Origin of the sequence: Aquamicrobium sp. LC103, from assembly GCF_001014615.2 — a bacterium.
GTDB lineage: Bacteria > Pseudomonadota > Alphaproteobacteria > Rhizobiales > Rhizobiaceae > LBCQ02.
Window position 1 is genome coordinate 1 of sequence record NZ_LBCQ02000001.1, and the last position, 56,239, is coordinate 56,239.

General features: G+C 63.3%; 55 protein-coding genes, 1 tRNA gene and 1 riboswitch (1 of these 57 cut by a window edge). Of the genes, 29 read left to right on the top strand and 27 right to left on the bottom strand.

Going from position 1 to position 56,239, the window contains the following annotated elements:
* Positions 1-130 precede the first annotated feature (130 nt).
* From XW59_RS00005 to XW59_RS00045, 9 genes are all read left to right on the top strand, one after another.
* Positions 131-1,240 (top strand): acyltransferase, encoded by a 1,110-nt coding sequence (locus tag XW59_RS00005; RefSeq protein WP_047147196.1) that lies wholly within the window; start codon positions 131-133, stop codon positions 1,238-1,240.
* Between the two features lie 146 nt (positions 1,241-1,386).
* A complete protein-coding gene (gene dnaJ, locus XW59_RS00010; RefSeq protein WP_047147195.1) occupies positions 1,387-2,511 on the top strand; it encodes a molecular chaperone DnaJ in 1,125 nt (374 codons plus the stop codon).
* A 103-nt stretch (positions 2,512-2,614) separates the two neighbouring features.
* Entirely contained in the window at positions 2,615-3,217 is a 603-nt protein-coding gene (pmtA, locus tag XW59_RS00015; RefSeq protein ID WP_047147194.1) for a phospholipid N-methyltransferase PmtA, read from the top strand.
* Between the two features lie 89 nt (positions 3,218-3,306).
* Complete coding sequence (locus XW59_RS00020) at positions 3,307-3,894, top strand: NAD(P)H-dependent oxidoreductase (RefSeq protein WP_047147193.1); 588 nt, start codon at positions 3,307-3,309, stop codon at positions 3,892-3,894.
* Positions 3,895-3,899: 5 nt separating this feature from the next.
* The gene (pyrF, locus tag XW59_RS00025) at positions 3,900-4,589 is read left to right on the top strand and encodes an orotidine-5'-phosphate decarboxylase (protein ID WP_047147192.1); all 690 of its coding nucleotides are present in this window, start codon (positions 3,900-3,902) and stop codon (positions 4,587-4,589) included.
* A gap of 21 nt (positions 4,590-4,610) precedes the next feature.
* Positions 4,611-4,904: a DUF1330 domain-containing protein gene (locus tag XW59_RS00030; protein WP_047147191.1), complete on the top strand. Its 294-nt coding sequence runs from the start codon at positions 4,611-4,613 to the stop codon at positions 4,902-4,904.
* Positions 4,901-5,449 (top strand): GNAT family N-acetyltransferase, encoded by a 549-nt coding sequence (locus tag XW59_RS00035; protein WP_246665961.1) that lies wholly within the window; start codon positions 4,901-4,903, stop codon positions 5,447-5,449. The genes XW59_RS00030 and XW59_RS00035 overlap by 4 nt, the downstream gene beginning before the upstream one ends.
* Before the next feature lie 143 nt (positions 5,450-5,592).
* Positions 5,593-6,882: a polyhydroxyalkanoate depolymerase gene (locus XW59_RS00040; RefSeq protein ID WP_047147190.1), complete on the top strand. Its 1,290-nt coding sequence runs from the start codon at positions 5,593-5,595 to the stop codon at positions 6,880-6,882.
* 278 nt (positions 6,883-7,160) lie between these two features.
* Positions 7,161-7,679 (top strand): transglutaminase-like cysteine peptidase, encoded by a 519-nt coding sequence (locus tag XW59_RS00045; RefSeq protein WP_246665980.1) that lies wholly within the window; start codon positions 7,161-7,163, stop codon positions 7,677-7,679.
* Between the two features lie 234 nt (positions 7,680-7,913).
* On the opposite strand, the gene XW59_RS00050 is transcribed toward XW59_RS00045, so the two are convergent.
* The 3 genes from XW59_RS00050 to XW59_RS00060 form a co-directional block, all read right to left on the bottom strand.
* Positions 7,914-8,504, bottom strand: coding sequence for a hypothetical protein (locus XW59_RS00050; RefSeq protein ID WP_047147189.1), 591 nt, complete (start codon positions 8,502-8,504; stop codon positions 7,914-7,916).
* 278 nt (positions 8,505-8,782) lie between these two features.
* Positions 8,783-10,315, bottom strand: a complete 1,533-nt coding sequence (locus XW59_RS00055; RefSeq protein ID WP_137326948.1) for a YifB family Mg chelatase-like AAA ATPase — start codon at positions 10,313-10,315, stop codon at positions 8,783-8,785.
* A gap of 208 nt (positions 10,316-10,523) precedes the next feature.
* Positions 10,524-11,000, bottom strand: a complete 477-nt coding sequence (locus tag XW59_RS00060; RefSeq protein ID WP_047147187.1) for an SRPBCC family protein — start codon at positions 10,998-11,000, stop codon at positions 10,524-10,526.
* 191 nt (positions 11,001-11,191) lie between these two features.
* Here XW59_RS00060 and XW59_RS00065 point away from each other — a divergent pair, with 191 nt between their 5' ends.
* From XW59_RS00065 to lpdA, 7 genes are all read left to right on the top strand, one after another.
* Positions 11,192-11,572, top strand: coding sequence for a hypothetical protein (locus tag XW59_RS00065; RefSeq protein WP_047147186.1), 381 nt, complete (start codon positions 11,192-11,194; stop codon positions 11,570-11,572).
* Between the two features lie 86 nt (positions 11,573-11,658).
* On the top strand, positions 11,659-12,246 hold the full coding sequence (locus XW59_RS00070; RefSeq protein WP_137326949.1) for a copper chaperone PCu(A)C: 588 nt from the start codon (positions 11,659-11,661) through the stop codon (positions 12,244-12,246).
* A gap of 1 nt (position 12,247) precedes the next feature.
* Positions 12,248-12,856, top strand: coding sequence for an SCO family protein (locus tag XW59_RS00075; protein WP_047147248.1), 609 nt, complete (start codon positions 12,248-12,250; stop codon positions 12,854-12,856).
* Between the two features lie 122 nt (positions 12,857-12,978).
* Positions 12,979-14,211 carry a 3-methyl-2-oxobutanoate dehydrogenase (2-methylpropanoyl-transferring) subunit alpha gene (locus XW59_RS00080; RefSeq protein ID WP_047147185.1) on the top strand — a complete coding sequence of 411 codons (1,233 nt, stop codon included), beginning with the start codon at positions 12,979-12,981 and terminating at the stop codon, positions 14,209-14,211.
* Between the two features lie 222 nt (positions 14,212-14,433).
* Positions 14,434-15,447: an alpha-ketoacid dehydrogenase subunit beta gene (locus XW59_RS00085; protein WP_047147184.1), complete on the top strand. Its 1,014-nt coding sequence runs from the start codon at positions 14,434-14,436 to the stop codon at positions 15,445-15,447.
* 294 nt (positions 15,448-15,741) lie between these two features.
* Positions 15,742-17,067 carry a dihydrolipoamide acetyltransferase family protein gene (locus XW59_RS00090; RefSeq protein WP_047147183.1) on the top strand — a complete coding sequence of 442 codons (1,326 nt, stop codon included), beginning with the start codon at positions 15,742-15,744 and terminating at the stop codon, positions 17,065-17,067.
* Between the two features lie 73 nt (positions 17,068-17,140).
* A complete protein-coding gene (lpdA, locus tag XW59_RS00095; protein ID WP_047147182.1) occupies positions 17,141-18,538 on the top strand; it encodes a dihydrolipoyl dehydrogenase in 1,398 nt (465 codons plus the stop codon).
* A 25-nt stretch (positions 18,539-18,563) separates the two neighbouring features.
* Here the strand turns inward: lpdA and XW59_RS00100 are convergent, their stop codons facing one another.
* From XW59_RS00100 to XW59_RS00120, 5 genes are all read right to left on the bottom strand, one after another.
* Positions 18,564-19,775, bottom strand: a complete 1,212-nt coding sequence (locus XW59_RS00100; protein ID WP_047147181.1) for a glycosyltransferase — start codon at positions 19,773-19,775, stop codon at positions 18,564-18,566.
* Between the two features lie 56 nt (positions 19,776-19,831).
* Positions 19,832-20,584: an ATP-binding cassette domain-containing protein gene (locus XW59_RS00105; protein WP_047147180.1), complete on the bottom strand. Its 753-nt coding sequence runs from the start codon at positions 20,582-20,584 to the stop codon at positions 19,832-19,834.
* A gap of 2 nt (positions 20,585-20,586) precedes the next feature.
* Complete coding sequence (locus XW59_RS00110) at positions 20,587-21,372, bottom strand: ABC transporter permease (protein WP_047147179.1); 786 nt, start codon at positions 21,370-21,372, stop codon at positions 20,587-20,589.
* A gap of 171 nt (positions 21,373-21,543) precedes the next feature.
* Complete coding sequence (locus XW59_RS00115) at positions 21,544-22,794, bottom strand: glycosyltransferase family 4 protein (protein WP_047147178.1); 1,251 nt, start codon at positions 22,792-22,794, stop codon at positions 21,544-21,546.
* A gap of 122 nt (positions 22,795-22,916) precedes the next feature.
* Positions 22,917-23,924 carry an NAD-dependent epimerase/dehydratase family protein gene (locus XW59_RS00120; RefSeq protein ID WP_170990086.1) on the bottom strand — a complete coding sequence of 336 codons (1,008 nt, stop codon included), beginning with the start codon at positions 23,922-23,924 and terminating at the stop codon, positions 22,917-22,919.
* A gap of 294 nt (positions 23,925-24,218) precedes the next feature.
* Here XW59_RS00120 and XW59_RS00125 point away from each other — a divergent pair, with 294 nt between their 5' ends.
* The 5 genes from XW59_RS00125 to ureG all read left to right on the top strand — a co-directional run bounded on the left by XW59_RS00125 (position 24,219) and on the right by ureG (position 27,729).
* On the top strand, positions 24,219-25,142 hold the full coding sequence (locus tag XW59_RS00125) for a 2-dehydro-3-deoxygalactonokinase (protein ID WP_052958290.1): 924 nt from the start codon (positions 24,219-24,221) through the stop codon (positions 25,140-25,142).
* 2 nt (positions 25,143-25,144) lie between these two features.
* On the top strand, positions 25,145-25,792 hold the full coding sequence (locus XW59_RS00130; protein ID WP_047147246.1) for a 2-dehydro-3-deoxy-6-phosphogalactonate aldolase: 648 nt from the start codon (positions 25,145-25,147) through the stop codon (positions 25,790-25,792).
* A 92-nt stretch (positions 25,793-25,884) separates the two neighbouring features.
* Positions 25,885-26,439: an urease accessory protein UreE gene (gene ureE, locus XW59_RS00135; protein ID WP_047147176.1), complete on the top strand. Its 555-nt coding sequence runs from the start codon at positions 25,885-25,887 to the stop codon at positions 26,437-26,439.
* Positions 26,399-27,100 carry an urease accessory protein UreF gene (locus XW59_RS00140; protein ID WP_170990087.1) on the top strand — a complete coding sequence of 234 codons (702 nt, stop codon included), beginning with the start codon at positions 26,399-26,401 and terminating at the stop codon, positions 27,098-27,100. Before ureE ends, XW59_RS00140 begins: the two co-directional genes overlap by 41 nt.
* Positions 27,094-27,729: an urease accessory protein UreG gene (gene ureG / locus XW59_RS00145; protein ID WP_136068371.1), complete on the top strand. Its 636-nt coding sequence runs from the start codon at positions 27,094-27,096 to the stop codon at positions 27,727-27,729. The genes XW59_RS00140 and ureG overlap by 7 nt, the downstream gene beginning before the upstream one ends.
* Positions 27,730-27,736: 7 nt before the next feature.
* Here the strand turns inward: ureG and XW59_RS00150 are convergent, their stop codons facing one another.
* From XW59_RS00150 to XW59_RS00160, 3 genes are all read right to left on the bottom strand, one after another.
* Positions 27,737-28,357 (bottom strand): nucleoside triphosphate hydrolase, encoded by a 621-nt coding sequence (locus tag XW59_RS00150; RefSeq protein ID WP_047147174.1) that lies wholly within the window; start codon positions 28,355-28,357, stop codon positions 27,737-27,739.
* Positions 28,358-28,381: 24 nt separating this feature from the next.
* On the bottom strand, positions 28,382-29,068 hold the full coding sequence (locus XW59_RS00155; RefSeq protein ID WP_047147173.1) for a D-lyxose/D-mannose family sugar isomerase: 687 nt from the start codon (positions 29,066-29,068) through the stop codon (positions 28,382-28,384).
* Between the two features lie 165 nt (positions 29,069-29,233).
* Entirely contained in the window at positions 29,234-30,259 is a 1,026-nt protein-coding gene (locus XW59_RS00160; RefSeq protein WP_047147172.1) for a TRAP transporter substrate-binding protein, read from the bottom strand.
* A 212-nt stretch (positions 30,260-30,471) separates the two neighbouring features.
* Between XW59_RS00160 and XW59_RS00165 the strand changes: the two genes are divergently transcribed.
* Entirely contained in the window at positions 30,472-31,602 is a 1,131-nt protein-coding gene (locus XW59_RS00165; RefSeq protein WP_047147171.1) for a 5-methyltetrahydropteroyltriglutamate--homocysteine S-methyltransferase, read from the top strand.
* 38 nt (positions 31,603-31,640) lie between these two features.
* Here XW59_RS00165 and XW59_RS00170 read toward each other — a convergent pair whose 3' ends face one another.
* Positions 31,641-32,726: a hypothetical protein gene (locus XW59_RS00170; protein WP_137326950.1), complete on the bottom strand. Its 1,086-nt coding sequence runs from the start codon at positions 32,724-32,726 to the stop codon at positions 31,641-31,643.
* Between the two features lie 98 nt (positions 32,727-32,824).
* On the opposite strand from XW59_RS00170, the gene XW59_RS00175 reads away from it, so the two are divergent.
* Positions 32,825-33,835, top strand: a complete 1,011-nt coding sequence (locus XW59_RS00175; RefSeq protein ID WP_082137703.1) for a D-alanyl-D-alanine carboxypeptidase family protein — start codon at positions 32,825-32,827, stop codon at positions 33,833-33,835.
* A 176-nt stretch (positions 33,836-34,011) separates the two neighbouring features.
* A tRNA-Arg gene (locus tag XW59_RS00180) sits at positions 34,012-34,088 on the top strand.
* Between the two features lie 243 nt (positions 34,089-34,331).
* Here the strand turns inward: XW59_RS00180 and XW59_RS00185 are convergent.
* The 9 genes from XW59_RS00185 to XW59_RS00225 form a co-directional block, all read right to left on the bottom strand.
* Positions 34,332-35,567, bottom strand: a complete 1,236-nt coding sequence (locus XW59_RS00185; RefSeq protein WP_047147169.1) for a D-amino acid dehydrogenase — start codon at positions 35,565-35,567, stop codon at positions 34,332-34,334.
* Positions 35,568-35,723: 156 nt separating this feature from the next.
* A riboswitch (glycine riboswitch) is annotated at positions 35,724-35,828 on the bottom strand.
* Between the two features lie 40 nt (positions 35,829-35,868).
* On the bottom strand, positions 35,869-36,897 hold the full coding sequence (gene tdh, locus XW59_RS00190) for an L-threonine 3-dehydrogenase (RefSeq protein WP_047147243.1): 1,029 nt from the start codon (positions 36,895-36,897) through the stop codon (positions 35,869-35,871).
* A 20-nt stretch (positions 36,898-36,917) separates the two neighbouring features.
* A complete protein-coding gene (locus XW59_RS00195) occupies positions 36,918-38,123 on the bottom strand; it encodes a glycine C-acetyltransferase (protein ID WP_047147168.1) in 1,206 nt (401 codons plus the stop codon).
* Positions 38,124-38,192: 69 nt separating this feature from the next.
* On the bottom strand, positions 38,193-39,110 hold the full coding sequence (locus XW59_RS00200; RefSeq protein WP_047147167.1) for a CehA/McbA family metallohydrolase: 918 nt from the start codon (positions 39,108-39,110) through the stop codon (positions 38,193-38,195).
* 18 nt (positions 39,111-39,128) lie between these two features.
* Positions 39,129-39,989 carry an ABC transporter permease gene (locus tag XW59_RS00205; RefSeq protein WP_047147166.1) on the bottom strand — a complete coding sequence of 287 codons (861 nt, stop codon included), beginning with the start codon at positions 39,987-39,989 and terminating at the stop codon, positions 39,129-39,131.
* The gene (locus XW59_RS00210; RefSeq protein WP_047147165.1) at positions 39,986-40,921 is read right to left on the bottom strand and encodes an ABC transporter permease; all 936 of its coding nucleotides are present in this window, start codon (positions 40,919-40,921) and stop codon (positions 39,986-39,988) included. Before XW59_RS00210 ends, XW59_RS00205 begins: the two co-directional genes overlap by 4 nt.
* The gene (locus tag XW59_RS00215; RefSeq protein WP_052958280.1) at positions 40,918-41,922 is read right to left on the bottom strand and encodes an oligopeptide/dipeptide ABC transporter ATP-binding protein; all 1,005 of its coding nucleotides are present in this window, start codon (positions 41,920-41,922) and stop codon (positions 40,918-40,920) included. Before XW59_RS00215 ends, XW59_RS00210 begins: the two co-directional genes overlap by 4 nt.
* Positions 41,919-42,914: an ABC transporter ATP-binding protein gene (locus XW59_RS00220; RefSeq protein ID WP_047147164.1), complete on the bottom strand. Its 996-nt coding sequence runs from the start codon at positions 42,912-42,914 to the stop codon at positions 41,919-41,921. Before XW59_RS00220 ends, XW59_RS00215 begins: the two co-directional genes overlap by 4 nt.
* A gap of 52 nt (positions 42,915-42,966) precedes the next feature.
* Positions 42,967-44,541 carry an ABC transporter substrate-binding protein gene (locus tag XW59_RS00225; RefSeq protein ID WP_047147163.1) on the bottom strand — a complete coding sequence of 525 codons (1,575 nt, stop codon included), beginning with the start codon at positions 44,539-44,541 and terminating at the stop codon, positions 42,967-42,969.
* 437 nt (positions 44,542-44,978) lie between these two features.
* Here XW59_RS00225 and gcvA point away from each other — a divergent pair, with 437 nt between their 5' ends.
* On the top strand, positions 44,979-45,986 hold the full coding sequence (gene gcvA / locus XW59_RS00230) for a transcriptional regulator GcvA (protein ID WP_082137702.1): 1,008 nt from the start codon (positions 44,979-44,981) through the stop codon (positions 45,984-45,986).
* On the opposite strand, the gene XW59_RS00235 is transcribed toward gcvA, so the two are convergent.
* Positions 45,969-47,105 carry a M20/M25/M40 family metallo-hydrolase gene (locus XW59_RS00235; RefSeq protein WP_047147162.1) on the bottom strand — a complete coding sequence of 379 codons (1,137 nt, stop codon included), beginning with the start codon at positions 47,103-47,105 and terminating at the stop codon, positions 45,969-45,971. The two genes, gcvA and XW59_RS00235, sit on opposite strands and share 18 nt — an antisense overlap.
* Positions 47,106-47,388: 283 nt before the next feature.
* Between XW59_RS00235 and XW59_RS00240 the strand changes: the two genes are divergently transcribed.
* The 4 genes from XW59_RS00240 (at position 47,389) to XW59_RS00255 (ending at position 51,756) form a co-directional block, all read left to right on the top strand.
* Complete coding sequence (locus XW59_RS00240) at positions 47,389-48,288, top strand: NAD(P)-dependent oxidoreductase (RefSeq protein WP_052958278.1); 900 nt, start codon at positions 47,389-47,391, stop codon at positions 48,286-48,288.
* Between the two features lie 94 nt (positions 48,289-48,382).
* Positions 48,383-49,198 carry an isocitrate lyase/phosphoenolpyruvate mutase family protein gene (locus tag XW59_RS00245; RefSeq protein ID WP_246665962.1) on the top strand — a complete coding sequence of 272 codons (816 nt, stop codon included), beginning with the start codon at positions 48,383-48,385 and terminating at the stop codon, positions 49,196-49,198.
* 31 nt (positions 49,199-49,229) lie between these two features.
* The gene (locus tag XW59_RS00250; RefSeq protein WP_047147160.1) at positions 49,230-50,855 is read left to right on the top strand and encodes a Na/Pi cotransporter family protein; all 1,626 of its coding nucleotides are present in this window, start codon (positions 49,230-49,232) and stop codon (positions 50,853-50,855) included.
* A 19-nt stretch (positions 50,856-50,874) separates the two neighbouring features.
* Positions 50,875-51,756: a LysR family transcriptional regulator gene (locus tag XW59_RS00255; RefSeq protein ID WP_047147159.1), complete on the top strand. Its 882-nt coding sequence runs from the start codon at positions 50,875-50,877 to the stop codon at positions 51,754-51,756.
* On the opposite strand, the gene XW59_RS00260 is transcribed toward XW59_RS00255, so the two are convergent.
* The 5 genes in view from XW59_RS00260 to trbL are tightly spaced (at most 14 nt apart) and all read right to left on the bottom strand, a layout consistent with a single transcriptional unit that may run on beyond the window.
* Positions 51,718-51,981 (bottom strand): DUF2274 domain-containing protein, encoded by a 264-nt coding sequence (locus tag XW59_RS00260; protein WP_047147158.1) that lies wholly within the window; start codon positions 51,979-51,981, stop codon positions 51,718-51,720. The two genes, XW59_RS00255 and XW59_RS00260, sit on opposite strands and share 39 nt — an antisense overlap.
* Complete coding sequence (locus tag XW59_RS00265) at positions 51,978-53,246, bottom strand: TrbI/VirB10 family protein (RefSeq protein ID WP_047147157.1); 1,269 nt, start codon at positions 53,244-53,246, stop codon at positions 51,978-51,980. Before XW59_RS00265 ends, XW59_RS00260 begins: the two co-directional genes overlap by 4 nt.
* Positions 53,243-54,235 (bottom strand): P-type conjugative transfer protein TrbG, encoded by a 993-nt coding sequence (gene trbG, locus XW59_RS00270; protein ID WP_047147239.1) that lies wholly within the window; start codon positions 54,233-54,235, stop codon positions 53,243-53,245. Before trbG ends, XW59_RS00265 begins: the two co-directional genes overlap by 4 nt.
* Positions 54,236-54,249: 14 nt before the next feature.
* A complete protein-coding gene (gene trbF / locus XW59_RS00275) occupies positions 54,250-54,945 on the bottom strand; it encodes a conjugal transfer protein TrbF (RefSeq protein WP_047147156.1) in 696 nt (231 codons plus the stop codon).
* 3 nt (positions 54,946-54,948) lie between these two features.
* On the bottom strand, positions 54,949-56,239 hold the 3' portion of the coding sequence (gene trbL / locus XW59_RS00280; RefSeq protein ID WP_047147155.1) for a P-type conjugative transfer protein TrbL. It continues 59 nt past the right edge of the window; the window shows 1,291 of its 1,350 coding nt (coding positions 60-1,350); the start codon falls outside the window, past its right edge; the stop codon is at positions 54,949-54,951.

Below are 56,239 nucleotides of genomic sequence, written 5' to 3' on the forward strand. Positions count from 1 at the left end.
TTCGCGCCGGGCTTTTTTCGTCGGGCCGATGGTTTCCCGTTAACATTAACGCAAGGTAAGCGATTGCCGGCACGACGCGCGTGCTAACATTCCCGGACGCTTCGGCGCGCATCGGATTGGGGCTTTCGCGATGACGCATTTCCGGATTCTGGAGTTCTGGCGGCTTTCGGCGGCGTTGCTGGTGATGGCCTATCACTTCATGCGCTACGCGCCGCCGGAAACCTTCTACATCAGCGACGGGCTCTATCACCTGCTGCCGCTGATGGAGATGTTCTTCATGATCTCCGGCTTCCTGATCATGCTGCGCTACGCCGATACGCTGACCACCGAGCGCGGCGCCTACAAGCGCTTCATCCTGCGCCGCTTCGCCCGGCTCTACCCGCTCTATTTCGCCACGCTCGTCTTCTTCGTGGCCGTCGCCGTCGCGGTCAAGCTCGGCTACGTGACCGCGCAATCGCCCGCGCGCTACGATCTCGCGGTCCTGCCGCAGAACATATTGCTGATCCAGGGATGGGGCACGACCGACCTTCTGACCTTCAACTATGTCGCCTGGACGCTCTCGGCCGAATGGTTCTGCTACCTGGCCCTGCCGGCGATCGTGCTCGCCTGGCGGTTCGGCGGCAAGGCCGGTCTCGTCGCGATGGCCGTCATATCGATCATCGCGCTGGAACTCGCGGTTGCCGCGCAGATCATCCCGTTTCCGAGCTGGCTGCGCGCCGACACCTGGGGCGCGTACCGGGCGTTCGCCGATTTCGTGCTCGGCGCGCTGGTGGCGGTCGTGGTGCGCGACAGCAACTGGCAATTGCGCAGCCACGCGCCGGCGTGGATCGTGTTCGGCCTCGCGATCGCCGCCATGGCGACGCTGCAGAACAACTACCTCATCCTGTTCCTGCTGATGGCGTCGATCTTCCTCGCCGCGCTTGCCGAGCGCAACAATCCCGACGGATCGAGGCTGCTGACGCCGCTTCACCCGATCGGCACCGTCTCGTTCGGCATCTACCTGATCCACCCGGTGCTGGAAACGACCGTGCTCGCGATCGTCTGGCGCAGGCTCATCGAACCGATGGAAATCATGAGCTTCTTCGTCTTCTGGACCATTCCGATGGTGATGACGATCGCGGTGGCGCTGCTTTCCTACCGCTATTTCGAGACGCCGGTTTCGAAATATCTCAACGGGCTGCTGATGGCGAAGGACAAGGCGCCACAAAGTCGTGCCGCCGTCGCAACGCAGCAACCCTGACGATCTTTCAGACGGAAAAGCCGGGTTTAAACCCAGAAAAATGCCGCACTTGCATGGTCGGCTATGGTATCGGGCGCAAGGATTTACTAAATCCGTGTTCTCTGATGCGTTGCTGCCGGCCGCGATCATGTGAAACACGGAACATCATGAAGCCTGACTATTACGAAACACTCGGTGTCTCCAAGGGCGCTGACGAGAAGGACCTCAAGAGCGCTTTTCGCAAGCTCGCCATGCAGTTCCATCCCGATCGCAACCCGGGCGACCACGCGGCCGAGCACAAGTTCAAGGAAATCAACGAGGCCTATGAGTGCCTCAAGGACCCGAACAAGCGCGCCGCCTATGACCGTTTCGGCCACGCCGCCTTCGAGCATGGCGGGATGGGAGCCAACGGCTTCGGCGGCGGTGGCGGTGGCTTCGCCGACATTTTCGAGGACATCTTCGGCGACATGATGGGCCGCCAGCGCCGGTCCACGGGCGGCCGCGAGCGCGGCGCCGACCTGCGCTACAACATGGAAATCTCGCTCGAGGAGGCATTCACTGGCAAGACGGCGCAAATCCACGTGCCGGCCTCGCTCGTCTGCGACGAGTGCTCCGGCTCCGGCGCGAAGCCCGGAACCCAGCCCGTCACCTGCTCCATGTGCTCCGGCGCGGGGCGCGTGCGCGCCTCCCAGGGCTTCTTCTCGATCGAGCGCACCTGTCCGCAATGCCAGGGCCGGGGCCAGACGATCCAGGACCCGTGCGTCAAATGCGCCGGCCAGGGCCGGGTCACCGAGGAACGATCGCTGTCGGTCAACATTCCGTCCGGCATCGAGGACGGCACGCGCATCCGCCTGGCGGGCGAAGGCGAAGCAGGCCTGCGCAGCGGGCCTTCCGGCGACCTCTACATCTTCCTGTCGGTGAAGCCGCACGAATTCTTCCAGCGCGACGGCGCCGATCTCTACTGCAAGGTGCCGATCTCGATGACGACGGCCGCCCTGGGCGGCTCGTTCGAGGTCGCCACGCTCGACGGCACGCAGACGCGGGTGAAGGTTCCGGAAGGCACGCAGAACGGAAAGCAGTTCCGCCTGAAGGGCAAGGGCATGCCGGTGCTGCGCCAGCCCAATATCGGCGATCTCTACATCCAGGTCGCGGTCGAGACGCCGCAGAACCTGAGCAAGAGGCAACGCGAGCTCCTGGAGGAGTTCGAGCAGCTTTCCTCGAAGGAAAACAGCCCGCAGTCGAGCGGCTTCTTCTCGCGCATGAAGGACTTCTTCGAATCCTTCGGCGAGTAGCCCGGAGGTTCGTCTACAGCATTTTTGAGACGACGGCTTGCGTCCCCCAATAAGGGGTTTACGTTATGGAATGCGACAATCGCTGTTCGGGAGACGACATCACATGGCTTCAGGGCTCCGCCGCTCCATCTCGCGCCGCTTCGACGAGGAGCTGCGCTTTTTCAAGGGATGGATAGACAAGCCTCGCGCCGTCGGCTCGATAATCCCGACAAGCTCCGTCACCGCGCGCCGCATGGCGTCGGTCATCAATCCGAATTCCGGCCTGCCCGTCCTCGAGCTCGGACCCGGCACGGGCGTCATCACCAAGGCCATACTGGAACGCGGCGTGAAGCCCGCCTCGCTCTACTGCGTCGAATATTCGGAGGATTTCGTCCGCCACCTGCGCGGCGATTTCCCGGAGGTCAACATCATCCAGGGCGATGCATTCAACCTGAACGAGACGCTCGGCGAGAACCGCGGCCTGCAATTCGACGCGATCGTTTCCGGCGTCCCGCTGCTCAATTTCCCGGTGGAACAGCGCGTGCGCTATGTCGAGGACCTGCTCGACCGCATCCCGGCGGGGCGGCCGATCATCCAGCTCACCTATGGCCCGAAATCGCCGGTGCCGGCCGGCCGCGGCAATTACACGGTCGAGCATTTCGACTTCGTCATCCGCAACATCCCGCCGACGCAGCTCTGGATCTACAGGCGCGGCGCGCGCTCGTAGGCGCGCTTGCTCCTGCGCGCCACGATCCGTTTTGACAGCACCGGAACATCGTTTATACCGGGTCCGGATCGCAGCAGGGGCACGCCGACATGACGCCGAAAATCCTCGTCTTCGCGGGATCGACACGCTCGGGCGCCTTCAGCGGCCGCGTCGCCGACGTCGCGCAGAAGGAACTGGCCGTCCAGGGTGCCGAGGTGACGCGCATCTCGCTCGCCGACTACCCCCTGCCGCTGATGGATCAGGATCTCGAACGCGAGCACGGCGTGCCGGAAAACGGCCTCAAGCTGGCGCGGCTCTTCGCCGCCCATGACGGCATCTTGATCGCGACGCCGGAATATAACGGCTCGTTTCCGCCGCTCCTCAAGAACGTCATCGACTGGGTGAGCCGCGTGCGCAAGGACAACGGCAAGCCGCTGCGGCCCTATCCGGGCAGGGCGGTGGCGATCTGCTCCTCCTCGGACGGGCATTTCGCGGGGATCAGGAGCGCCGCCCATCTGCGCGCGGTGCTGGCCCATATCCAGATGGAGGTGGTCGCGCCGCAATGCTCCATCCCCCATGCCGGCGAGGCATTCGACGAGAACGGCGATTTCCGCGACGAGGCGCAGCGCCGGCGCATGGCGACGGTCTGCTCGGCGCTGATCGACCGGGCGCGGCAATCTTCGAGAAGCGAGGTGTGAGAGAGATGAACGCCAGGGACAGGCTGATCGTCGGGCTGGACGTGCCGAGCGTGCGCGAGGCGGAGGCCGTGATCCGCGACCTCGAAGGCACCGTGTCCTTCTACAAGATCGGCTACCAGCTCGCCTTCGCCGGCGGGCTCGATCTGGCGCGCGAGCTCGCCTCGGGCGGCACGAAGGTGTTCCTCGACATGAAGCTCCTCGACATCGACAACACGGTCGCCAAGGGCGTCGAGAACATCGTGAGGATGGGCGTGTCGATGCTGACGCTGCACGCCTACCCGAAGGCGATGCGCGCCGCCGTCGGCGCCGCGAAGGGCTCTGGCCTCTGCCTGCTCGCCGTCACCGTGCTGACCTCGATGGACGAGCAGGACGTGATCGACGCCGGCTACGAGTACGATCCGCGCACGCTGGTGCTGCGCCGGGCCGAACAGGCGCAGCAGGCCGGAATGGGCGGCATCGTCTGCTCCGCCAGCGAGGCGGCGGCGGTGCGCAGGATCGTCGGGGCGGACATGGCGGTGGTCACGCCCGGCATCCGCCCGGCGGGCGCCGAGCACGGCGACCAGAAGCGCGTGATGACGCCGCGCGACGCGATCCACGCCGGCGCCAGCCACCTCGTCGTCGCCCGCCCGATCGTCGGCGCGGTTGACAGGAAGGCGGCGGCGCTGGCAATTCTCGACGAGATGGAAAAGGCCTGAGCGGCGAAGCGGGAGGAAGAAATGGCGAAAGGTTACTGGATCGCCCATGTCGAGGTTCGCGACCCCGAGCGCTACAAGGACTATGTCGCGACCGCCAAGCCGGCCTTCGAGCGGTACGGCGCGAAATTCCTGGCGCGCGGCGGCGCCTATGAGGCGATGGAAGGCAAGGGCCGCGGCCGCAACGTGGTGATCGAGTTCCCTTCCATGCAGGCCGCGCGCGACTGCTACAATTCGGCCGATTACCAGGCGGCGAAGGCGATCCGCCAGGAAGTGGCCGACGCCGAGATGATCATCGTCGAGGGCTACGAGGGTTGACGCAGGCCGAGGCGGCCGGCCTGGAGGCGCCGGCGGGCTACCGGATACGGGCAGACCGCGACGACGACTATCCCGCCCTTCTGAAGGTGGAGAACCGGGCCGCGCAGCTCTTCCGCGACCATGGCTATCCCGCAATTTCCGATAACCCCTTCGCGAGCGTCGAGGATTTCCGCGCGATGGCGGCGGGCCACACGGTATGGGTCGCCGTCACGCCGGACGACGCGCCGGTGGGTTATGCGGTGGCCGGAAGGCTCGGCCGCTTCCTGCATTTGCGCGAGCTTTCCGTCGATCCGGCGCATGGGCGCAAGGGGCTCGGCGCCGCCCTCGTGCGCGTCGTCCTTCGAGCCGGAAAGGCGGAAGGCGCCGAAGGCGTGAGCCTGACCACGTTCCGCACCGTGCCGTTCAACGCGCCGTTCTACGAAAAGCTGGGCTTTGCCGAAATGCCGCTCGGCGGCGCGCCGGAGGAGCTCAGATCGACGTTCGAGCGCGAAATGCCGCCGGAGACGGACCCGTCCGCGCGGGTGCTGATGACTTGTCGTTGCTAGGCAGCGGATTCCGCCCGCGGCTCGCCAGAAGGCATTGCGTTCCCGGATATTGCATTGCAGCAAAAAAAGCTGCTAGTTTTGCGCCATAACATTTCGACCGGCCTCGACGCCTCGCCGCCGCCGGACGAGGTTCCGGAGCGCCGATGCATTATCAGCTATACGAACTGAACCACGCAGCCCTGCAGCCCCTGCGGGCCTATTCGGACGCGGTTCGCCTGTTCTACACCAACCCGCTCAACCCGTTCTCGGCCACGCCATGGGGACGCTCGGTCGCCGCCGCGGCGGAGCTCTTCGAGCGCTCGACGCGGCGCTACGGCAAGCCGAGCTTCGACCTGCCGACGACGAAGGTCGACTTCAAGACCGTCGACGTCACGGAGAAGACCGTCTGGTCGAAACCGTTCTGCAACCTCATCCATTTCGACCGCGACCTGCCGAGGAGCCGCAAGCCGGATCCGAAGCTGCTGATCGTCGCGCCGATGTCCGGCCACTACGCCACGCTTTTGCGCGGCACGGTGGAGGCGATGATGCAGCATGCCGACGTCTACATCACCGACTGGGTGGACGCGCGCATGGTGCCGCTTTCGGAGGGGCGCTTCGACCTCGACGACTATGTCGACTACGTCATCGAGATGCTGCATGCGCTGGGGCCCGACACCCATGTGATGGCGGTGTGCCAGCCTTCCGTGCCCGTGCTGATGGCGGCGGCGGTGATGGAAGCGCGCGGCGACGGCTTCGCGCCGGCGTCGATGACGCTGATGGGCGGACCGATCGACACGCGGCGCAACCCGACCGCCGTCAACCTGCTCGCCGAGGAGAAGGGGATAGACTGGTTCCGCGAGAACGTGATCATGCAGGTGCCGTGGCCCAACCCCGGCTTCATGCGCGACGTCTATCCGGGCTTCCTGCAGCTTTCCGGCTTCATGAGCATGAATCTCGACCGGCATCTCATCGCCCACAAGGACTTCTTCATGCATCTGGTGAAGGACGACGGCGATTCGGCGGACAAGCACCGCGACTTCTACGACGAATATCTGGCGGTCATGGACCTGAGCGCGGAATTCTACCTCCAGACGGTGGAAACCGTCTTCGTCCGCCACGACCTGCCGCTGGGGCGGATGATGCATCGGGGCGAAAGGGTCGATCCGGCGGCGATACGCAACGTCGCGCTGTTCACCGTCGAGGGCGAGAACGACGACATTTCGGGCGTCGGGCAGACCCGCGCCGCGCACGATCTCTGCGTCAACATCCCCGAGACGATGCGGGCGCACTACCTGCAGCCGAAGGTCGGACATTACGGGGTCTTCAACGGCTCGCGCTTCCGCGCCGAGATCGTCCCGCGCATCGCCGACTTCATCGCCAGCCGGACGAGGAAGACGGGCGCGAACGCTGCCGCAAGGCCCAAGCCGCGCCTCGTCAGCTCGAAACGGAGCTAGCTTCGCGCCGGCAGCGGGCGCCGGCATGGCCGTCCGTTGCCTCAACGACACAGTGGGCCAAGCATAACGTCTTTCCACCAATCTGCTTAGGCCCAACTCATTGACTCCACCGGGAAATCATCTTTAACGTTTCGTTAACAAACAAAAGAAACGGTGAATGGGGTTTGGGCGATATGCTTGCCTTGCGGCGGAGATGGCGGCTGTGGCCGCTTTTTGCGGGGGGACTGCTCGTTGCGGCGGCGACGGGGACCAGCACGGAAGCCTCTTCGACGAGCGGAATGGTGACGGGCGGGCTCACCTCGCAGCCGATCGGCCATTACGAGTTCTGCAAGAAATATCCGGCGGAGTGCTCGATCAGGATGCGCGACCGCGGCCCGATGGCGCTGACCGACCGGCAGTGGAGGCTCGCGCACAGGGTCAATGCCGAGGTCAACCGGGCCGTCAAGCCGATGAACGACATCGACATATACGGCAAGGAGGAGGTCTGGGCCTATCCCGACAGGGGCGTGGGCGACTGCGAGGACTACGTGCTCGAAAAGCGCCGCAGGCTCAGCAAGCTCGGCTTCTCCCTTTCCAATCTGCTGATCACGGTGGTGCGCAAGCCCGACGGCGAGGGCCATGCGGTGCTGACGCTGCGCACCAATCGCGGCGATCTCGTGCTCGACAATCTCCACGACGAGCTGCGCCCGTGGAACAAGACCGGCTACCGTTTCCTCAAGCGCCAGGCGAGCGACCATACCGGCCGCTGGGTGAGCCTGCGCGAGGAACAGAACATGCTGGTGGGCGCGGTCCAGTAGAGAGTTTCCGACAGGACGGAGCGAACCGCCCGTCGCGGACGACGACATCGAGCGACCGGAGCGCTCCCGCATCTTTTTGCCGCCCGGGCGTCTCCGAGCCTCATCGCGCAACACCGCGACCGCTGCGCCGGATTCCCGCGAGAGGCGGGAACCCGGACAGGAAGCCGCGCCGTCTCGCGTCGGCTCGCCGGAAGATAGCGGGATCCTGCCCGGAAATTTCGAAGGCCTCGCGCCTCAGGACAGTATCTGGAAGTTCCGCAGGATCCAGGAAATCTGCGCGATCAAGGCGACGCTCACGAACACGAGATGGAAATGCCGGTTCCTCACGAACATGGCAATGACGGCGAACAGGAACAGCAGGGCCTGACGGATCGGGTATTCCGGACTGAGCGCCAGGAAATGCGCCTTGCCTTTCCACAAGGTGTCGATGACGTCGGCAACGAAGAGGGCCGCCAGCAGGCCGTAGAACCATTTCTGCCGCGAATGGAAATAGTCCGCAAAACCTCCATATTCCTCCATGCGGTCCGGAAACAGCAGCGCGCAGATGAAGAAGAACAGCGCCGCGTAGCAGATGATGAAAATATAGAGCTCGAACGTCCATCGATCGATACGCGACAGCGCGAACTCGAACCACCAGAAATGAATGACGGCGAAGAAGAGGAAGGCGACCCAGCCGAGATGAACCAGATAGACCTGCTCGCGGCCCGGATGCTGGACGAAACGCGTCAAGCCGGAGAGCAGGCGCGCGATGCTCAGCCCCATCACCACACCCATGACGACGCGGATGTGGAAGAACTGGTCGGGGTGCAGGATCGGCGTTTCCATGATTCAAGTGCTCGGCGTTTATCTTGGGGATCAGCTTCGCTTCATCGCCGGGAGCGGGAAGAACAACTCTTCAGGCCCAAGCGCGACATGGCCTGATCTTTCCTGGACGAGGGCGAGCCTTGCGCAAAACCCTTAAAATTCTTCAAACAACCGGGCCATCCAGTCCAAGCGCGGGTCGAAGAACCCGTTGGCTTCAATCGCGCGCCCAAGGTGCCGCCGATCGCGCCGGACGATCCGATCGCGGCCGCCATTTGCCCCATCGCCGGGGTTGCCCGCGCTCAGGCCGCCTGCGCCAGCCGCTCGCCGGCGATCCGATAGGAGATGGCCTCGGCGAGGTGAATGCGGGCGACGTTCTCCGCGCCATCGAGATCGGCGAGCGTGCGCGCGACCTTCAGCACCCTGTGATAGGCGCGCGCGGAAAAGCCGAGCTTCTCGCTCGCGTCCCGCAGGAGCATCAGCCCGCCCTCGTCGGGAGCGGCGACTTCCTCGATCGCCGATGTCGGGCATTGCGCATTTGTCGTCACTCCGCCCAGGCCCATCGCGGCATAGCGTTCCGCCTGGCAAAGACGGGCGCGCGCGACGCGCTCGGCGATCGCCGAACTGGGTTCGGCCCGCGACGGGCGAATGAGGTCGACGGCGGAAACCGCCGGCACCTCGACGCGCAGGTCGATGCGGTCGAGCAGCGGCCCGGAAAGGCGCGCCTGGTAGTCGGACTGGCAGCGCGGCCCGCGCGCGCAGCGATGGCCGGGCTCGCCCGCCATGCCGCAGCGGCAGGGGTTCATCGCGGCGACGAGCTGGACGCGCGCCGGATAGCTGACGCGGCTGTTGGCCCGCGCGATGACGCACTCGCCGGTCTCGATCGGCTGGCGCAGCGAATCGAGCACCTGCGGCGAGAATTCGGGCAGTTCGTCGAGGAAGAGTACGCCGTTATGGGCCAGCGAGGCCTCGCCCGGACGCACGCGCAGGCCGCCACCGACGAGCGCGGCCATGGTGGCCGAATGATGCGGCGCGCGGAAGGGCCGGCGGTCGGAAAGCCTGCCGCCGGCGATTTCCCCGGCGATCGACGAAATCATCGAGACCTCCAGCAATTCGCGCGGCGACAGCGGCGGCAGGATCGAGGGCAGCCTTTGCGCCAGCATCGACTTGCCGGAGCCGGGAGGCCCGACCATCAGCAGATGGTGCCCGCCGGCGGCGGCCACCTCCAAAGCGCGCTTGGCGCTTTCCTGGCCCTTGATGTCCGCCATGTCGGGCAGGTCGGCGGGCGCGGCCCGCACCGCCGGCTCCGGGCGGGAGATGACCTGCGTGCCGCGGAAATGATTGGCGATGGCGACGAGGCTGCGCGGCGCGACGATGTCGATTTCGGCCCCGGCCCATGCCGCCTCCGGCCCGGCGCCGTGCGGACATATCAGCCCCTTGCCCATGGCGTTGGCGCCGATCGCCGCCGGCAGCGCTCCCGCCACCGGCGCGACCGTGCCGTCGAGCGAGAGCTCGCCGACAACCACATAGGCCGAGAGCGCATCCGCCGGGATCGCGCCGAGCGCGGCCATCAGGCCGAGCGCTATCGGAAGATCGTAGTGGCTGCCCTCCTTGGGAAGGTCGGCGGGCGCGAGATTGACCGTCACCTTCCTGGCCGGCATCGAGAGGCCCGACGCATGCAGCGCCGCCTGCACCCGCTCACGGCTTTCGGCCACCGCCTTGTCGGCCAAGCCGACGATCTGCATGCCGACCTTGCCGGGCGCGACCATCACCTGCACGTCGACGGCGACGGTCTCGATGCCTTCAAACGCGATTGTCGTGACATGCGAAACCATGCTGCCCCTCCGCGCAGGTTTACCTGACAAGTCCCAAATGCAATGCCCGGGCCAGTCAAGCACAGAACAAAAACCCGCGCAAGAACAATACGGGAACAAATTTCCCGCTTCAGGTGCGGCCGGGTTGCAGGAGGTTGCATCGGCGGAACATATGTTCCGCGGGAGGGGAGCCTGGCCGCGGCTTTTCCGCCGCCAGACTGAACGGCTTTCAGATTTTCCTGGCCAGTTGCTCAAGCTGATCGGCGCATTGGCTCCAGCCTTCGTGGAACCCCATCTTCTCGTGAGCGTCGCGGTCTTCCCTGGACCAATGGCGGGCATGCACGACGTAACGCGTCTTGCCGCCCTCATCTGCGAAGGTGAGGATGCCGACGAAGAACGGCTTTTCGGAGGGATGCCAGGCGCTGGTGAAGGCGTCGGTGAAGACGATCTTCTCGTTGGGAACCACCTCCAGATAGACGCCGCGGTTCGGATATTCGTTTCCGTCGGGGTCTCGCATGACCACGTAATTCGATCCGCCGGCACGGACGTCGAGCTCGGCATGCGGGGTGGTCCACGGCAAGGGCGCGAACCATTGCACGAGAAGTTCCGGCTCGGTCCAGGCGCGAAACACCTTCTCGCGCGGGGCGTCAAGCAGGCGGTCCAGTACCAGTTCGAAATCCGAAGGCTGTTCGGACGTGTCGACCATAGAATTCCTCCTATCCTACCCGCCCTTCCCTATGGTCACCGGATTTTCCCGAAGGTCAACCATCGCCCTCTCCGCTCGAGGACGTACTCGCCGGATGCGCGGCGCGCGTGATCTTGCCACACCCGCGCCGCGCGCATTCCGCAAATCCCGCCGGCGTGGTATGAGCACAGGATCGAGGAAAGATCGTCGGCATGAACCGTTTGCGGCAAAAGGGAAGCTTCTGGGTCGCGCTCGTCGCGGCCTACATGCTCGTGCTGCAATCGGCCATGGGCGCCCTGGCGCTCGGCATCGGCCCGTCGCAACCGGCGCTCGACGCCTTCGGCAACCCGCTCTGCATCACCGGCACGGAGCGAAGCGATGCCGGCGGAAAGGCCGGCCACGGCCTGCTGCCCGATTGCTGCGTGCCCGGCTGCGCCATGTTCGCACCGGCAAGCAATCCGCCCGAAGCGGCAAGCGTCGCGACGCTCCCGTCGCTTCCCGGACGGATTTCCTTTGCGGTCGAGCGGGATATCTCCGTCCCCGCGCCCGAGCACCATCCGGGCAACCCACGCGCACCGCCTTTGACGGCCTGAACGCATCGTCCTCGATGGAGGACGGTTTTCGCATTCGGACGTCACCCTCACGCGACCCGCGTGGGCAACAAAGGTTGGAATTTCTCATGAACACGCAGATTAACACCCTCGCGCGCGCCGTCGCCGACAGTTTCCCCCTCTCCCGCTTCCGCAGCATCGAGGAGCGCCTGGGAATTCTGGGCTTCACCCTGATGTTCCTGTTCGCCATGTCGCAGACGCTTCTCGCGCATGACTACAAGGCCGGCGACCTCGTCATCGACCATCCCTGGTCGCGCGCGACGCCGCCGGGCGCGAAGGTCGCCGCCGGATACATGGTCATCCGCAATCCGGGCACGCAGGCCGACCGCCTCGTCAAGATCGAGTCGGAGATATCCGGCAAGGTCGAGGTCCACGAAATGTCGGTCGACGACAAGGGTGTGATGACGATGCGCCCGCTTGCCGACGGCGTCGAGATACCGGCGGGCGGAGAGGCGAAGCTCGAGCCCGGCTCCTACCATTTGATGTTCCTCGAGCTGAAGCAGCCGCCCAAGGAAGGCGTGAAGTTTCCCGGAACCCTGACCTTCGAGAAGGCCGGAACGGTCGAGGTCGAATTCGCGGTCGAGGCCATGGGCGGCGGCGGCCACGATCACGGCAATCATGGCGAGGCCGGCGGCCACGAAGGCCACGGCGGCTGAGATGGCCGTTTCGACCATGACCAAGGCGCTGGCGGCATTCGCCGTCAGCGCGGGCATCGTCGCGTTCGCCGCGATCCAGCTCGCCGCCCCGGGCGGACCCGCGGGCTCGCGCATCGTGGACGAGACGGTGACGATCGGCGGCCCGTTCAAGTTGACGACGCATGAGGGCGCGGCGCTCTCCGACACCGATCTCGAGGGCACGCCCTTCGCCGTGTTCTTCGGCTTCACCCATTGTCCGGAGGTCTGCCCGACGACGCTGTGGGAGCTGTCCGAGGCGCTCGGCGCGATCGGCGACGACGCCGACCGGCTCAAGGTGCTCTTCGTATCGGTCGATCCGGAGCGCGACACGCCGGAGGCGCTGGCAGCCTATCTCCAGTCCTTCGACCGCAGGATCGTCGGCCTTACCGGCGAGGCGGCGGACATCGAGGCGATGGCGAACGCCTATCGCGCCTACTGGAAGCGCGTCCCGCTCGAAGACGGCGACTATACGATGGACCACACGGCGTCGGTCTATCTGATGAACAGCGAGGGGCGCTTCTCCGGCATGATCTCCTACGAGGAAGTCTCGGACATGCGCGTGCGCAAGCTGCGCAATCTTGCCCGACTCTGACGGCGGTCCGCCGCTCGGCGCACAACCGGATGTGCGCCGAGCAATGTGGACATCGGGGCCTCTTCAATGCCAGCATGCGCCTCCAACGTCCCGTGCCCTCGGGAGAGAGGAAGAGGAGCCGCATGTCGGAAGAACACAAGCTCAGCCTGCATGTTCCCGAACCCGAAGTCCGGCCCGGCGATACGCCGAATTTCTCCAATGTCGTGATCCCCAAGGCCGGCTCGGTCGAGCGCCCGCCGGTCGACGTCGACCCGAAGGATATCCGCGAACTCGCCTATTCGATCATCCGCGTGCTCAACCGCCAGGGCGAGGCCGTGGGGCCGTGGGCCGGCACGCTGAGCGACGAGGAATTGCGCGAGGGCCTGCGCCACATGATGACGCTGCGCGCCTTCGACGCCCGCATGCAGATGGCCCAGCGCCAGGGCAAGACCTCCTTCTACATGCAGCACATGGGCGAGGAGGCGGTGAGCTGCGCCTTCCGCCGCGCGCTCGAGCCCGGCGACATGAACTTTCCGACCTATCGCCAGGCCGGCCTGCTGATCGCGGGCGGCTATCCGATGGTCGAGATGATGAACCAGATCTATTCCAACGAGGCCGACCCGCTGAAGGGCCGCCAGCTTCCGATCATGTATTCGTCGAAGGAGCACGGCTTCTTCTCGATCTCGGGCAATCTCGGCACCCAGTTCATCCAGGCGGTCGGCTGGGCGATGGCCTCGGCGATCCGCAACGATACGCGCCTAGCGGCCGGCTGGATCGGCGACGGCTCGACCGCGGAGAGCGACTTCCACGCGGCCCTCGTCTTCGCCTCGACCTATCGCGCGCCGGTCGTGCTCAACATCGTCAACAACCAGTGGGCGATCTCGACCTTCCAGGGGATCGCGCGCGGCGGCTCGGGCACTTTCGCCGCGAGGGGGCTCGGCTTCGGCATTCCCGCGCTCAGGGTCGACGGCAACGACTATCTCGCCGTCCACGCGGTCGCCAAATGGGCGGCCGAGCGGGCAAGGCGCAATCTCGGGCCGACGCTGATCGAATACGTCACCTACCGGGTCGGCGCGCATTCGACCTCGGACGATCCTTCCGCCTATCGCCCCAAGACGGAATCCGACGCCTGGCCGCTGGGCGATCCGGTGATCCGGCTCAAGAACCATCTGATCGTCAAGGGCACCTGGAGCGAGGAGCGCCACAAGCAGGCGGAGGCGGAAATCCTCGACACGGTGATCTCGGCGCAGAAAGAGGCCGAGACGCACGGCACGCTGCATGCGGGCGGCAAGCCCTCGACGCGGGACATGTTCGAAGGCGTCTACGCCACCATGCCGCCGCATCTGCGGCGCCAGCGGCAGAAGGCGGGGGTGTAGGGGCATGGATTACCTGGCCGATCACGCCCCCTCCACCATGCTTCGCATGGTCCTTCAGGGCGAGCCGCTTGTCTCGCCCGTCCTTCGGACCCCCCGCTTCGCAGGGGAGGAAGCGACGCCGCGGCCGTCCGCGACCTGGATCCTCCCCCGTTTACGGGGGAGGGGGACCGCCGGAGGCGGTGGAGGGGGCGTTTGCCTGCATTTTGACAAAGAGGCCTTTCCATGCCGCGCATGACCATGATCGAGGCGATACGCTCGGCCATGGACGTAACCATGGGCCGCGACGAGACGGTCGTCGTGTTCGGCGAGGATGTCGGCTATTTCGGCGGCGTGTTCCGCTGCACGCAGGGCCTGCAGCAGAAATACGGCAAGACGCGCTGCTTCGACACGCCGATCTCGGAGCTCGGCATCGTCGGCGCGGCGATCGGCATGGCCGCCTACGGTCTCAAGCCCTGCATCGAGGTGCAGTTCGCCGACTACGTCTATCCGGCCTACGACCAGATCGTCTCGGAGGCGGCGCGCATCCGCTACCGCTCCAACGGCCAGTTTACCTGCCCGATCGTCATCCGCATGCCGACCGGCGGCGGCATCTTCGGCGGGCAGACGCACAGCCAGAGCCCGGAGGCGCTGTTCACCCATGTTTCCGGGCTGAAGGTGGTGGTGCCGTCGAACCCCTTCGACGCGAAGGGCCTGCTGATCTCCGCGATCGAGGATCCCGATCCGGTGATCTTCCTGGAGCCGAAGCGGCTCTACAACGGCCCCTTCGACGGCCATCACGACCGGCCGGTCACGCCCTGGTCGAAGCACCAGCTGGGCGACGTACCGGAAGGCCATTTCAGCGTGCCGCTCGGCAAGGCGGAGATACGACGCGAAGGCACCGCCGTCACCATCCTCGCCTACGGCACCATGGTCTATGTGGCCGAGGCGGCCGCGGAGGAGGCGGGAGTGGACGCGGAGGTGATCGATCTCAGATCGCTGCTGCCGCTCGACCTCGACACGATCGTCGCCTCGGTGAAGAAGACCGGCCGCTGCGTGGTGGTGCACGAGGCGACGCTGACCTCCGGCTTCGGGGCGGAGCTGGCGGCGCTGGTGCAGGAACATTGCTTCTACCATCTCGAAGCGCCGATCGCCCGCGTGACCGGCTGGGACACGCCCTACCCGCATGCGCAGGAATGGGACTATTTCCCCGGCCCCAGGCGCGTCGGAGAAGCGCTTCTCGAAGTCATGGAGGCGTGAGGATGACGAAGCCTCGACAGGGCGGGTTTGACGGGATTTCCCATTGCCGCGAAAGCGATCACGGACGGCGCAACGCACCCCCACCCCTGACCCCTCCCCACAAGGGGGAGCGGGACTTCCGACCGCCGGGCTCTTCCTCCTCCTCCGCTGCGGCTCGGCCGAGCGCGGGCAGATTCCCCTCCCCCTTGTGGGCAGGGGTCAGTGGTGGGGGCGTCGATGCCCCGCATCGCATGGGTCTCCCGAACTCCTCCAGACGCGGAGGCAATTTCCGTTCGGCCACGGGGAGCTTCGGCCATGGGTGAGCACGTCATCAAGCTTCCCGATGTCGGCGAGGGCGTCGCCGAGGCCGAGCTCGTCGAATGGCACGTCAATGTCGGAGATCTGGTGCGCGAGGACACCGTCCTCGCCGCCGTGATGACCGACAAGGCGACGGTAGAGATCCCCTCGCCCGTCGACGGAAAGGTCTCGTGGCTGGGTGCGGAGATCGGCGAGACGGTGGCCGTGGGCTCGCCGCTCGTCAGGCTGGAAGTGGAGGGCGAAGGCGCGGCCAGCGAGGCGCAAGCCGGCGCCGCGATGGCCGATGGCGAGAAGGAGGCTCCGCTGGCCGACGGCACGGCCGAGGAAGGCGAGGACGTCGCCGCCCCGCCGAAGCGGCCGCAGCCGAAAGCGCCCACCGCGAAGCCCGCGGCCGGCGCGGTGGAGGCCGCGGCAAAGCCGGCGCCTGTTACGGCGGGCGCGCCGCGTTCGGAAGGCGAGAAGCCGATCGCTCCGCCGGCCGTGCGGCTGCGCGCGAAGGATGCCGGGATAGACCTGCGCCAGGTGCCGGGGACCGGCCCGGCGGGCAGGATCACGCATGAGGACATCGACGTCTTCGTCGCGCGCGGCAGCCGGCCGGCGCCGGCCGGGCTGCAGCGCAGGACCGGCGAGGAGGAGATCAAGGTGGTCGGCCTGCGCCGTCGCATCGCCGAGAAGATGGCGCTGGCGAAGTCGCGCATCCCGCACATCACCTATGTGGAGGAAGTCGACGTGACCGCGCTGGAGGAATTGCGCGGCAAATTGAACGCGGAAAAGCGCGCCGACCGCGCCAAGCTCACCTTCCTGCCCTTCCTCATGCGCGCCATGGTCAAGGCGATCGGCGAGCAGCCGGCGATGAATTCGACCTTCGACGACGAGGCCGGGATCATCCATCGCCATGCCGGCATCCATATCGGCATAGCCGCGCAGACGCCGGCCGGCCTGATGGTGCCGGTCGCGCGCCACGCCGAGGCGCGCGATCTATGGGATTGCGCGGCGGAGGTGAACCGGCTCGCGGAAGCGGCGAGAAACGGAACAGCGACCCGCGAGGAGCTTGCCGGCTCGACGATCACCATCACCTCGCTCGGCGCGCTCGGCGGCGTCGTCACGACGCCGGTGATCAACCATCCGGAAGTGGCGATCATCGGCGTCAACAAGATGATGGTGCGCCCGGTCTGGGACGGCGGCCAGTTCATTCCGCGCAAGATGATGAACCTGTCGTCCTCCTTCGACCATCGCGTCGTCGACGGCTGGGACGCGGCGGTCTTCGTCCAGCGCATCAAGGCGCTGCTGGAGACGCCGGCGCTGATCTTCGTGGAGGGGTGAGAGGAATGAGAGTGTTTTTGGAAAGCGGAGCTGCTTCGCGCGCGCCTCTGTCCTTTCATGCAGGAGACCGTCCATGAAGGAAATATCCTGCAAGCTCCTGGTGATCGGCGCGGGCCCCGGCGGCTATGTCTGCGCGATCCGCGCCGGGCAGCTCGGCGTCGATACGGTGATCGTGGAAGCGGTGAAGGCCGGCGGCACCTGCCTCAACATCGGCTGCATACCCTCGAAGGCCGTCATCCACGCCGCCGACGAATATGAAAAGCTGGCCGAGATGGCGGCAGGGAAAAACCCGTTCGGCATCACCGTCGAGAAACAGGCAATCGATCTGGCGAAGACGGTGGCCTGGAAGGACCGGATCGTCGGCCGGCTGAACACCGGCGTCGCCGGCCTCCTCAAGAAGGCGGGCGTGAAGATGGTCGCCGGCTGGGCGCGGTTCCGCGACGGCAAGACGGTCGAGGTGGAGACGGAGACCGGGCTGCAGGTGATCAGGGCCGAGACGATCGTGATCGCCACCGGCGCGAAGCCGATGGAATTGCCCTTCCTGCCGTTCGGCGGCGCGGTGATCTCCTCCACCGAGGCGCTCTCGCTCAAGGAATTGCCGAAAAAGCTCCTGGTGATCGGCGCCGGCTATATCGGCCTGGAGCTCGGCACCGCCTATGCCAAGCTCGGCTCGCAGGTGACCGTGGTGGAAGCCCTGCCGCGCATCCTGCCGCAATATGACGCCGAGCTGACTCGTCCGGTGGCGAAGCGCCTCGACGCGCTCGGCATCAAGGTTCTCGTCGGCGCCAAGGCGAGAGGCCTCACCCGCGAGGGCGACGCGCTCATGGTCGAGACCTCCGACGGCAAGGACGAACGGCTCGCCTTCGACAAGATACTCGTCACCGTGGGCCGGCGCCCGGCAATGGAAGGCTGGGGGCTGGAAGAGCTCGACCTCGACAAGGACGGCCTCTTCATCCGCATCGACGACCAATGCCGGACCTCGATGCGCGGCGTCTTCGCCATCGGCGACGTGACCGGCGAACCGATGCTGGCGCACCGCGCCATGGCGCAGGGCGAGATGGTGGCGGAGATCGTCGCCGGCCATCGCCGCAACTGGGACAAGCGCAGCATTCCCGCCGTCTGCTTCACCGACCCGGAGATCGTGATGGCCGGACTGAGCCCGGAGGAGGCGAAGAAGACCGGCCGGGAGACACGGATCGGGCAGTTTCCCTTCACCGCGAACGGCCGCGCCATGACGCTCGCCGGAGAAGAAGGCTTCGTGCGCGTCGTCGCCCGCGCCGACAACAATGTCGTGCTCGGCATCCAGGCGGTCGGCAAGGGCGTTTCGGAACTGTCGGCCGCCTTCGGCCTGGCGATCGAGATGGGCTCGCGGCTGGAGGACATCGCCGGCTCGATACACGCGCATCCGACCCAGAGCGAGGCTTTCCAGGAAGCGGCCCTCAAGGCGCTCGGGCACGCGCTGCATATCTGATTCCGCCTAGCCGTTTCGAAGGGCGTCAGGCGGTCACGCGCTCGATGGTCTCGAGCCATCTCGTCCGGTAGGCTTCCTCGGTGAAGCCGGCGATGCTGGCGGGGCCGTTTCCCCCGAGACTTGCTCGAAGCTCTTCGTCGGCGATGAGGCGCTCCAGCGCCCGCGCCAGGGCCGGCGCGCCGCCTTCCCTTTCCACCATCAGCCCGTTGCAGCCGTCCCTCACGAACTCGTTCACGCCGCTGCAATCGGAAAAGGCGACGACGGGCATTTCCAGCGCCAGCGCTTCTGCAACCGACAGGCCGAAGCCTTCGAAGAGCGCGGGGTGGCAGAAGATCGACGCCCTCGCATATTCCGACGCCATGTCCGAACGGTGCCCCGGCATCAGGAACGAAGCCTCGAGATGCAATTGCCGTACCTTCGCCTCGAGCTCCCGTCCTTGCGGCCCGACCCCGTACAGGATCACTTTCCAGTCCGGATGGCTGTCGGCGAGCATGCTCCACGCGTCGACGAGCGTCAGGTAGTTCTTGACGGGAGCGAGGCGTCCGACCGCCAGGATCAGCTTCTCCCGCCGGGCGGCCGGACGGGCCTCGCGTATGTCCTTCGAGACATAGTTGGGAATCGCCACGATCTTCCTGCGGATGTCCTCGGGGAACCAGTCGCCGAAGCGCGGAAAGAGCACATGCACGGCCGCAGCGCCCCGCAGGGCGCTCAGCCGCAATTTCCGGTCGTAAGGATTGGGATCCCAGCGCAATGGCGAGGTGTAGTCTTCCCTGGGAACGTTGTGGTTGGTCGGCACCACCTTCGTACCCGTTCCATCCGCCGCCACCAGCGTCACCGTGTTCGCCGAGGGCAGGAAGCTGATCGCGAGGTCGGTTTCGTTGGCCAGGAAATGCTCCCGGAGCCGCCGAACGAAATTTCCGTTGAGCATGTTCCAGGTGCGCTCGTTGACCAGCGGCGCGAGCGGGCCGCTGTTCATCAGGGAGTAGAGCTTTCTCGTTACCCGGCCGAGGCGGTATTTCGGGGTTCGCTTCCCGCGGACATGGAGGTTCCTGAGCTCTATGCCCGGATTTATCGGATAGAACGGGGCGCCGTCGGCTTCGTCGTGGAAGAGGCAGTCTACCTCATAGCCGCTCTCGGAGAGGAAATTGGCCAGTTCGCAATAGAGCCTTTCGGCGCCGCCGCTGCGGCCCGCCAGAAGCCGGATTACCAGCGATACTCTTTTCCTTCGCGGGGCCATGCCGGATTTCGGATGTTCCAACCTCAAAGCTCGCGCTGCCGTTTCGCCGTTCGGTCCTACTGCTTCCTGCTTTGCAGCCAGGTCTCGTAGTCCTTGTAAACCTCATCGAACTTTCCGTGAGCGCGTATCTCGCCCCGGTCAACCCAGACCAGCGTGTCGACCCAATCCGCAAGCACGCGCTTCGAATGGCTGGCAAGCAGGAGAATCTGGCTTCTTTCGATCAATTGCGACTGGAGTTCGTTGATCGTTCCGCTGACCGAAGGATCGGCCGCGCCGATCCACTCGTCCATGATCAGGATCTCGCCACGGACGAGCCTGAGGAGGCTCATGACCAGCCGCGACCTCATGCCCGCGGAATAGGCGTTCATGGGCAGCTCGAAATAGCCGCCCAGCTTGCTGAGCCCCTTCACCTCTTCCACCCGTTCGGCGATGAGGCTTTGCGGAACGCCGAGATAGAGGCATTTGAGCTCGGTGTTCTGCCTGCCGGACAGGGTCGGCCTCAGTCCCGAGCCCAGGGCGAATTGCGGGCTGACAACACCCTCGATCTCCACCTTGCCGGATTGGGCGGCAAGCGCCTTGGCGCACAGCTTCAGCAGCGTCGACTTGCCGGACCCGTTCATGCCGACGAGCCCGACCCGGTCGCCATCCTTGAGCGACAGCGAGATGTCGCGAAGGGCGGTTATCTCGAGATAGCGCCGCCCGACAACGATCTGCGCGCCAACCGCGCCGCGCTCTGCGGTCTTCGAAGCATCGCCCTTGTTGCGCAGAAAATAGCTTACGCTGGCGTTTTCGATATGGATTCTGGCCATGGCTATTTCAGATTCCTTACGAAGCCCTGTGACTGATGATAGGCGAGATAGCCCACAAGGCACACCACCGCCGAGACGATGGCCGCGACAAGCCAGGCTTTCGCATCGATCGGCTCGATGCCGAAGACCTGGCGCGGAAGCGAAAGAAAATAGGCGGCGGGGTTGTACTTCACGAGAAAGCCGCGCACGCCGCCGCCGCCTTCCGCCGCGCTCCAGAAGACCGGCGAGGCGAAAAACATGAAACGCGTGCCGACGGCGATCAGCGCCTTCAGGTCGGGAAAGAAGATCGTCATCATGTTGACGAGGTAGGCCGTCCCGAGCGACGTGACCACGGTTAGCGCGATGAAGGGGAAGAACAGCAGCAGACCGACACCGAGCTTCCATGGGCTGAGGATCGCGATGAGGATCACCAGAACCGCCAGATTGAGAAGATAGGCGAAGAGGCGATCGATCAGCAGCTTTCCGAACAGTCCTGCCAATGACAGATTGTTGTGGATGGCGAACTCGAAGCGGCCCTGGATGACGTCGGTGCTGCCGGTGATGGAATCCGCGATGAAATTCCAGAAGATGTAGCCGGCGAACACGTAGAAGAAGAATTCCAGCACCGACATGGAGTCGGCGTGATGAAACACGAGCGCCAGCATGGCTGCGAACAGCAACGAGGAAAGCGGTATCCAGAAGATACCGAGATGCGTGCCCCGATGTTCGGATTTCGCCTCGATGTAGCTGATGTGGAAGAAGCGGACGAGACCGGAAAGATACGGCCTGATGCTTTGCCAAAGGGTCATGGATGTTTGCCGGAGTGAACTGGAACGGATCGTCTCGATTGATCTGGCTGGCTTATAGCGCCTTGCGAGCAACCGCAACCTGCTTGGCCGTTTCGCCGTAACGGCGTGGCTTTGTGATGTCATGGCGGGAAATCCATTCTGATGTCGCGAATGCGGGATTTTCGCCCCCGGTCAGCCTTCGCGGCCGCCGTTCAGGCGCTCGATCCGCTCGGACAATTCCGCGTAGATCGCGTCGGCGCCGTAGCGTCGGAGGAATTCATGGCGGATGCGTTCGCGCTCGCCGACCAGCCCGCTGCGTTCAAGCCCCTGAGAGATCGCAGCGGCCAGGGCTTGCGGATTGCCGCCGGGAACGGTGAGACCCGCCTCGAGCTCGTCGAGCAGAGCCGAGGCTTCCCCGTTCAGCGTCGATATCTGATAGACCCCATAGGCCATGTACTCGAATATCTTGTTCGGCAGGCCCTGCGGCGCGCCCTCGCGATAGGGCATCAGGCCGATGGCGCTTCTTTCCAGGAGAACGGCGACCTGGCGCGCGTTCAGCCAACCGGGCGCGACGACGTTCGCAAGCCCCTCGATCGGCCGTTGCATCCTTCCGCTCTCGTCGCCGTCTCCGGCGAGCACGAACTGCACGTCGCTCCTATCCTTGAACAGGGCGGCGGTCTGGATGACGAGATCGATATCGTAGGTCGAGCCCCAGGTGCCGACGAAGCTGACGATCCGCTTGTCCGTGTCGATCCCCATCGCGCGCAGCCGCGCCAGCTCCTCCTGCGTCTCGGTCGCGGAAGGCGGCGGAGGCAGCGCGTAGCCCAGCGGAACGACGGCGTCGAGCTCGCTTCGCTCGCGGCCGCCCTTGGCGAGGCCCCATTCGAGATATTGCGGAGAGATGCCGACGATCGCGGTGGCGTTCCGGCAGGCAAAGGCGACCTGCTCCTCCAGCGGAGCGACCGCCAGGCGCAGCCCGGGCTTCGGCAGCCAGGGCAGGAAATCGGCGAAGAAATCGGGCCACAGGTCACGCACGGACAGCAGCGTCGGAATGTTCCACCTGCGCGCCACGCCGATCGCCGCGGCGGCGGCCTCCGGCGTCGGCACGTCGGTGACGATGACATCGGGACGCGTCTCGGCCCGCTCGGCAAAATCCAGGAAGGCGCGGGCGAAGCGGCGGTTGTGCCAGACCCTGAGCGGGCTGGTGTTGCGCTTGTAGCCCGGCGCCCTCAGCAGCTCTATCCGGTAGCGATCCGTCACGTGGTGCGTCTCGTTGCGGCGCGTCCGCTGCCTTCTGCCGTAGTGATCAAAGCTGGACGTGATCCAGCAGACGTCGTGGCCACGTTCGGCAAGCGCCTTGCACAGCATGCCGCCGCGCAGGAGGCGTCTGTCTCCGGCGTCGATCGGAAGCGGCTCGGAATCGCGGACGAACCAAATATGCATGTTTCAGTCCCTGTTGATCCGTCGCAAGAGAATTTCGCGTGCGCGGCTAATGTCAACCGGCAGCAGGGGTCGCGCTTTCACCGATAAGTGGGGCGATGCCGTGGCAATGTCGAACAGGCGGGTCAAGTCGCAGCGTCCGCGACCGAAGCGGGCCGGCTACCGCCATAGAGCATGCCGGACTTGCGGATCGCCTCGCGCAGGGCCGGTCTCGGCCGGACATCGAAAGTCTCGTGAAAGCGGGTGGCATCCACCACCAGATTTCCGAGCAGCCCGTCGGCACGGTGATGCCGATCCACGAGCTCGGCCACTCCGTGAAGGATCGATGTCGGGAACGGAACGAGGTGCGGCGGCATTCCCATGCCGGCGCGCAACTCCGTCACGATTTCCGAGAGCGAAAGGCTTTCGGGGTCGGCGATGCAGTAGTTCCCCGCGGCCTCAGGCGGGAAGCGGCCGGAGCAGAGATGGGCGACCGCCTCAGCGACGGTGTCCACGCCGATCATCGAACGCCTGTTGTCGACGCTCGCGAAGGGCAGCGGCAGCCCGGTCGCGGCAAGACGCTGCAGGGAAGCCCAGTTGCCCTTCGCCTCCGCGCCGACGATCAGCGGCGGACGAAGCGAGACGGCGAACATGCCCTCCCCCGCCATGGCCACCACATGCTCCTCCGCCAGGCGCTTCGACCGGCCGTAATTCGTGGTGGGCTCACCCCGTGTCGCGTCGTCGATCACATCGGAGGACGCGTTGCCGGTCACCGCCGCCAGACTGCTGAGGTTGATAAAGGTGTCGACGCGTCCACGAACAGCCGCCTGGACGAGCCTTTCCGTGGCGAGCGCATTGGCGCGCAGGAACGGATCGTCCCCGTTGACATCCCCGGCGTCGTGGACATGCGCCAGTCCGGCAAGATGAACGACCGCGGAAACGCCTTGGAGCGCCTGGTCGAGATGCGGCGACGTCTCGATGTCGCCGGTCTCGACGATTTCGATCCGCCCGTCGTCCCGCCAGGGCGCCGGGCAAGCCTCGATCGAGCGAACCGCAAGCCGCAGCTCGCGACGCGAGGCCAGCAACAAGCCGACCACGTGCTTTCCGACGAAACCGGTGGCGCCGGTGACAAGGATTCGACCTGTATCTATCACTGCTCGTTCGGCGGGTCCCTGTCGTGAGGACTGATTCGGCGATCGCCCAAAAAATCCCAACGACAACCCGCCAACCCCGGCGCGAACCGGGATTCGCGCAGTAGCGTGCCACCCCAGTTCACCGACTAAGTAGAGATTGCGGCGCAAATCAGTCAGCCGGCAAGGAAACCGCGAAGACAGCCGGCGGAGCGAAACGGGCCGCACCCATGACCGCCTCTCCTTCCTTGAAACTGTCGGCCAAGACGGCTACGGCAAATGAAAGCTCGGGTGGGCGCGAAGGAAGTGAACCGCGGCATGGTTGATCAGACGAAGGCGTCTTTCGTCGGCGTGGACTGGGGCACCAGCAGTTTCCGGCTGTGGGTGATGGCCGCCGACGGGACGCCGCTCGCGGCAAGCCGCGGCGACGAGGGCATGCTCCACTGCAACGTCCACGGTTTTCAGCCGGTCCTCGACAAGCACCTGCGAAATGCCGGCGCGAATGACGACCTGCCGGTTCTGATCTGCGGCATGGCGGGCGCCAGGCAAGGCTGGATCGAGGCGCCCTATGCGCCGACGCCGACGCATTTGAGCGAGCTGCACGAGCGCGCCATCGCCGTTCCAGCCGAAGGACGCGACATCCGCATCCTCCCCGGCATCGCGCAGGTTTCGGCGGACGCTCCCAACGTCATGCGCGGCGAGGAGACGCAGCTTCTCGGCTCGATCGCCGACGGCTTTTCCGGCCTCGTCTGCATGCCGGGCACCCATTGCAAATGGGTCTCGATCGACGACGGCGACGTGACCGGCTTCGCCACCTTCATGACCGGCGAGCTCTTCTCCGTCATCAGCAAGCATTCGATCCTCGTGCATGCGCTCGAGGCGGGCGGCGCGCCCGCCGCCGACGATCCAGCCTTCCGTGCCGCCGTCGCCTCCGTGCGCGACGATGGGGCGGCCGCGTTCGCCTCGCTGTTCGCGATCCGGGCGGGACAGCTGCTCGGCTTCGAGTCGCGGGAACAGGGCGCCGCGCATCTCTCGGGTCTTCTGATCGGCGCCGAGATCGCCGCGGCGAAGTCGCTCTTCGGCGTGCCCGGCAAAATCGTGCTGGTGGGCTCCGGAGCACTCGGGAAGCTTTATGAAACGGTGCTGGCCGACGCCGGCTATGCGGTCGATGTCGCCGACGCCGAGGAATCGGTGCGAAACGGGCTGGCGAAGGCGGCCGCCAGGCTATGGACAAGGAAATGAAGATGAGCAAAACCATTGCATGGCCGTCCTTCAAGCGCGACCTCGTCGCCATCCTGCGCGGCGTGAAGCCCGCCGAGGTGGAAGCGATCGTCGGCGTGCTCATGGAAGAGCGGTTCGAAGCCATCGAGGTGCCGCTGAACTCGCCGGAGCCGTTCCGCTCGATCGAGATCATCGCCAAGGCTTTCGGCGACGACGGTCTGATCGGCGCCGGCACCGTGCTCTCGGCGCAGGACTGCGCCCGCGTCGCCGATGCCGGTGGCAGGCTGATGGTCAGCCCCAATGTCGACCCCGAGGTGATCGCCATGGCCGGCGCGCGCGGCATGGTCTCGCTGCCCGGCGTGTTCACTCCCACGGAGGCGCTGCTGGCGCTGCGCTCGGGCGCTTCGGCGCTGAAATTCTTCCCGGCGAGCGCGCTCGGCGCGTCCGGCATTTCGGCGATTAAGGCGATCCTGCCCGGCGACACCGTGCTCGGGGCGGTCGGCGGCGTCTCTGAGACAAGCTTCGCCGACTTCGCCAGGATCGGCGTGCGGACCTTCGGCCTGGGCTCCAGCCTCTACAAGCCGGGCGACGACGCGGCAACGGTGCGCGCGCGAGCAAGGCTCGCGGTCGAGGCTTACGACGAGGCCTTCGCCGGCGCCGCACAATCCTGACCTAACCGTCCGCTTGTGAAAATCCGCCGGCGGCGGCTAAGATCGCCTGCCGGCGCGCTCCGCGCTCGCGCCAGACAGAAGGACGCAGCAGCTTGAAACTGAGCATCAACCGGGATTTCACCAAGTTCTCCCGTGTCACCTCGATCGTGGAGGCGGAGAAGACGGCCGGCCTCGCCGAGCCTTTCGACACGGCGATCCTGCCGCATGACGAACGCCATCTGCGGCGCAAGGTGATCGAGCTGAAAGGCGGCGAACGAGTGTTCATCGACCTTGCCGAGCCGGTTCACCTCGGGACCGGCGACAGGCTGATGCTCGAAGACGGGCGCAATGCCGCGATAGCGGCGGCCGAGGAGGAGCTCTACGAGATCGCGGCGCGCGACCGCCTGCACCTCGCCCGGCTCTGCTGGCACATCGGCAACCGGCATCTCGCCGCCCAGATCGACGAGGATCGCATCCTCATCCTGCGCGACCATGTCATCAAGGCGATGCTGGAAGGGCTCGGCGCAACGGTCCGCGAGATCGTCGGATCGTTCGAGCCGGTGCGCGGCGCCTATTCGGGCCACGGTCATTCGCACGGCCACGATCATCACCATCATGATCATGATCATGGGCACGAACACGGGCATCATCACCACCACCATGACTGACAGCTCCGGCCTCGCGCTCGTCCGACTGATGGCCTGGCTGTCGCCCGCCTTTCCGGTGGGCTCGTTCAGCTACAGCCACGGGCTCGAGCGCGCGGTGCATGACGGCCTGATCGAGGATGCCGACGGCCTCGCGGAATGGATCGCGGCGTTGCTCGGCCACGGCTCGGCCTGGAACGACGCGGTCCTGTTCGCCGAAAGCTGGCGGCGGGCGAAGGCGGGCGAGGCCCCGCGAGAGGTCGCCGAACTGGCCGAAGCGCTCGCCGGCTCGAAGGAACGGCACATGGAGGCGATGCTGCAGGGCACAGCCTTCCTCAAGGCGGCAGCGACATGGCCGGCAAGCGCGATTGCGTCCCTAGGCGAGGAATGCCCCTACTGCGTCGCGGTCGGCGCGACCGCCGGCGCGCACGCGATCGCGCTGGAGGACGCGCTCGCCGCCTTCCTGCAGGCGTTCTCGGCCAATCTGGCGCAGGCTGCCATCAGGCTCGGCGTGATCGGCCAGACCGAGGCCGTCGCCCTGCTGGCGCGGCTAGAGCCGGAAATACTCGCCACCGCCACGCGCGCGGCGCGTTCCACGCTCGACGAGCTCGGCTCGGCGACGCTCGCCTCCGAGATCGCGGCGATGAGACACGAAGAACAATATTCGAGGCTGTTTCGATCATGACCAACAACGGACCCCTGCGCATCGGCATCGGCGGACCCGTCGGCTCCGGCAAGACGACGCTCACCGAAAAGCTCTGCAAGGCGATGCGCGACGAATTCTCGATCGCGGTCGTCACCAACGACATCTACACCAAGGAAGACGCGCTGATGCTCGCCCGGCTGCAGGCGCTGCCGGAAGAGCGCATCATGGGCGTGGAGACGGGCGGCTGCCCGCACACGGCGATCCGCGAGGACGCCTCGATCAACCTCCAGGCGATCGCCGAGATGAACCGCAAGTTTTCCGACCTCGACATCGTCTTCATCGAATCGGGCGGCGACAATCTGGCCGCCACCTTCTCGCCCGACCTCGCCGACCTGACGCTCTACGTGATCTCGGTCTGCCAGGGCGAGGAAATTCCCCGCAAGGGTGGCCCGGGCATCACGCGCTCCGATTTCCTCGTCATCAACAAATCCGACCTCGCGCCCCATGTGAACGTCAATCTCGACGTGATGGAGGCCGATGCGGGCCGCATGCGCAAGGGCAAGCCCTTCGGCTTCACCGACCTGTCGCGCGGGCGCGGCCTTCAGGAGATCGTCGATTTCATCGTGGAGTTCGGCGGGCTGCGCCTCGACAGGAGAAAGACCGCCTGAACCGCCGTCAGCCCGGCGGCCTGATGACGATGTCGACCGAGCGCCGCCTGGCGATGACCCGTTCCGCATTGGGGATGTCGTTCGACATGGCGCGTTCGCGCGCGGCTTCCGGCGTGTGGTCGTGGTCGAGCCAGCGCTGGATCAGGCGCTTCTCGAGTTCCGGACGCGGAACGTCGAGATAGACGGAATAGTCGAAGAGCGGCGCGAGCCCGTACCAGGGACTTTCGTCGAGCAGAAGGTAGTTGCCCTCGACCAATATGTATTTCGTGTCGGCGCCGACGATCGATCCGCCGGCGCGGGCAAGATCGCTTCCGCGGTCGAAGACCGGCACCGCCACCTCGCCGCCGCCCTTGCGCAGCCGCTCCAGAAGCGCGCGGAAGCCCTCGAAGTCGAATGTTTCCGGCGCGCCCTTGCGCGCGCGCAGGCCGCGCGTCTCGAGAACGGCATTGTCGTAGTGGAAGCCGTCCATCGGCACGATGGCAGCTGAATTTTCCGGCAGCAAGGCCAGCAGGGCCTCGGCGAAGGTCGACTTGCCCGCACCGGGCGGGCCGGCGATCGCCACGACCACCCGGTCACGGCCGGATGCCATTCGAAAGAGCGTGGCCGCGAGATGCGCGATTTCCGACATGGCGCTCTCCTGTCTTGTGCCGCCTCAACCGAGCCAGCGGGCATAATCCGAGACGAGGAGATGGTTCGGCTCCTCGTCTTCCTCGACATCGGAAAAACGGCTGATCGGCTCGGCGAAATAGTTGTCGGTCTCGTCGTCGTTGACGGTCGAGACCTCCCCGATCAGCACGTCCTTGCCCTCCGCCCAGAAGGCATGCCAGACGCCCGGCAGCAGCGTCACGCTCTCGCCCGGCGCAAGCCTCAATATGCCGCCCGCGTCGAGCGTGCGTGGCACGCCGTCGACCGGCACCCCTACCCGCGCCTTCCCGTCGATCGAGCCGTCGGGCGCCGACATGAAAAGCTTGAGCGCCAGCGTGCCGCCGCCGCGATTGATGATGTCCTCGGCCTTGACCTCGTGGCGGTGCATGGGGGCGAGCTGGTCGCGCCGCGAGATCATGATCTTTTCGGCGTAGAGCATGCCGCGGCCGCGCGCGAGATCGGCGGCGCTGCCGTTGCGCACGGTGAAGAGGAACAGGCCCCTGCAATCGAACTCGCCCTTGCCGTAGTCGGTTATGTCCCAGCCCAGCCGGCTGTCGATCACGCCGGCGAGCTCCTGCCTGCGCGCCTTCATCTCGCTCGGCGCCAGATAGGCGAAGGGAGGCAGGATATAGCCGTGCGAGCGGATCATCGCATCGCTTTCCGCCAATATCGAATTGATGGCCGATCGCTTCACGCCCGCTTTCCTCCTCGTCCGACGCAGCCCCTACATACAGAATTTTTCCGCGCGCCGGTAGCCGGAGAGTTTCCGGCCGGGATCGATCGCGGCGGGAACGGGCGGCAATGAAAAACCGGCCGCGAGACGTCCCGCGGCCGGTTTCAGACATTCCTGCCGGTGGGGCTACATGCCGGTATGCTTGTCGATCAGCGCCTGCGCATCCTCGACGAGAGCGGCGGCGTCCAGCCCCTTGGCCGACATTTCCTCGACCCAGGCATCGATCAGCGGCGCGGCGGTGTCGTGCCAGCGCTTGGTTTCGGCCTCGTCGAGGGTGACGATCTTGTTGTCGCGGTCCTCGGCGATCTTGAGGCCGACCTTGTCGCCGGCGTCCATCGTGCGGCCGAACATGGCGGCCGTCTCTATGCCGGAATTGGCGTCGATCACGGCCTTCAGGTTGTCGGGCAGCCTGTCGTAGGACGCCTGGTTCATGCCGAACAGGAAGGTCTGCGTGTAGAGCCCGTGGCCGCCGGAAAAGCCGGTGTGGTTGCCGACGAGCTCGCTGACCTTCAAGGACGGCGTGACCTCCCACGGGATGGTCGTCGCGTCGATGACGCCCTTCGACAGCGCCTCCGTGACGGCGGGGACCGGCATGCCGACCGGCGTCGCGCCGAGCGCCTCCAGCATCTCGTTGATGACGCGCGACCCGCCGCGGATCTTCAGCCCCTTCATGTCCTCGAGCTTTTCCACCGGCCGCTTGGAATGGATGAGGCCGGGCCCGTGGCCGTGCCAGGCGATCACCTTGATGCCGGTGAACTCGTCCGCGCAGTGCTTCTCGCAATATTCGTGGAAGGCCTTGGAGGTGGCCTCGCCGGTCGTCACCATGAACGGCAGCTCGAACGCCTCCGTGGTGGGGAAGCGGCCGGGCGTGTAGCCGATCACCGTCCAGACGATATCGACCACCCCGTCGACGAGCTGGTCGACGAGCTGCGGCGGCGTGCCGCCGAGCGACATCGCGTCATACTGCTCGATCTTGATCTGCCCACCCGATTCGGACTGCACCTTTTCAGCCCACGGCTTGATGGCGTTGGCCGGGATGGTGGCCTGCGGCGGCAGGAACTGATGCAGGCGCAGCGTGATCTCCTGCGCGTGGGCCGAGACCACGGTCGCCCCAAGCGCGACGGTGGCCAGAAAAAGAGATTTCAGTTTCATTGTTGTTCCTCCCAAGACGGTTGATTGTTATAGAGCAGTACTTTCGCTAGAGAAAGCGGCCGTCGGGTTTTCATCATGGCGTTCCAATTGAGCCAATGCCAGCAAAAGCGACGGCCGGACCAGCCGCCGGAGCCTTGCGAATTGGCATTTTCCGGACCGACATGCTAGCCCCGGCTAATTCGTGAACATGTGAAACTTCGGAGAACGAATTCATGACCAGCGCGCCCGTCGCAAAGCCTCCCTACCGCGCAGACCATGTCGGCAGCCTGTTGCGCCCGGCCGCAGTCAAGGAAGCACGCAAGCGCTTTTATGACGACAAGACGATCGGCGCGGAGGAGCTGGCAGCCGCCGAGGACGCCGCGATCCGCGACGCGGTCAAGCTGCAGCAGGATGCCGGCCTGCTGGCGGTGACCGACGGCGAGATCCGCCGCTCCTTCTGGCACTACGACTTCATGGGCGAGCTGACCGGCTTCGAGCTCGAGGAGCGCGACGAGGGCGTGCAGTTCCACGGCGTCAAGCTGCGCCCGATCTTCCCGACCATCAAGGGCAAGCTCGACTTCCCGGAAGACCATCCGATGCTCGAGCACTACAAGTTCGTCGCCTCGGTGACCAACGTCACGCCGAAGATCTCGATCCCCGGGCCGAGCTGCTGCCATTTCCGCACCGCCAAGGCCGACATCCACCCGAAGGAATACCAGCATCCGGAGGCGCTGTTCGCCGACCTCGCCAAGACCTACGCCAAGGCGGTGAAGGCGTTCTACGACGCCGGCTGCCGCTATCTGCAGATGGACGACATCTTCTTCGCCTATCTCTGCGACCCCAAGCACCGTGCCGCCCGCGCGGCCGAGGGGCAGGATCCGGACTGGCTGATCGACCGCTACGCCTGGATGATGCACGAGGCGATCAAGGACCGGCCCGACGACATGGTCATCGGCATGCATATGTGCCGCGGCAATTTCGCCTCCACGCATGCCGCCGAGGGCGCCTACGACCCGGCCGCCGACGCGATCTTCAACAAGACCGGCGTCGACATCTATTTCATGGAATACGACACCGAGCGCGCCGGCGGACTGGAGCCGCTGCGGCTTCTGCCGAAGGGCAACAAGCGCGTGCTGCCCGGCTTCATCACCACCAAGACCGGCGAGCTGGAAGATCTCGACGATCTCAAGCGCAAGTTCGACGCGGCGTCGGAATTCGCCGATATCGGCCAGCTCGGCATCGCCCCGCAATGCGGCTTCGCCTCCACCGAGGAAGGCAACAAGATCACCGAGGACGACCAGAAGCGCAAGCTCGACCTGGTGGTGCGCACCGCCGAGGCGATCTGGGGCGGCGTCGACAAGTGATCCCGCCCGGCGCGGCGTCTCCCGCCGCGCCGTGATGCCTATGCGAGGAATTCATCGTCGAAAGGCAGAGCCTCGCGGTGACCGTCCTCGAACGTCAAGATCAGGCAGCCGCCGGCGGGCACGATGCTCACCGGCGGCTTCCTTTTGTCGGGAGCGGTCGCGCCGATCACCTGCCGCACCGCGACGCTGCCGTCCGGCACGAGCCTCAAGGCGGTCGCGACGCCCTCGCGCCTCACCGGATTGTCGCCGATCGAGGCACGATGGCCGACGGCGCTGCATCCGTCCTCGATGCCGAGCACGCCGACATGGCGGCCGTTCCACGGCGCGTAGCGGCGCCCGCCATTCGAATACCAGAGCATCGTGACGGGAAGCTCGGCCGGCCTCTTCAGCACCAGGACGAGATCGGCCTCGGCATGGCGCGCGCAGGCGGCGAAGCCGATGCCGGCGTCAGCGGCCTCCACCAGGGTGACGAAATCCTCATGCGCCTCGCCGATCGGGTAGCGCCCGAGATCGGCGAAACCGCCGCCGGCCATCGCCACGCGTTCGAGACGTTCCGAACGCGCCGGATAGGCGAGCAGCGAGCGGCCCCGCGCCGGATCGGCCTCCAGCGCGGTTTCCGGCGTCAGCGCGCATTTCTTCGGCGAGAAGGCGAGCGTTCCGCCCTCCTCCATCCTTACCATCGTGTGGTGCGCGACCGGCACCTCGCCGCCGCCGCCATGGAAGCGGTGTTCCTGGTAGAGGAAGGGATGGCCGTCGCGCAGCGTCATCGTCTTTTCGAGCACGGCGCCCATGACCGGCCGCTCGAGCCGGAAGCGGGCGCGCCAGCCGCCTTCGACCGCCGCGCTCTCAACCGGCTCCCAGGCGCCGTTGGCGCTCCAGCCATGGGTCGGCGCCGCCTCGACATCGTTGCGCGAGAAGGGCGCGCAGAAGAAGTCGCCGGAAAGCCGGGCGACGTTCGGCGCCGGCCCCTCCGGCAGGTCCGCGTCGCTCTCGTCCGCCCAGGGCGCGCGATGCAGCGGCACGAGCGTCCTGCCGCCGTGCTCGATCGAAAGGCGCGCGATATGGCCGACCGAGAGGTCAACCGTCACCGAGATGCCGGCGGCGGCGAATTCATGCGTGTTCATTGTGAAAAGTCCCCTGCTTTTCCGCCCCTGGGCTGCCCGCGGGATTGCGACGAATCCTGCCGTCAGGCATGATCCGACAACTCTGAACGTATTCGATCATGTTTTTCAAAGGTCCGCCCTTGCCCGCCTCTCCGGTCACGATAAGGCTTCCCCGCTTTGCCGCAATCGTTTTGGCGACGCTGCTTGCGGCGAGCGGCTGCACCACTTCGTCGGTGCTGGAATCCTCCGCCGTGACCCCGCTCGTCTCGGAGAAATACGCGGCCATCGTGGTCGATGCCGGCAACGGCAAGGTCCTCTTCGCGCGCGCCGCGGACGAGCCGCGCTATCCGGCCTCGCTGGCGAAGATGATGACGCTCTATCTCCTGTTCGAGGCGCTCGACGCCGGCAAGATCAGCCTCGCCACGCCGATACCGGTGTCCGCCAATGCGGCCTCGCGCCCGCCGTCGAGAATGGGGCTGAAGGCGGGCCAGACGATCGACGTCGAGACCGCGATCCGCTGCCTGGCGACGAAGTCGGCGAACGACGTGGCGGTGGCGGTGGCGGAGTTCCTCGCCGGTTCCGAGGAGCAGTTCGCGGCGGTGATGACATCGCGGGCGCGTCAGCTCGGCATGCGCTCGACCGTCTTCCGCAACGCCTCCGGTCTGCCCGATCTCGAGCAGCGCACGACCGCGCGCGACATGGCCGCGCTTTCGGTGGCGCTGCGCAAGCGCTACCCGCACCACTATCATTATTTCTCCGACCGCTCCTTCACCTATGCGGGCAAGGTCATTCGCGGCCATAACGACCTGATCGGCGGCGTCGCCGGCGTCGACGGCCTCAAGACCGGCTATATCCGCGCCTCGGGCTACAACGTCGCCACCTCCGTTCGTCGCGGCGGTCGCGGCCTCGTCGTGGTGGTGATGGGCGGCGAGACCGCGAAAAGCCGCAACGCGCATGTCGAGGAACTGATCGAGGCCTATTTCCCGCGCACCGTGGCGGCGGCCGCGCCGGCACGTATCTCGCGGCCGGCGCCGGCGGGAATGCCGCCTCCGGTGGCGCAAGACGTCGTCGCGACGAGCCATGCCGGCGCGCCCGGTCCGACGCCGCCCGCGGCGATCGGGCAGTACTGATCGGCTCGACCGAAGCGCGGCCGACGGCCACTGGTCGAAAGCCGGCAATCCAGCCCATGCCCAATTCCGCGATCGTCGCCGTTTCCTCGGTTGCTGAACGCGTCTCCATAGGCTAAGAAGCGCTGCGTCGGCGAGGTTTCACGCCAGTCGACATTTGCTTCCGGTTCTCCGGCAGCGCACCCGTAGCTCAGCTGGATAGAGTGCTGCCCTCCGAAGGCAGAGGTCACAGGTTCGAATCCTGTCGGGTGCGCCAATTTACTTATAAATATCAGAGCGTTATGGCAGGCGAAGATTTGTCGTGCATGCTTTGAGAGCCGGTTGCAACCACATAGCAACCATCTAAGGCGTACAGCTGAGGCACACTGCGATTTCCGAGACGTCGAGGATGCCAGCGGCATCGGCTTGGAATAACTCCCTTTCACTACCACCGATGCCATTCCCTTCCAACGCATTGGCGTCAGACAAGCATTTGTCCCATCGCCGATGTTCGAAGGAACTATGCGGAGTATGCTGTACATATCTGATCAGCGACTAACTCGGCCGTCGCGGCCGAGAGTGTCCATCCGAGATGGCCATGACCGGTGTTGTAGAATACGCCCGGGCGGCGTCCTTTGCCTACCCGCGGCATCATGTTGGGCATCATAGGCCTCAAGCCGGCCCACGGCACCACTCGATTGGTGTCGACCTCGGGAAACAGCAAGCGGGTCCAATCGACCAGAGGTCTGATACGGTCATGGCGAATATCGCGGTTCATGCCGTTGAATTCGGCTGTGCCGGCGACGCGAAAGCGTCCGGCACCGAGACGGCTCGTGACGATCTTGGCCTGGTCGTCGAGCAGGCTTACCCAAGGCGCAGCGTTCTGGCTACGCTCGTCATCAAGATGGACCGTGATGGAATAGCCTTTTACTGGATAGACGTTGACGCGGTCGCCAAGCATTGCCGCAAGTTTGCGGCTGGCGGATCCAGCACATATGACGACGCCATCAGCCCGTATTGTCTTTCGATCGGCCTTGCCGTTCGTTCTGTCCGCCGAATAATGGATATTGTACTCGCTATTGGCAACAATCCGGTTGACGTCGGCATCGAGAATGAAGCGCCCACCGTGGCGCATACATGCCTTGGCGAGGCCGAATGTAAATTTGTGAATGTCGCCGGTCGAATCCGACGGCGTGTAGAAACCGCCATGGAATTTGCCATGCAGCGTCGGCTCGATTGATGCTATCTCTGCGGCTGTCACCGGTTGGCGGTCGAGGCCGCCTTCGACCAGCATGGCGTTTACTTCCAATGCATGCAGGAAGCTGCCTTTGTCCCAATAGATGTGCAATATGCCCCGGCGGACATGATCGAAATCGATCTTCTCCCGCTTAGCGATCGCAAAGAGATGCTGTCGTGCCGCGATCGCCAGCCGCGTCGTCGCCACCGTGTTGTCGTGATAATTCCCGATGTTGGAGACGAACTCGGCAAGCCAACTGTATTTGTGCCAGCTCACGCCTGGACTTATCAGTAACGGCGCATTGCGCTGCATCATCCACTTGACGCCCTTGAGCACCGTCGACCAATGATTCCAGACCTCGGCGTTGCTGGCCGAGAGCTGGCCACCATTGGCGAAGGACGTTTCCATCCCCGAATAGCGCTGGCGGTCAAGGACGGTAACGGCGCAGCCGCGCTGCAGAAGAGCATAGGCTGTGGTGACGCCGGCAATACCGGCGCCGATGATTGCGATGTGAGGCATTCCATTCTCCGCGAACAAAGTTGGGGCGGGCCGAAACCGTGGCTGTTCCCCAATCTGTCGCTGTACCTGAGAGCTTAACCGCACCGAACGGACTGCTGGCCCGGACGATGCGGCTTTCCCCTTCGGTGGACGCTCGCGGCGTCTCTCTCCAGATCGTTCAACTGCATGGTCACTTTGCCTGAGAGTTTCCTGGGGAGTTGCTCCGTCGGCGTCGACTCCATCATCTTTTCGATGACGGCCGATCTCTCCCATGCAGCCTTTTGAACGCTTTCTCTGCTGTATCTGCCCTAGCCACCATTGGCTAGGTATTCCAATCGAGGACGATCTTTCCGCTATTGCCGCTCATCATGGTTTCGAATCCGGCCTGGTAGTCAGTGACGGGAAGTCGATGGGTGATCACCTTACGGATATCCAGGCCGCTTTGCAGCATGGCGAGCATCTTGTGCCAAGTCTCAAACATTTCCCGACCATAGATTCCCTTGACCGTCAGCATCTTAAATACGACCTTTGTCCAGTCGACGGTGGTAGGACGTGCCGGAAGGCCTAGCATCGCAATCTTCCCGCCCATGACGAGGTTGTCCACCATTTGATCGAAAGCGGAGGGCGCGCCGCTCATCTCCAAACCGACGTCGAATCCCTCCTTCATGCCGAGCCGCGACTTCACTGAAGCAAGCTGCTCCTTCGAGACATCTACGGCGATGACGTCGGTCACTGCTTCAGCCAAGGCAAGCCGAAAGGGATTCACATCGGTGATCACGACATGGCGGGCACCAACGTGACGGGCGACTGCCGCGCTCATGATGCCGATCGGGCCCGCGCCGGTGATCAGCACGTCCTCGCCCACGAGGTCGAAGGACAGTGCGGTATGGACAGCGTTTCCGAGTGGATCGAGAATCGCGCCCAACTCGTCGTCTATGTCATCAGGCAGCGGCACCACGTTGAATGCCGGCAGACGAAGATACTCGGCGAAGGCACCCGGGATGTTAATCCCTATGCCCTTGGTCTCTGGGTCTAGGTGAAAGCGACCGCCACGGGCAGCGCGGCTGGTCATCCCGATGACATGGCCTTCGCCCGAAACACGTTGGCCGACATGAAGCCAACGCACATTTGAACCCGTTTCGACGATCTCTCCGGCATATTCGTGACCAACCACCATTGGCACCGGGATCGTTCGCCTGGCCCAGTCATCCCAAGCATAGATGTGAATGTCGGTGCCGCAGATCCCGGTCTTATTGATCTTGATCAGCACGTCTTCGGCGCCGATAGCCGGGATTGGCTGGTCGTCCAACCAAAGGCCGGGTTCGGACCTTGCCTTCATCAGGGTTCGCATCAGCATACCTCTCGCAATCATCAAATTAGACCAAGCGTGACGCCGGCATCCTTGAAAGCATCAATGGCGAAATCGATGTCCGTCTCCGTCAACGCGGCGGACATCTGGGTGCGGATGCGAGCCCGTCCCTTCGGCACGACGGGGTAGAAAAAGCCAGCAACATAAACGCCGCGCTCGTCGAGTGCGGCCGCCATCTTCTGTGCGCATTTCGCGTCGCCGAGCATCACCGGAATAATCGGTGTCTGCCCGGGTAGTAGTTCGAAACCAGCCTTTGCGAGGCCGGCCCGGAAGCGCTCGGCATGCAAAGCCAATACTCGACGGCGATCATCAGCCTTCTGGGCGATCTCGATAGCCTTGACGGATCCGGCCGCAACCGCAGGTGCAAGGCTATTGGAGAAAAGATACGGCCTCGCCCGCTGTCGCAGTAAGTCGATGACGGACTGAGACGCGGCGACGAAACCTCCCATCGCCCCGCCAAGGCTCTTGCCCAGTGTACCAGTCACGATATCGACGCGCTGTCCGACGCCAGTCAGCGTCGGCGTCCCTTGGCCTCTTTCGCCCAGATGACCCGTGGCATGGCAATCATCGACCATGACCACCGCGCTGTAGCGGTCGGCGAGGTCGCAGATAGCAACAAGGTTCGCCACGTAGCCGTCCATGGAAAACACGCCGTCTGTGGCTATCATCTTTACGCGTGCCCCTGCCGCATCGGCTTCCTTCAGCCGATCCTCCAGTTCGTTCATATCGCCATTAGCGAAGCGATAGCGCCTTGCCTTACAAAGCCTGGCGCCGTCGATGATCGACGCATGGTTGAGTGAATCCGAGATGATGGCATCTTCCTCCCCGAGCAAGGGGTCGAATACGCCGCCATTGGCGTCAAAGCAGGCAGCAAAAAGGATCGCATCGTCCTTGCTCAAGTAATGCGCAATCATTCGCTCGAGGTCGCGGTGGAGAGTTTGCGTGCCACAGATGAAACGCACCGACGCCATGCCGAAGCCGAACTCGTCAAGTGCAGTCTTCGCCGCGGCGACGATTTCGGGGTGGTTTGCCAAGCCCAAATAGTTGTTGGCACATAGATTGATGACTTCGCGTGTTCCCACTGCCGACACCGTATTGATGCGGCCACCTTGCGGTCCCGAAATCGAGCGCTCTCGCTTGTAGAGACCCTCGCTTTCGATTTCTGAAAGCACTCTGTCAACGTGAGCAAAAAAAATTGAAGCGGTCATGTTGGAGCCCCACTCATCGGAATCTCGACCTGCGGCTCCACGCTTCCGAAGAATTTAGAGAAGCAGCCATCAGCTTCGACCTTTGAGCCAGATCGGATTTGACCAAGCTTTTCGACCCGATTCGTCGACAACCGTGACTATAAAATAATCGGCATCACCAAGAGCCCGACGATCTAATTTGGCTTCAGTTTGACCATAGCCAATTGAACGGCTCGCGAATTTTCCCTGCCAGGAAGCAATAATATTCCAGGCTGGCGAACAGCTTACGACAATTGAATCCAGCCCAACATCGATGTGATGGATCTCTGGACCTTGGCTCGAGTAATAATGTCCGGCCTTGAGGGCCGCCAGAAGCGCGTCTGGGCAAAGCGTCCTGGCTTTCACCTGGACCCAGCCGCCGAATGCATCGGGTGTCCTGAAATGGGCGTCATCAGCGGCGAACGCGGTCAGCTTTCGTCCGCGCGCCAGAAGAATATCCATCAAACTCCAGCTATCGCCCTTGCCGAAGCCGACTTCGCTGGTGTGATTATACACCTCCACGGCGTGCGCAACGTCGATCGTGTCGGCGTCTTCCACCGTTAACGCATACCATGCCGGATGAGCCAATCCGATGAAGGCGCCAGTCGCGGCCGCGCGACGTGCCAATTCGGGACCAGTCTCGTTCTTATCCGGAGGAGCGAAATCGAGCGGCAAGCCAACAGCGAGCAGATGCCAGACCTCCCAGAACTTTGTCTGCGGCGCATGCAGTTCGGCACCGATAAGTGTTGTGAAGTCGGGAGTTCTAACGTCGCGCGTATCGGTAATCGGCCAGCCATGACGTTCCCAAAAATGATCGCTGGCGACCACGAAGTGGTAGCCCTCGCTGCGATAGGCGTCCGCCAACTCTGCCGGCGACAAAGTCCCGTCGGACATTGTGGTGTGCGTATGAAGGTTCCCGCGATAGAAACGGCCTGGAAGGTCAAACACAGTGGAAATCGAATTCGACATCGAGACGGACTTCGCTTTTTAGTTCAGGGTAACGTTAAGCTTGTCGCCGAGTTTATCGCCAAGCATCGAAACGGACAGGCAAGTGAGGAAGATCGTCAACCCGGGCGCTAGTGCTAGCCACGGTGCCTGGGTCAGCAGATCACGACCGCTTCCGATCATCAGTCCCAGACTGGTCGATGGCGGCTGCACGCCCAACCCGACAAAACTCAGACCGCTTTCCAGAAGGATCACCGCTGGAAAGCTAAGGGTGATTTGCACGATCAGGATACCGGCCACATTGGGCAGCACATGGCGGATGTAGATGCGCCACGGACTCGCGCCCATGATACGCATCGCTGTCACGTAGTCGCTGGAGTTGGCAGAAAGAACTGCTGCACGGATCAAGCGCGCATAGGTTTCCCAACTATGGATTCCGACAATGACCATGAATACTATGAATGAATTTCCAAAGATCGCGAGCGCTGCGAGAGCCAAGATGATGAATGGCAAGGCAGCCTGCATGTCGATCAGCATGATAATTGCGCGATCCATGATGCCCCCGAAATGTGCGGCTACGAAGCCCAGGCTCGTGCCGACTGCCGCCCCAATGATCGTTCCTACAAATGCGATGGCGAGGCTGGTCTGAATGGAAAAAAGAAGTCGGGAGAACACATCTCGACCAAGTTGGTCGGTGCCAAGCAGATGGGCTGATGGCCCTCCTAGGAAACTCGGGGGCTTTAGCCTTTGAAGCAGATCCTGATCGTTATAGCCGAACGGCGCGATGAACATGGCCAGGATCGCGGCGCTTGTCACGAGAGCGAGATATCCCGTGCACAACCAAAATGTGGCTGAACGGCTCCGATAGTCAGGCTTTATTCCGGTGGCTGCCTCAATCCTCATTTCTGTCTCCCGGAGACAACGGAGATGCGGGGGTCGATCCATGTATAAAGCAGGTCGACCACAAGATTTATGCTCACCATGATCGTAGCTACGAACAGCACAATTACTTGGACGATCGCCAATTCACGGTTTGCCACGGCTGAAACGGTCAGCCGTCCAATTCCTGGCCACGCAAAAACGGTTTCTGTGATAACTGCACCCCCAATGAGCGTGCCGAAATTCAAGCCGAGGATGGTAATGATCGGTATCGCCGCATTTGGTAGAGCATGTCGGAACACCCCGTAGTAGTAAGGCAATCCCTTCGCTCGAACCGTCACCATATAGGGTTGGCCGAGCGTCTCCAGAACCGAGGCACGAGTAATGCGCGCCAATGGTGTTGAGGCCCAGAGACCGAGGGTCAGTGCGGGCATGATCAGGTGCCATATCGTCCCGCTGCCGGAACTGGGCAGCCACCCGAGCTTCACCGTAAACAGAAGGATCAGAAGAATTCCGAAGAAGAAATTTGGAACGGCATAGCCGAACACGGCGAAAGCAATTACCGCGCGATCTATTGCCGAGTTGCGGTTCAAAGCCGCTACTATGCCTCCGCCAATGCCGCAGATGACTCCGATCGCTATAGCAGCCAGTGCCAGCATCGCCGTCGCGGGCACGCGTTCCAACACGACCTGAAGCGCACTGCGACCATCCGAGAACGCCAAGCCGAAATCGCCATGAAAAATGCCGACGACGTACTTCACATATTGAACTGCAAGGGGTTGATCTAGCCCCCAGCGCTCACGGTAGAGTTCGACCACTTCCTGGGGCGTCGTGTCGGGTAGCAGAACTTGAATTGGGTCTCCACTCAGTCTGAGAGCAAAGAACGTCAAAGTGACGATCAGCAAAAGGGTAAGCAATCCGCCCAGAAGGCGGCTCAGGACATATCGCAGGTTCATAGCGCTGCCCGTTCCAGAGATGGTGCAAAAGGATCGATGTGACACCCGATCTGGTGTGTAGCGTCGATGCTCGAAAGTAGCGGGGCCGCACCTGCGCAAACCTCTTCCATATAGGTGCAGCGATCGGCGAACGGACATCTTTCGGCAGACAACTTTCGGTCGATCACAGGGGGCAGAGGAGCGAACGGGACATCCGGATCGGGGTGTGGAATCGCTTCGATCAAGGTCCGGGTGAACGGATGACGTGGCTCGCGGAAGAGTTCATCCGCCGGCGCCAACTCCACGATTCGGCCGCCGAGCATAACGGCAACCCTGTCACACAATTGGCGAACCACCGCGAGATCATGCGAGATGAACAAATAGCTCAGCCCCATGGATCGCTTGAGATGTTTCAACAGGTTGATGACCTGCGCCTTGACCGAGACATCCAGGGCGGAAACGGCCTCATCCAGGACGATCAGCTCGGGACTGGTAACGATGGCCCTCGCAATCGCGGCGCGCTGCTGCTGCCCTCCGCTGAGTTGATGGGGATACCGCATGACCATTTCGTCGGCCAAGCCGACTTTCAGCAGTGCTTCCCTGGCGAGGTTCTCGCGGCCCGCAGGGTCTCCGATCCCATGGACGATCAGCCCCTCTTTTACCTGCGTCAGGATACGCATCCGCGGATTGAGTGCACTCGCGGGGTTCTGGAACACAATCTGTATTCGCCGCCTCGACGCCCGTCGCGCACTGCTCTTCAGATGCGTTATGTCCTGCCCATCGAAAAAGATTCGCCCCCGTGATGGCTCGCGTACTCCGGTGACCAAGCTGGCCAAGGTCGACTTACCGCATCCACTTTCGCCGACGATCCCGAGGATTTCGCCTCGTTGAAGCGTCAGGCTTTCTTGGTGGACGGCGCGCAAGATCGATGATTTGCCTGACCAGATTCCAGCTGACAGAACGAAATCCCTGCCCACATTCTCAAGCTGAAGCAAAGGAAAGTTCATCTTCACCACGGTCATTGCAAAGGCACTGGATTAAAACACGCATTCAATCTCCTTCCATCGGTCAATGTCAGCGGGGGCAACGTGGCTTCACACTCGTCGCGGCGGCGCGGGCATCGCGGAGCAAAGGCGCACCCCCGGATTAGCTCGATGGCGCTTGGAACGACCCCTTCGATCGTTGGCATCCATTCGTCGGTAAAGTCGATTCTGGGTATCGCGCGAAGCAGACCCTGCGTGTAGGGGTGGCGCGGCCTGTGGTAGATGTCCCGAACAGGCCCGCGCTCGACAATTCGGCCGCTGTACATGACCGCCACCTCGTCCGATATTCTTGAAATGACCCCGAAGTCATGGCTGATCAGTATGATCGCGATACCGAGTTCCTTCCTGAGGGACGTGAGCAGCTGCAGGATTTCTGCCTGGACGCTCACATCCAAAGCCGTCGTAGGTTCATCTGCGATGAGAAGTTTCGGCCGGGTCGCTATTCCGGCGGCGATCACCACACGCTGACGCATGCCGCCCGACAACTCGTGCGGAAAGGACCTCAAACGGGCTCTGCTTGAAGGAATGCGGACCTGATCGAGCAAGCGTACGGCCTCGTTTTCGGCCGCCGCGCCACTCATCCCCAACTTGCGGACGAGCACCTCCGTGATCTGCATGCCTATTGTCAGAACAGGATTGAGTGCGGTCATCGGATCCTGAAAGATCATCGCGATCTCCCGCCCGCGAATTTCGTTGAACTGCGTCTCGGTCAAATCCAGTAGGTTCCTGCCGCCAAACATGACCTGACCGAAAACCTTTGCTGACTTCGGAAGCAGGCCTAGAAGCACCCGACCCGTCATGCTTTTCCCGCAACCGCTCTCTCCAACGAGGCCGAGTGTTGAATGCTGATCGAGAGAGATGTCGACGCCCCGAACCGCATATGCCCAGCTATTGCCCGCAGGTAGGACAACCTGCAGGCCACGAACGCTCAACATCGGGTCGTGACCATTCTGTCCGGTTTTGGTTGCCATTCTTGTGATCCAGTCGTTCCGGCGACGGCAGGGCGTCGGCGGAACCAAGACTTTAATTTGCGAAAGATAGGTTGTCGGGTCGGAAGTCCAGCCAGTATCCCGGATAGGGAGTCCAGTGGATCGCGGATTTCACGCCATAGAACTGCGGCATTAGGTAGATTGCCGTTGCCGGCACCTCGTCCGCCAGAATGTCGAGAGCTTGTTGATAGAGATCGTACCGCGATTTCGGGTCGGCGCTCGTCTTCAGCTCGTCTATGACTGCGTTGAGATTGTCCGCCGTAACAAAACCGTGTCTGGTCTGTGCTGTAGACCCTTTGCCAAACAGTATGTAACCCAATCCTTCAGGGGCTGGCATCAGGAAGTTCGCAGATCCCGTACCGACCGCCCGCCCGGGGGTGTAGACTTGGGAGAAGCTCTCGACCATTTCCAGTTTGACGTTCAACCCCACATCTTGCCACATCTTTTGAACCACCTGGATCATCTCGTCGCCAAACGGATAGTATCCGGTGACATTTCTGATCGTGATGATGTCGCCCGTGTACCCAGCCTCCTTAACCAACGCCTTGGCACGCTCGGGATCGTAGCTGAAGTCCTTGCGATCCGGATTGTAGAGGCTACCGAAAGACGGGATCTGAAAACTGTTCGGGATCGTTGTCTTGCCGGCCCAGAGGCTATCGACAATCAACTGGCGATCTATCGCGAGGCTCATCGCCTGTCGCAGGCGCTTGTCGCTGACTACGGACTCATTGCAGACAAACCAGATAAGCTGCAAATTGTCGATTGGACCACCGCGGACCGTCAACCCCGGGGCTGCTTCTATGAGCGAAAACTGGTCCGGGGATATCTGTAAGGCGATGTCATATTCGCCGTTGATCAGACCGGCGACGCGAGCGGCGAGTTCGGGTACGACGCGATAGGTGATCGAGGAGAAATTCGGCCTTCCGCCCCAGTAGTCGTCATAAGCGTCGAAGAGCAGGGAATCTCCATTCTTCCAGTTTACGAACTTCGCAGGCCCAGTCCCAATTGGATGCCTCTTGAACCCGTCAGGGCCGCCTGCGGCGTATGCGCTCTTGCCGATTACGCTGCCAACAGGGTCGGCCAATCGCAGTTCAAGCACCGGGTCGGCAGCGCGAGACCGTATCCGGACAGTCAACGGGTCGATCACCTCGACAGGCTCGATCTCACCAAGATAGGTCTTTGCTGAAGGAAACATCGCCTTCTCCCCGAAGAGCCTTTCTTGGGAGAAGGTGAACGCGACATCCTCGGCAGTGAATGGATCGCCATTGTGGAATCTGACCCCCTCACGCAACGTCAGTTCGACCGTGCGTTCGTCGATGCGCCGCCATTGCGTCGCTAGGCCCGGAACGAGAACGACGCCGCCCTCGGGATTGGCCTTTTCAGTGAGATAATCACGCCGAATGAGCGTATCAAAGACGGAATAGGTCACCCGCATGTCGAGTGCGAGTGGGTTGTCCGCAGGCTCGAGTTTTGCAGGTTGGTCATTTACGGCAACCACGAGCGTCGGTCGTTCCGCCCCCTGCGCATTCACCTGCGGGATCCCAGGCAGGACTGCCGTCGCGCTGAACAAAGCCGCCAATTGAGTCACGCGTCTTCTGGTAAAGTTCATAAAAGCTCTCCGCTCGCGATCTGGGTGAATGGTCGGAGGCGCATTCAGCGACGATTGGGCTACCGACGGAAACTCACTCACCAAAACGTTGTTACAATTGTTTCTTCCAAGCACCGCTCACAATCCTCAGATTCCCGCCAACCAAGGCTCGGAAATCGGAGATTATTCCGTGCGTCACTTTGGCAAATGTCGAAAGAAACAATGCCAAACAAAAACTCCTTATATCTGACGACATCTACCACAGATACGGTACACTCTTCATGTGAAAGAAAGATGACACCCTCTTAGATTATATTGCTTTTGTTTTATGTGCGCTTAGATTATTACTATGGATATACATCCATCACAATAATAGTTCGCACATAGTGCCGGGTAATTATATACGGCACTATCGAAATGCAGCATTTGGAGATTGCTGCATCCACTGGTGATTGACAATGGAACTCTCGTCGGCATATGCATTCCGAAACGGAATGCATATGGGCCTGCGTATGAGACAACTTCCCCCGTTGAGCGCACTGGTCGCGTTTGAAGTGGCCGCCAGGCACCTCAGCTTTACGAAGGCCGCGTCAGATCTCAACATGACGCAAGGCGCCATCAGCAAGCAGATAATCAATCTCGAATATACGCTGGGGGTGAAGCTCTTTCACCGCAAGACGCGCTCCTTGGAACTGACCGAGGTCGGCGAAGCATTCTGGCCTCAAGTTCGAGAAGCGGTCGAACTCCTAGAAAAGGCGGTAACAAGCCTTAAGCCGGATCCCGACACTGCATTGCTCGAGGTGCGCGTGCCTCCGACGCTTGCCATGCGCTGGGTCATTCCGCGTCTACAGGCATTCAGGCACCTTCATCCAAAGATCGACGTTCGCCTCCGGACGTCGTTGGGCGCCACCCTGGCAGAATTCAATCTCAATAGAGATCAAATCGACATCGCAATCGTCAGACTGAGAAAAGACGGTAGGGAAGAGGTGCCTCTCGCCGACTTTCTGATGGACGACGACCACGTGGTGGCCTGCAATGCCAACCTCGCAGAGACAATCCAAACGCCGACAGATCTGTCGGGTCAGACGCTGCTCCACGCCATTACGCGCAGACACGCTTGGAAGGGTTGGCTTGAGGCTGTCGGTGAACGCTCCGTCGACCCCGACCAAGGGCTTCATTTCGATCACTATCATTTTGCCCTGCAAGCAGCAGCAGACGGTGTTGGGATCGTTGTCGCCCCTTATCCTTTGGTGCAGGCATATATTGCGTCAGGCCAGCTCGTCGTCCCTTTTGATATAGCCGTTGCCTCCGGCAGCGCGTACTATCTCGTCTACGACAAAAGAAAGGCTAAGGATCGAAATGTCCGCGCCTTTCGCAACTGGATTGTCGACGCCGCACAATCCATGAAAATACCACATCGCCTAGTGGTGAAGACGGATGAAGGCTCCCTAGAGAGTTTCAAGTAAGCGCTCAAGCAGCATCCCCCGCGGCTTTAGCGATGAAATCAGTCCATACTCCTGAGCGGTGTGACCACCACCACCCACAATCCCTAAGCCATCCAACGTCGGAATGCCAAGTGCAGCCGTGAAATTGGCGTCACTCGCTCCTCCGGCGATCGGCGCTTGCCGGAGCTCGAAGCCAATTTCGGCCGCCAGCGCATGTGCATGACCAAAGAGGGTATCAATCGCCTCAGTCCGGGCATATCCAGGACGATTAATCCCCCCAGCTACCGAAATGGATATGCCGGCGTGTTCAGAACGCAACGCCTTTAGCTGTGCCGCGATTGCTGCACCCTTGGCTGCATCCGCAAAGCGGAGATCAATTGAAAACTCTGCATTTGCCGGAATGACGTTTTCCGCTGACCCTCCGCCAATTGTCCCAATCGTCAATTTGACTCCTTGGCTATGGTCACTCATTGCATCGATTGCGACGATCTGCCGTGCGGCCTCACTAATTGCACTCTGTCCGCAGTCTTCCCAACGCCCCGCATGAGCGGCTGTACCGGTTATGCCCACCTTGAATCGTCCGACACCGCAGCGTGCTGTGACGATGGAGCCATCAGGCCGTGCGGCCTCAGTGACAAGCGCAAAGGCCGCCTTGGCAGCTTCCTTTTCAATTACCGGCCGACTGGTCGGGCTGCCAATCTCTTCATCGGACGTGAAGACATATGTAATCGGCCTCCTTGCGGTTTCTCGTCTCACGACTTCCAACATCGCAGTCAGGCCGAGATAGGCACCGCCTTTCATATCGCTGACGCCAGGACCAAACAGTCTGTCGTCGCGTTGGACGATAGGCATTGAGGTCCGAACAGAGCCAACTTGATGGACGGTATCGAGGTGTGAAAGGAGCAGAATAGGCGCGTTTCGTGTCTCGTCCTCCGGCCGGCTGCGGAGGATGACGATATCGCCCGCGCCTGAATGACCAGGCAAGCGCTCAATTGAAATCGAGGTTCCACGGACCTTTTCGACGACTAGGTCCATCATTCTGTTTACACCGTCGACTGCTGTTGATGGACTTTCACACTGCAACCAACGGCAAAGCTCGTCGACCGAGGCAGTCTGTCCAATCGGCGTTGAATCTTTCATGGCACCCTGAAGTGTCGCTACCCGTTGCTCGTATGTGCAACCGCGAGGTTGAAGGCAAGAAACAATTGGCAATGGCTTCATTGCCGTAAGGAATTTGCCCCGCTCGATTGACGCATGCATTCCACTGCGGAATGCGGTGCATTCGCACTGTTCCGTTGTCACGCTAGCGCCTCAAGTAATATTAAGCTGCGACAGATTAGCCGCGTTTCCAGTCGCGGATCGGCATGGCTCATCCGAGTCCCAGTCGCGGCACCTTCTACAGTTAACATGCCCAGGATCGATAATGGATCAGACTATAGGTTTTATCGGATTTGGCGAAGTTGGACGTACCTTTGCATTGGGCCTTCGTGAACATGGTGTAAATAGAATACTTGCTTACGATAGGACTTTTGCGGATCTCTCCTTCTCGCAATCCGCGTCGCATGCGGAGCGCTTAAAAGGAGTTACAATTTGCCGAACCGTCGAGCAGCTGGTTGATTCCAGCGACCTCGTCCTTTCGGTCGTCACGTCGGACACCGCTCTGGATGCCGCGCGAAAGGCGCTCCCGCACCTGACGCCACGGAACACATTCATCGACTTCAACTCCGTCTCGCCCGATCTGAAGCGAACGATCGGGGATACAATTGCTTTGTCAGGCGCGAAGTATGTCGAAGCTGCGATTATGGCGGCGGTGCCGTCGCTAGGCCTTAGGGTACCGATTCTCGTCTGCGGTGGCGCGGCCGCCCGGAAGGCGGCCGAAGATCTAAACACCGCAGGCATGAATGTAGAATTCTTTGGGGAAAAAATTGGGCGCGCATCGGCCGCGAAGATGTTTAGAAGCATTATTGTTAAAGGATTGGAAGCACTAATCCTAGAATGCCTTCTTGCCGCCTCGCGATATGACGTTTGCGACGAAGTGTTAGATTATGTGGAGGCTGGGTATCCGGGCTTGGGATGGCGCAAAACCGCCAACTTCCTAGTTGGCCGGTCCGTCATACATGGCGCTCGTCGATCCCACGAGATGGTGGAGGTAGCGGCAACGCTCAGGGCAATAGGAATTGACCCACTAATGTCGATAGCTGCTTCCAAGCGGTTGAGGGAATTTGCCGATCTAAACCTCAAGGAGCGTCTGGGGAGCCGAGCGTCGGTTTCATACGATGAGGTTTTTGAGCTTCTGAATGGCGAACCTGTCATCGCAGTTTAGCTTCCCACCAAGATAAGTCGCGCTAAAGGGAGATGACAAGATGCCACGAGCTCGATTGCCGATATCTGATTCTGAAAATTTTCTGCTTCACATCATGGCTGCACATAGCCCGCTTTCGGCGAAGCTTGCCGAAGAGGCCGGCTTTGACGGGCTCTGGGCATCCGGCTTCGAACTGTCGGCACTGTATGGCCTCGCCGACATGAGCCTGATCACGATGACCCAGCATCTCGACATGCTGCGCGCCATCGCTGGCCAGTCGTCGCTGCCCATAGTTGCCGACATCGACACCGGTTATGGTAACGCGCTGAACGTGATCCACGCGATTCGCGAATATGAAAAAGCAGGTGCCGCGGCTGTTGTCATTGAGGACAAGACCTTTCCAAAGGTGACCAGCTTGGCCGCGGAGGGCCGGCAGGAATTGCTGCGCATCGAGGAATTCCAGGGCAAGATCGAGGCTGCTATCGCGGCCCGGCAGGATCCGGATTTCCTTGTCATCGCCCGGACAGAAGCGCTCATCGCTGGATTGGGCGAAGAGGAGGCTCTGAAGCGCGGCATGGCTTATGTCGAGGCCGGTGCCGACTTGATCCTGATCCATTCGAAGAAGAAGGACCCGGCCGAGATCGAAAGTTTCTCGCGTGCGTGGAAGGGATCCGCTCCGTTGGTCATCGTTCCCAATGCCTATCCAGAACTTGATGCCACGCGGATCAAGGCGCTCGGCAACATCAGGATGACCATCTATGGCAACTACGGCATCCGAGCCGCGACCACGGCCATGCAGGACGCCTTCCGGCGAATCATTACTGATGGAGGCGTCCAGAACGTCCACAAGGATATTGTTCCGGTCGAGGAAATCTTCCGCCTGCAGAAGATGGATCAGGTCAAGGCCGACGAGAAGCGTTTTCTGCGCTGACGCCGATTCCCGCGAAACTAGGTAGCGTCAAGTGTTCGACCCAATCGGCGCTGTAGCTCTACTTTTGTGGGGCCTTCGCATGGTGAAAACCGGCGTAAGCCGCGCCTTTGGCCCACGGCTGCGTCGTTGGATTGGTGCGGGCACGCGAAACCGAGTCTCTGCGTTCGGCATCGGCCTTGCCGTCACGATGGCGCTGCAGAGCAGCACCGCCACAGCTTTGATGACGGCCTCGTTCGCTGGCAGCGGCTTTATGAGTTCTGCGATGGCTCAGGCCATCATGCTCGGCGCCAATGTCGGCACAAGCTTGGTGACGCGGATCCTGGCGTTCAATGTCCACTGGTTGGCGCCGCTGCTGATCGCGGCGGGCGTCGTCATATTCACCTTCAGCGAGGCGAAACCGAGCAAGGGCATCGCCCGGGCCGTGTTGGGGCTCGGCCTGATGCTTCTGTCTCTCCACCTCCTTGGACAATCGACCCAGCCGATGCGGCAATCGACGGTGCTTGCAGCACTGATGGCCTCGCTCGATGCCGTACCGGTATTGGCGGTTATCATAGCCGCCGTGTTGGCGATCGCCTCCTCCTCAAGCTTGGCCGTTGTTCTGTTGGTTATGTCACTGGCCATGAGTGGAACGGTCCAGCCTGAGCTTGGCGTGGCACTGGTGCTGGGTGCCAATCTCGGCGGCGCCGTGCCGCCGGTACTAGCAACCCTCGGCGAGGGCTCGCTGGCCCGCCGCGTCACCATCGGCAATCTGGCGGCGCGCCTAGTCGGCTGCGTCGTCGTCCTACCCTGTGCCGGCCAGGTCGCGTCGTTTCTCTCCAGCGTTGCCTCCGACCCTGCGCAGCAGATTGTCGAGGCACACATCCTTTTCAACATCGTACTCGCGGCCATCATGCTGCCGCTGCTTACCCCTTTCTCCTGGGCCGTCCGGCGTCTTCTTCCGGAGACCTCGAGTGACGCTGATGGCCCAAGACATCTTGATGCCGACATTCTTGACCGGCCCACTATGGCGCTGGCCGCCGCCGCACGCGAGACGCTGCGCATCGGTGACTATGTCGCGACGATGCTGGAAAACAATCTCGAGGCCCTCAGAAAGAACGACACGAAACGCTGTGCCTCGCTCGCTGCGATGGATGATGAGGTCGATAGGCTGAACAATGCCGTCAAGCTCTATTTGGCCAGGCTCGGCCGGTCGGCGCTCGAGGAAAAGGACGAGCGCCGCTCGGCCGAGATCATCGCCTACGCCACGAACCTGGAGCATATCGGCGACATCGTGGACAAGAACCTGCGCGAACTGGTCGAGAAGAAGATCAGGCATCAGCTCTCGTTCTCGGCCGAAGGGGCTACGGAAATCGAGGAGTTCTACAGAGTCACGATCGAGAATCTCAGGCTCGCCCAGAGCATCCTAGTCACCGGTGACGAGAAGCTCGCCCGCCAATTGGTCGAAGCGAAGATCGATATCCGCCATCTCGAAGAACGATCGGCCGCCAATCACATGAGCCGCCTTCGCAACGGCCAGGTCGAGAGCGTCCAGACCTCGTCGCTCCACCTCGACATTCTGCGCGACCTCAAGCGCATCAACGCCCACATCGCAGCTATTGCCCACCCCATCCTCAGGGACCAGGGGATCCTGCGAGAAAGCCGCATAGTTGATGGATAGCAGGGGTGTGGCTTGAACAATGGAACTGCGTCATCTTCGACATTTCGTGGCGGTCGCCGAGGAATTGCATTTCACACGCGCTGCGGAGCGTGCAGGCATCGAGCAGTCGCCGCTATCGCGATCCATAAGAACCCTTGAGCTGAGACTAGGAGTCGAGCTTTTCGAACGTACCAGACGGTCGACAAGGCTGACTGCCGCGGGCGAGCGGCTTCTGAACCATGCGCGCGCCCTTCTGGCGGCCGCCGATGAGGCAGCCATCGATGTCCGTGCGATGGCCAGCGCCAATGCGAGCCATCTCCACATTGGTGTTTGCGACGGCGTGCCGTTACCACGACTTGCCCGCGTGCTTGCGGCGATAGAGCGGGAGAACCGGGAAATCTGCGTGCATGTGCACGAAGTGTCGATGACACGGAAGATTCATGATCTACGGAACGGTCTTCTCGATGCCGCGCTTGCACCTGAGAGCGGATATGGCCGGGATATTGTCGCCGAGCCGATCTGGCAGGACCCGCCCATCGCCGTGCTTCCTGGCAACCATCCTCTAGCGGAAAGCGAGGACATAGAGCTTGCCAATGTTGTTCGTGAGCCTCTCGTACTGTGTCGGCCAGACACCGGCCTCAGCCAGCAATCGCAGATCGAACAGATCGTGCGTACCATGACGCCGACGCCGAACATAGTGGATAGCGCGGCAACTCTCTGCATGCTGGTGATGTGGGTATTTGCCGGGCGTGGGATCGGTATTGCTACAGGAGCGCAACTGGAAGCCCTTGGCGCGAGCGAACTCGTGATCCGTCCAATCAAAGACGCTCCGGCGGACGTAAGGACATGGCTCTTGACCAGAGAGGAAAGGAAGCCAGAGGCGCTATCCGTCTTTGTCGAGCATGCGCGACGCGCTGCCTGAGGCGTTGACGCGTCTGGAGCGCGCCGCGCGAAACCCCTTGTCGCGAGCGATGAAGGTCTCCAGCATGAGCGGAGCGAGCGTTGCAGCATCGACCGGCGTGCCGTGCAGCTCGGAATGGAGCGCCGCATAGGTGTCGAGATCATCGCGAAGCCGGGCGCTGACGGTGATGGTCAGCTTGACGGATTCGGATTTCGGCACCGGGCCGAGGCTGAGCTTGGCGGTCAATCGTCCCTCCCGATATTCGCCGTGAGCGGAGCGGCCTGATAGGGCCGTAGGATCAGATCCTTGTTGACGATGACGCGGACTGGGAAGCCCGGCCGTACCTTCAGGGTCGGCTGGATGTTGAGATTGCGTCGGGTAATCTGCTGGCCGACGTCGTTGATGGTTTCCTGTGCGCCGTCGCGCGTGGCGATGATAATGCGATCGCCGTCTCCGTCGCTGGTGTCCGGAGCCGCCAGCTCGGCGCCGATGCCGAGCAGCGAGGACAGCACCGCGCCGCCGATCAGGCGGAACCAGTGATTGTCCACCTCGTCCTCAAGGCCGGCGTAGCCGGCGGTATCGACGCCGGAGAGCCGGTCGAGGACAATGGAGGAGCCGTCCGGCATGACGATGCGGGACCATACGAGAAGCACGCGGCTCTGGCCGAAGGCTACGCCGGAATCATATTCGCCGATCAAGCGTGCGCCCTGCGGGATCAGAAGATGACGGCCGATCGCGGTGTCGTAGACGTTCTCGGTAACGGTGCCGACGATCTGGCCTGGCAGGTCCGAATTGATGCCCGTTACCAGAGCCGCCGGGATGATTGTGCCGGCCATCACCTGATAGGGCGAGCGCGGCGTCTGGAGCGTGCCAGAACCGTAGATGTCCTGGTCGACTTCGCGATCGACGAAGGCTTGCTTGCGATCCTGCATGTTTTGCGTCGTCACATCGTCGACGGGCGCCGGGATGGCCTCCCCGGTAGGCGCTGGGATCGCGGTGAGATCGAGGCGGCTTGGCTCGGCGGGTCCCCCGGATGCCGGCGTATCCTGTCGCGGCCGGATCGACTGGAAGAAGACGGCGGCCTTCGCCGCGGCTTCCGCCTCCTGCTGCTCGCGCAGCCGGGCGGCGCGGCGTGCGTCCTCTTCCGGATCGGGGCGGAAGTTCGGCCGTTCCGGCATGGCTGGAATGCCTGCCTCGCGCTCGGTGCGGACAATCGGCCCGCCCAGTTCGCCGGGCAACGGTGCGCCGAGTTGCGGCGGCTGAACCTGGGTATAGTCGCGCGGCAGCGTCTGGAGGCCCTCGGCCGGATTGACGCGATCGGTGGTGTAAAGCTCGTCGCCGAGTTGGCCGCTGCGGTCGCGGCCTTGCAAGGCCCAGATCATCGCGCCGAGCACGGCGGCCAGGGAGACGCCGGCGAGTGCGATCAGCGTCCGGCGGTTGAGCCGCGTCACCGGGCGGGGCTTGGCGCGGATAGCGAGGTTCGGCGGCGGGGATTTGGGCGGTGTGGTCATGTCCCGAACAACCCCCGTCGTCTGCCATCGGTGCGCGTGATGCGAACGACCTGCTGCTTCTCGCCGCCAAGGCGCAGCTCGGCCGCGCCGAACAGGCGATCGACGATGTAGTAGGGTGGCCGGGCGCGATAGTTCACGAGCTGGTTTTCGCCGGTGGGGCCGACGACGAAGAGCGGCGGAAGCTCGCCCTGTGCGATGCCGGCCGGGAACTGGATGTAGACCTTCTCGCCATCGTCGAAGACGCGCACCGGCCGCCAGGACGGCTTGTCGCCGGTGATCTGGTAGCGGAATTTCACGCGGTCGAGCGCCACGGCGTTGGAGACGGGCGTGGCCGTCGCGGCACGCTCGTTCTGCCGCTCCAGCGCCATGAGGCGGTCATGCGGATAGTCCCATGATACGGACGCCATCCATGTCTGCGGCGTCGATGTGAGCTCGACATGATAGGTGCGCCGGTTGGTGTTGATGACCAGGTTGGTCTTCAGGTCCGGCCGCGTCGGCTTGACCAATATATGCGTGCGCTGCGCGGTGCCGGAGCCGCTGGTGGTGTCGCCGATCACCCATCGCACGGTGTCGCCGGCGGAAACCGAGACCAGTTCCTCGCGGGTTTGCAGAGCGATGTCCGTGACCTTTTCCGGGCTCGCATAAACCTGATAGAGCGCGCCGGCGGCGTAGGGCCAGACCTGGGTTGCGTTGACATAGCCGGAGCGTGTCGGCTGAACGCGCGCCGCGGCATTCGCCGTGGTTACGCGCGCCTTGGGGTCGGCCGGTTCGGCGTCGCCGGCCTTGCCGGGGAGCGGCTTCAACTGGCCGGGCAGCGGCAGGGGTTGCGGCAGCGTGACCACTTCGACCGGGCCGATCGGCTCGACGACACGGCTCGCCTCGTAGGGCTGATCGAGTGAGATTTCCGGCGGCGGCGTCTTGCCGGCGCAGCCGGCGAGCAGCGCTGCCGACGACAGTAGCAGCATGTGCATGGGTGTTGATCGAATCATGTTCCCTCTCTCTTTCACGACCCGCCGGAGCCGAGCTCGCGGCTCCAGTTGATGCCGTTGACATAGATGCCGAGCGGATTCTTGCGCAGCCGGTCTTCGGTGCGCGGCGGTTGCAGGATGATGGTCAGGATCGCGGTCCAGCGGTCCGTGCCGGCGAGTTGGTTGTTCTCGTAGCGGCGCTCGATCCATCGGATCTGGAACGAGCTATCGGAAGCGCGCACGACGCTCGTGACTTCGACCGCGACCGACGTTCGGCCGACCTTCGAGAACGGATCATTGCCGCGGGCATAGTCGTTGAGGGCAGCGCCGCCGCGATCGGTGGTGAAGTCGTAGGCTTCCAGCCAGTTCTGGCGCACCACGATCGGATCGGTCGGCAGCGCCCGGACGTTCTGGATAAAGCGGGCGAGTGCGTGGGCGATCTGCGCGTCGGTCGGCCGGTAGGCTTCGACGGCCGGCCCGATGGTCTTGACCTGGCCGAGCTGGTCGACCTCCACGACATAGGGCGTAACGGTCGAGCGGCCGGCCTGCCAGAGCAGTCCGCCGGCCATGCCGATAGACAGAGCCAGGCAGCCGAAGGACATTAGCCGCCAGTTGCGGGCCTGTGTGCGGGCCGAGCCGATCCGTTCGTCCCAGAGCTGGCCCGCCGCTTGATAGGGCGTGGTCGGCTCGGTGGTTTCGGAATAGCGCACGCCGGCGCGTCTGAAGCGCATTGGTCAATCCTCCTGCCGCAATGATGGGTTGGCGCCCGAGCCGCCATGATCGCCGGAGCGCAGGGTGTGGGCGGCCATCGTCGCGCCATGCGCGGCCTGCGAGGCGCGCGAGCCGTGGCGCACGCGGCTCGCCCATGCCGGCTCGTCGCCGCTGGCGGAGAAGGAGGCATCGTTGGCGGCCTCCCGCATTGCCGCCATCGGCTGGCCGCCGGTGGCACGCCATGCACCGCGCGATCCGGCGGCCGCGCGCTCCCTCGTATTGGCGGAGACGCGCGCGGCCATGTCGCGTCCTGCCTGCGCGAAGGCGCCGGCACCGGCGCGCGCGACGCCGGCAAGCCCTGCGCCGACCGCGCCCATTCCCGTCGCGCCCGATGTGGCTGCGCCCAGCTCGTAGGCGGTGCGCGCGCCGCCCGACATGGTGGAGGCGGCATTGACGCTGGAAATCGTGGCCGCACCGCCGAGACGGGCCGCGCCGAGCGTGGCGGCGCCCCCGGCAACCGCGAGACCGCCGGCGGCGAGCGCGGTCCCTGCCGCGGCGCCTGCGCCGAGCTGTGGAGCGCCTGACACGAGGCCGGTGGCGATTGCCGGCCCGAAGATGCCGAGACCGAGCATTGCGAGCGCGGCCAGCATGATCGACAGCGCGTGCTCGATGGATGGCTCCGGTCCGGCCGTCGCGCGGAACTCGGCGAACAGGCCGTTGCCGATGCCGAAGATCACGGCGAGCACGAGAATCTTGATGCCGGAGGAGACGACGTTGCCAAGCACCTTTTCGGCAAGGAAGGCGGTCTTGTTCCAGAGCGCGAAGGGCACGAGCACGAAGCCGGCGAGTGTCGTCAGCTTGAACTCCAACAGCGTCACGAAGAGTTGCACGGCGAGGACGAAGAAGCTGATGATGACCACGAGCCAGGCGAGGAAGAGCACGGCGATCGTGTCGATGTTGGAGAAGACGGAAGTGAAGCCGGACAATTCGCCGATCTGTTCGAGGATCGGCCTGCCGGCGTCCATGCCGACCGAAGCGAGGCGGCCGGGCCGCAGGAAATCGCTCTCCGACAGGCCGGAGCCCGAGGCTGTCAGGCCAAGCCCGGCGAAGGATCGGAAGATGATCCCGGCAAGCCAGTTGAAGTTGTTGATGATGTAGGCGAAGGCGCCGACATAGAGCACCTTCTTGATGAGCTTGGCGAGGATCTCGTCATTGCCGGCGCCGAAAGCCCAGAACAGGCCGACGAGCGTGATGTCGATGACGATCAGCGTGGCCGAGAGAAAGGCGATCTCGCCGCCGAGCAGGCCAAAGCCG

Coding starts and splice junctions, on each gene's coding strand:
- XW59_RS00115 (WP_047147178.1), bottom strand. CDS start 22,794: ATGCATATTTGGTTCGTCCGCGATTCCGAGCCGCTTCCGATCGACGCC.
- XW59_RS00160 (WP_047147172.1), bottom strand. CDS start 30,259: ATGAAACTGAAATCTCTTTTTCTGGCCACCGTCGCGCTTGGGGCGACC.
- XW59_RS00085 (WP_047147184.1), top strand. CDS start 14,434: ATGCCGCGCATGACCATGATCGAGGCGATACGCTCGGCCATGGACGTA.
- pmtA (WP_047147194.1), top strand. CDS start 2,615: ATGGCTTCAGGGCTCCGCCGCTCCATCTCGCGCCGCTTCGACGAGGAG.
- XW59_RS00205 (WP_047147166.1), bottom strand. CDS start 39,989: ATGAGGATTGAGGCAGCCACCGGAATAAAGCCTGACTATCGGAGCCGT.
- tdh (WP_047147243.1), bottom strand. CDS start 36,897: ATGCGAACCCTGATGAAGGCAAGGTCCGAACCCGGCCTTTGGTTGGAC.
- XW59_RS00225 (WP_047147163.1), bottom strand. CDS start 44,541: ATGAACTTTACCAGAAGACGCGTGACTCAATTGGCGGCTTTGTTCAGC.
- XW59_RS00175 (WP_082137703.1), top strand. CDS start 32,825: ATGTTTTTCAAAGGTCCGCCCTTGCCCGCCTCTCCGGTCACGATAAGG.
- XW59_RS00040 (WP_047147190.1), top strand. CDS start 5,593: ATGCATTATCAGCTATACGAACTGAACCACGCAGCCCTGCAGCCCCTG.
- XW59_RS00110 (WP_047147179.1), bottom strand. CDS start 21,372: ATGACCCTTTGGCAAAGCATCAGGCCGTATCTTTCCGGTCTCGTCCGC.
- XW59_RS00210 (WP_047147165.1), bottom strand. CDS start 40,921: ATGAACCTGCGATATGTCCTGAGCCGCCTTCTGGGCGGATTGCTTACC.
- XW59_RS00020 (WP_047147193.1), top strand. CDS start 3,307: ATGACGCCGAAAATCCTCGTCTTCGCGGGATCGACACGCTCGGGCGCC.
- XW59_RS00255 (WP_047147159.1), top strand. CDS start 50,875: ATGGAACTGCGTCATCTTCGACATTTCGTGGCGGTCGCCGAGGAATTG.
- XW59_RS00215 (WP_052958280.1), bottom strand. CDS start 41,922: ATGACCGTGGTGAAGATGAACTTTCCTTTGCTTCAGCTTGAGAATGTG.
- XW59_RS00125 (WP_052958290.1), top strand. CDS start 24,219: ATGGTTGATCAGACGAAGGCGTCTTTCGTCGGCGTGGACTGGGGCACC.
- XW59_RS00185 (WP_047147169.1), bottom strand. CDS start 35,567: ATGCCTCACATCGCAATCATCGGCGCCGGTATTGCCGGCGTCACCACA.
- XW59_RS00045 (WP_246665980.1), top strand. CDS start 7,161: ATGGTGACGGGCGGGCTCACCTCGCAGCCGATCGGCCATTACGAGTTC.
- XW59_RS00165 (WP_047147171.1), top strand. CDS start 30,472: ATGACCAGCGCGCCCGTCGCAAAGCCTCCCTACCGCGCAGACCATGTC.
- XW59_RS00245 (WP_246665962.1), top strand. CDS start 48,383: ATGGCTGCACATAGCCCGCTTTCGGCGAAGCTTGCCGAAGAGGCCGGC.
- XW59_RS00235 (WP_047147162.1), bottom strand. CDS start 47,105: ATGAAAGATTCAACGCCGATTGGACAGACTGCCTCGGTCGACGAGCTT.
- XW59_RS00170 (WP_137326950.1), bottom strand. CDS start 32,726: ATGAACACGCATGAATTCGCCGCCGCCGGCATCTCGGTGACGGTTGAC.
- XW59_RS00075 (WP_047147248.1), top strand. CDS start 12,248: ATGGCCGTTTCGACCATGACCAAGGCGCTGGCGGCATTCGCCGTCAGC.
- XW59_RS00065 (WP_047147186.1), top strand. CDS start 11,192: ATGAACCGTTTGCGGCAAAAGGGAAGCTTCTGGGTCGCGCTCGTCGCG.
- XW59_RS00130 (WP_047147246.1), top strand. CDS start 25,145: ATGAGCAAAACCATTGCATGGCCGTCCTTCAAGCGCGACCTCGTCGCC.
- XW59_RS00150 (WP_047147174.1), bottom strand. CDS start 28,357: ATGTCGGAAATCGCGCATCTCGCGGCCACGCTCTTTCGAATGGCATCC.
- XW59_RS00080 (WP_047147185.1), top strand. CDS start 12,979: ATGTCGGAAGAACACAAGCTCAGCCTGCATGTTCCCGAACCCGAAGTC.
- XW59_RS00100 (WP_047147181.1), bottom strand. CDS start 19,775: ATGGCCCCGCGAAGGAAAAGAGTATCGCTGGTAATCCGGCTTCTGGCG.
- XW59_RS00055 (WP_137326948.1), bottom strand. CDS start 10,315: ATGGTTTCGCATGTCACGACAATCGCGTTTGAAGGCATCGAGACCGTC.
- gcvA (WP_082137702.1), top strand. CDS start 44,979: ATGGAACTCTCGTCGGCATATGCATTCCGAAACGGAATGCATATGGGC.
- XW59_RS00030 (WP_047147191.1), top strand. CDS start 4,611: ATGGCGAAAGGTTACTGGATCGCCCATGTCGAGGTTCGCGACCCCGAG.
- XW59_RS00105 (WP_047147180.1), bottom strand. CDS start 20,584: ATGGCCAGAATCCATATCGAAAACGCCAGCGTAAGCTATTTTCTGCGC.
- XW59_RS00240 (WP_052958278.1), top strand. CDS start 47,389: ATGGATCAGACTATAGGTTTTATCGGATTTGGCGAAGTTGGACGTACC.
- lpdA (WP_047147182.1), top strand. CDS start 17,141: ATGAAGGAAATATCCTGCAAGCTCCTGGTGATCGGCGCGGGCCCCGGC.
- XW59_RS00220 (WP_047147164.1), bottom strand. CDS start 42,914: ATGGCAACCAAAACCGGACAGAATGGTCACGACCCGATGTTGAGCGTT.
- XW59_RS00005 (WP_047147196.1), top strand. CDS start 131: ATGACGCATTTCCGGATTCTGGAGTTCTGGCGGCTTTCGGCGGCGTTG.
- XW59_RS00195 (WP_047147168.1), bottom strand. CDS start 38,123: ATGACCGCTTCAATTTTTTTTGCTCACGTTGACAGAGTGCTTTCAGAA.
- trbF (WP_047147156.1), bottom strand. CDS start 54,945: ATGCGCTTCAGACGCGCCGGCGTGCGCTATTCCGAAACCACCGAGCCG.
- XW59_RS00050 (WP_047147189.1), bottom strand. CDS start 8,504: ATGGAAACGCCGATCCTGCACCCCGACCAGTTCTTCCACATCCGCGTC.
- XW59_RS00265 (WP_047147157.1), bottom strand. CDS start 53,246: ATGACCACACCGCCCAAATCCCCGCCGCCGAACCTCGCTATCCGCGCC.
- XW59_RS00060 (WP_047147187.1), bottom strand. CDS start 11,000: ATGGTCGACACGTCCGAACAGCCTTCGGATTTCGAACTGGTACTGGAC.
- XW59_RS00200 (WP_047147167.1), bottom strand. CDS start 39,110: ATGTCGAATTCGATTTCCACTGTGTTTGACCTTCCAGGCCGTTTCTAT.
- pyrF (WP_047147192.1), top strand. CDS start 3,900: ATGAACGCCAGGGACAGGCTGATCGTCGGGCTGGACGTGCCGAGCGTG.
- XW59_RS00070 (WP_137326949.1), top strand. CDS start 11,659: ATGAACACGCAGATTAACACCCTCGCGCGCGCCGTCGCCGACAGTTTC.
- dnaJ (WP_047147195.1), top strand. CDS start 1,387: ATGAAGCCTGACTATTACGAAACACTCGGTGTCTCCAAGGGCGCTGAC.
- trbG (WP_047147239.1), bottom strand. CDS start 54,235: ATGATTCGATCAACACCCATGCACATGCTGCTACTGTCGTCGGCAGCG.
- XW59_RS00140 (WP_170990087.1), top strand. CDS start 26,399: ATGGGCACGAACACGGGCATCATCACCACCACCATGACTGACAGCTCC.
- XW59_RS00090 (WP_047147183.1), top strand. CDS start 15,742: ATGGGTGAGCACGTCATCAAGCTTCCCGATGTCGGCGAGGGCGTCGCC.